Source organism: Chitinophagales bacterium (genome assembly GCA_040877935.1).
Lineage (GTDB): Bacteria > Bacteroidota > Bacteroidia > Chitinophagales > CAIOSU01 > JBBDNB01.
Genome location: JBBDNB010000027.1, coordinates 1 through 57,671, shown reverse-complemented (window position 1 = coordinate 57,671; position 57,671 = coordinate 1). Strand labels below are relative to the sequence as shown.

The 57,671-nt window shown below is 40.9% G+C and carries 57 protein-coding genes (1 of these 57 running past the window's edge); 34 read left to right on the top strand and 23 right to left on the bottom strand.

Features of this window, described 5'->3' with window-relative positions; genetic code table 11:
• On the bottom strand, positions 1–606 hold the 5' portion of the coding sequence (locus WD048_07090; GenBank protein MEX0811965.1) for a DUF1295 domain-containing protein. The gene continues 168 nt to the left of window position 1, outside the view; the window shows 606 of its 774 coding nt (coding positions 1–606); the start codon lies at positions 604–606; its stop codon lies beyond the left edge, outside the window.
• Positions 607–997: 391 nt separating this feature from the next.
• The gene (locus tag WD048_07085) at positions 998–1,555 is read right to left on the bottom strand and encodes a L,D-transpeptidase (protein ID MEX0811964.1); all 558 of its coding nucleotides are present in this window, start codon (positions 1,553–1,555) and stop codon (positions 998–1,000) included.
• 177 nt (positions 1,556–1,732) lie between these two features.
• Between WD048_07085 and WD048_07080 the strand changes: the two genes are divergently transcribed.
• From WD048_07080 to WD048_07065, 4 genes are all read left to right on the top strand, one after another.
• Positions 1,733–2,071 (top strand): P-II family nitrogen regulator, encoded by a 339-nt coding sequence (locus WD048_07080; protein ID MEX0811963.1) that lies wholly within the window; start codon positions 1,733–1,735, stop codon positions 2,069–2,071.
• A gap of 14 nt (positions 2,072–2,085) precedes the next feature.
• Positions 2,086–3,315 (top strand): ammonium transporter, encoded by a 1,230-nt coding sequence (amt, locus tag WD048_07075; GenBank protein MEX0811962.1) that lies wholly within the window; start codon positions 2,086–2,088, stop codon positions 3,313–3,315.
• Between the two features lie 281 nt (positions 3,316–3,596).
• On the top strand, positions 3,597–5,390 hold the full coding sequence (locus WD048_07070) for a hypothetical protein (protein ID MEX0811961.1): 1,794 nt from the start codon (positions 3,597–3,599) through the stop codon (positions 5,388–5,390).
• Between the two features lie 17 nt (positions 5,391–5,407).
• Complete coding sequence (locus WD048_07065) at positions 5,408–5,881, top strand: hypothetical protein (protein MEX0811960.1); 474 nt, start codon at positions 5,408–5,410, stop codon at positions 5,879–5,881.
• A 117-nt stretch (positions 5,882–5,998) separates the two neighbouring features.
• On the opposite strand, the gene WD048_07060 is transcribed toward WD048_07065, so the two are convergent.
• From WD048_07060 to WD048_07045, 4 genes are read right to left on the bottom strand one after another with little or no spacing between them, the layout of a single operon-like run.
• Positions 5,999–7,795, bottom strand: a complete 1,797-nt coding sequence (locus WD048_07060; GenBank protein ID MEX0811959.1) for a T9SS type A sorting domain-containing protein — start codon at positions 7,793–7,795, stop codon at positions 5,999–6,001.
• Positions 7,796–7,831: 36 nt separating this feature from the next.
• On the bottom strand, positions 7,832–8,272 hold the full coding sequence (rpiB, locus tag WD048_07055; GenBank protein ID MEX0811958.1) for a ribose 5-phosphate isomerase B: 441 nt from the start codon (positions 8,270–8,272) through the stop codon (positions 7,832–7,834).
• Between the two features lie 3 nt (positions 8,273–8,275).
• The gene (gene tatC / locus WD048_07050) at positions 8,276–9,139 is read right to left on the bottom strand and encodes a twin-arginine translocase subunit TatC (protein MEX0811957.1); all 864 of its coding nucleotides are present in this window, start codon (positions 9,137–9,139) and stop codon (positions 8,276–8,278) included.
• 3 nt (positions 9,140–9,142) lie between these two features.
• The gene (locus tag WD048_07045) at positions 9,143–10,144 is read right to left on the bottom strand and encodes an OmpA family protein (protein MEX0811956.1); all 1,002 of its coding nucleotides are present in this window, start codon (positions 10,142–10,144) and stop codon (positions 9,143–9,145) included.
• A 202-nt stretch (positions 10,145–10,346) separates the two neighbouring features.
• On the opposite strand from WD048_07045, the gene WD048_07040 reads away from it, so the two are divergent.
• The 12 genes from WD048_07040 (at position 10,347) to WD048_06985 (ending at position 26,121) form a co-directional block, all read left to right on the top strand.
• Complete coding sequence (locus WD048_07040; GenBank protein ID MEX0811955.1) at positions 10,347–15,173, top strand: gliding motility-associated C-terminal domain-containing protein; 4,827 nt, start codon at positions 10,347–10,349, stop codon at positions 15,171–15,173.
• Positions 15,174–15,260: 87 nt separating this feature from the next.
• Positions 15,261–17,150 carry an OmpA family protein gene (locus WD048_07035; protein ID MEX0811954.1) on the top strand — a complete coding sequence of 630 codons (1,890 nt, stop codon included), beginning with the start codon at positions 15,261–15,263 and terminating at the stop codon, positions 17,148–17,150.
• 13 nt (positions 17,151–17,163) lie between these two features.
• A complete protein-coding gene (locus WD048_07030; protein ID MEX0811953.1) occupies positions 17,164–18,072 on the top strand; it encodes a type IX secretion system membrane protein PorP/SprF in 909 nt (302 codons plus the stop codon).
• A gap of 41 nt (positions 18,073–18,113) precedes the next feature.
• Positions 18,114–18,452: a hypothetical protein gene (locus WD048_07025; GenBank protein MEX0811952.1), complete on the top strand. Its 339-nt coding sequence runs from the start codon at positions 18,114–18,116 to the stop codon at positions 18,450–18,452.
• A gap of 143 nt (positions 18,453–18,595) precedes the next feature.
• Positions 18,596–19,063 (top strand): hypothetical protein, encoded by a 468-nt coding sequence (locus WD048_07020; protein ID MEX0811951.1) that lies wholly within the window; start codon positions 18,596–18,598, stop codon positions 19,061–19,063.
• Between the two features lie 171 nt (positions 19,064–19,234).
• Positions 19,235–19,882 (top strand): DoxX family protein, encoded by a 648-nt coding sequence (locus WD048_07015; GenBank protein MEX0811950.1) that lies wholly within the window; start codon positions 19,235–19,237, stop codon positions 19,880–19,882.
• A gap of 238 nt (positions 19,883–20,120) precedes the next feature.
• On the top strand, positions 20,121–20,384 hold the full coding sequence (locus tag WD048_07010) for an ORF6N domain-containing protein (protein ID MEX0811949.1): 264 nt from the start codon (positions 20,121–20,123) through the stop codon (positions 20,382–20,384).
• Positions 20,385–20,436: 52 nt separating this feature from the next.
• A complete protein-coding gene (locus WD048_07005) occupies positions 20,437–20,994 on the top strand; it encodes a hypothetical protein (GenBank protein MEX0811948.1) in 558 nt (185 codons plus the stop codon).
• A gap of 184 nt (positions 20,995–21,178) precedes the next feature.
• Positions 21,179–21,481, top strand: a complete 303-nt coding sequence (locus tag WD048_07000; protein MEX0811947.1) for a GIY-YIG nuclease family protein — start codon at positions 21,179–21,181, stop codon at positions 21,479–21,481.
• Positions 21,482–21,792: 311 nt separating this feature from the next.
• The gene (locus WD048_06995) at positions 21,793–24,285 is read left to right on the top strand and encodes a PIG-L family deacetylase (GenBank protein ID MEX0811946.1); all 2,493 of its coding nucleotides are present in this window, start codon (positions 21,793–21,795) and stop codon (positions 24,283–24,285) included.
• Positions 24,275–24,421 carry a hypothetical protein gene (locus tag WD048_06990; protein MEX0811945.1) on the top strand — a complete coding sequence of 49 codons (147 nt, stop codon included), beginning with the start codon at positions 24,275–24,277 and terminating at the stop codon, positions 24,419–24,421. The genes WD048_06995 and WD048_06990 overlap by 11 nt, the downstream gene beginning before the upstream one ends.
• Entirely contained in the window at positions 24,418–26,121 is a 1,704-nt protein-coding gene (locus tag WD048_06985; GenBank protein ID MEX0811944.1) for a sodium:solute symporter, read from the top strand. The genes WD048_06990 and WD048_06985 overlap by 4 nt, the downstream gene beginning before the upstream one ends.
• Positions 26,122–26,227: 106 nt before the next feature.
• On the opposite strand, the gene rplI is transcribed toward WD048_06985, so the two are convergent.
• Genes rplI through rpsF form a run of 3 tightly spaced genes read right to left on the bottom strand, consistent with a single transcriptional unit; the run spans position 26,228 to position 27,325 of the window.
• Complete coding sequence (rplI, locus tag WD048_06980) at positions 26,228–26,674, bottom strand: 50S ribosomal protein L9 (protein ID MEX0811943.1); 447 nt, start codon at positions 26,672–26,674, stop codon at positions 26,228–26,230.
• A gap of 7 nt (positions 26,675–26,681) precedes the next feature.
• On the bottom strand, positions 26,682–26,948 hold the full coding sequence (gene rpsR, locus WD048_06975) for a 30S ribosomal protein S18 (protein MEX0811942.1): 267 nt from the start codon (positions 26,946–26,948) through the stop codon (positions 26,682–26,684).
• Between the two features lie 2 nt (positions 26,949–26,950).
• Positions 26,951–27,325 carry a 30S ribosomal protein S6 gene (gene rpsF, locus WD048_06970; GenBank protein MEX0811941.1) on the bottom strand — a complete coding sequence of 125 codons (375 nt, stop codon included), beginning with the start codon at positions 27,323–27,325 and terminating at the stop codon, positions 26,951–26,953.
• 126 nt (positions 27,326–27,451) lie between these two features.
• On the opposite strand from rpsF, the gene hutI reads away from it, so the two are divergent.
• The 3 genes from hutI to WD048_06955 all read left to right on the top strand — a co-directional run bounded on the left by hutI (position 27,452) and on the right by WD048_06955 (position 29,279).
• A complete protein-coding gene (hutI, locus tag WD048_06965) occupies positions 27,452–28,687 on the top strand; it encodes an imidazolonepropionase (protein MEX0811940.1) in 1,236 nt (411 codons plus the stop codon).
• A gap of 77 nt (positions 28,688–28,764) precedes the next feature.
• Positions 28,765–29,001 (top strand): hypothetical protein, encoded by a 237-nt coding sequence (locus WD048_06960; GenBank protein MEX0811939.1) that lies wholly within the window; start codon positions 28,765–28,767, stop codon positions 28,999–29,001.
• A complete protein-coding gene (locus WD048_06955) occupies positions 28,998–29,279 on the top strand; it encodes a type II toxin-antitoxin system RelE/ParE family toxin (GenBank protein MEX0811938.1) in 282 nt (93 codons plus the stop codon). Before WD048_06960 ends, WD048_06955 begins: the two co-directional genes overlap by 4 nt.
• 261 nt (positions 29,280–29,540) lie before the next feature.
• On the opposite strand, the gene WD048_06950 is transcribed toward WD048_06955, so the two are convergent.
• The 12 genes from WD048_06950 to WD048_06895 form a co-directional block, all read right to left on the bottom strand.
• On the bottom strand, positions 29,541–29,732 hold the full coding sequence (locus WD048_06950) for a cold-shock protein (GenBank protein ID MEX0811937.1): 192 nt from the start codon (positions 29,730–29,732) through the stop codon (positions 29,541–29,543).
• A gap of 209 nt (positions 29,733–29,941) precedes the next feature.
• Entirely contained in the window at positions 29,942–31,462 is a 1,521-nt protein-coding gene (locus WD048_06945) for a bifunctional GNAT family N-acetyltransferase/carbon-nitrogen hydrolase family protein (protein ID MEX0811936.1), read from the bottom strand.
• A 170-nt stretch (positions 31,463–31,632) separates the two neighbouring features.
• Positions 31,633–32,487 carry a universal stress protein gene (locus WD048_06940; GenBank protein ID MEX0811935.1) on the bottom strand — a complete coding sequence of 285 codons (855 nt, stop codon included), beginning with the start codon at positions 32,485–32,487 and terminating at the stop codon, positions 31,633–31,635.
• 20 nt (positions 32,488–32,507) lie between these two features.
• Entirely contained in the window at positions 32,508–34,109 is a 1,602-nt protein-coding gene (locus tag WD048_06935) for a BCCT family transporter (GenBank protein MEX0811934.1), read from the bottom strand.
• Positions 34,110–34,136: 27 nt separating this feature from the next.
• Entirely contained in the window at positions 34,137–35,288 is a 1,152-nt protein-coding gene (locus WD048_06930; protein MEX0811933.1) for a hypothetical protein, read from the bottom strand.
• 159 nt (positions 35,289–35,447) lie between these two features.
• Positions 35,448–36,725: a tyrosine--tRNA ligase gene (gene tyrS, locus WD048_06925; GenBank protein MEX0811932.1), complete on the bottom strand. Its 1,278-nt coding sequence runs from the start codon at positions 36,723–36,725 to the stop codon at positions 35,448–35,450.
• Positions 36,726–37,041: 316 nt separating this feature from the next.
• Positions 37,042–38,331, bottom strand: coding sequence for a methionine adenosyltransferase (metK, locus tag WD048_06920; protein MEX0811931.1), 1,290 nt, complete (start codon positions 38,329–38,331; stop codon positions 37,042–37,044).
• Positions 38,332–38,408: 77 nt separating this feature from the next.
• The gene (locus WD048_06915) at positions 38,409–40,490 is read right to left on the bottom strand and encodes a thiamine pyrophosphate-dependent enzyme (protein MEX0811930.1); all 2,082 of its coding nucleotides are present in this window, start codon (positions 40,488–40,490) and stop codon (positions 38,409–38,411) included.
• Between the two features lie 40 nt (positions 40,491–40,530).
• On the bottom strand, positions 40,531–41,142 hold the full coding sequence (locus tag WD048_06910) for a fumarylacetoacetate hydrolase family protein (GenBank protein MEX0811929.1): 612 nt from the start codon (positions 41,140–41,142) through the stop codon (positions 40,531–40,533).
• 38 nt (positions 41,143–41,180) lie between these two features.
• Positions 41,181–41,738, bottom strand: coding sequence for an aminoacyl-tRNA hydrolase (pth, locus tag WD048_06905; GenBank protein ID MEX0811928.1), 558 nt, complete (start codon positions 41,736–41,738; stop codon positions 41,181–41,183).
• A gap of 12 nt (positions 41,739–41,750) precedes the next feature.
• Positions 41,751–42,422, bottom strand: coding sequence for a 50S ribosomal protein L25 (locus WD048_06900; protein MEX0811927.1), 672 nt, complete (start codon positions 42,420–42,422; stop codon positions 41,751–41,753).
• 11 nt (positions 42,423–42,433) lie between these two features.
• Complete coding sequence (locus WD048_06895; protein ID MEX0811926.1) at positions 42,434–43,393, bottom strand: ribose-phosphate pyrophosphokinase; 960 nt, start codon at positions 43,391–43,393, stop codon at positions 42,434–42,436.
• Positions 43,394–43,535: 142 nt separating this feature from the next.
• Here WD048_06895 and WD048_06890 point away from each other — a divergent pair, with 142 nt between their 5' ends.
• From WD048_06890 to WD048_06835, 12 genes are all read left to right on the top strand, one after another.
• A complete protein-coding gene (locus WD048_06890; GenBank protein ID MEX0811925.1) occupies positions 43,536–44,294 on the top strand; it encodes an alpha/beta hydrolase in 759 nt (252 codons plus the stop codon).
• Positions 44,291–44,953: a CBS domain-containing protein gene (locus tag WD048_06885; GenBank protein MEX0811924.1), complete on the top strand. Its 663-nt coding sequence runs from the start codon at positions 44,291–44,293 to the stop codon at positions 44,951–44,953. The genes WD048_06890 and WD048_06885 overlap by 4 nt, the downstream gene beginning before the upstream one ends.
• Positions 44,954–45,085: 132 nt before the next feature.
• Positions 45,086–45,325: a hypothetical protein gene (locus WD048_06880; GenBank protein ID MEX0811923.1), complete on the top strand. Its 240-nt coding sequence runs from the start codon at positions 45,086–45,088 to the stop codon at positions 45,323–45,325.
• Between the two features lie 298 nt (positions 45,326–45,623).
• Positions 45,624–46,508 (top strand): NAD kinase, encoded by an 885-nt coding sequence (locus WD048_06875; GenBank protein MEX0811922.1) that lies wholly within the window; start codon positions 45,624–45,626, stop codon positions 46,506–46,508.
• A gap of 97 nt (positions 46,509–46,605) precedes the next feature.
• Positions 46,606–47,562 (top strand): DUF6089 family protein, encoded by a 957-nt coding sequence (locus tag WD048_06870; protein MEX0811921.1) that lies wholly within the window; start codon positions 46,606–46,608, stop codon positions 47,560–47,562.
• A gap of 65 nt (positions 47,563–47,627) precedes the next feature.
• Positions 47,628–48,461 carry a DUF6089 family protein gene (locus WD048_06865; GenBank protein MEX0811920.1) on the top strand — a complete coding sequence of 278 codons (834 nt, stop codon included), beginning with the start codon at positions 47,628–47,630 and terminating at the stop codon, positions 48,459–48,461.
• Between the two features lie 14 nt (positions 48,462–48,475).
• A complete protein-coding gene (locus tag WD048_06860; protein ID MEX0811919.1) occupies positions 48,476–49,222 on the top strand; it encodes an isoprenyl transferase in 747 nt (248 codons plus the stop codon).
• Complete coding sequence (locus WD048_06855; protein MEX0811918.1) at positions 49,219–51,882, top strand: POTRA domain-containing protein; 2,664 nt, start codon at positions 49,219–49,221, stop codon at positions 51,880–51,882. The genes WD048_06860 and WD048_06855 overlap by 4 nt, the downstream gene beginning before the upstream one ends.
• Before the next feature lie 16 nt (positions 51,883–51,898).
• Entirely contained in the window at positions 51,899–52,435 is a 537-nt protein-coding gene (locus WD048_06850; protein ID MEX0811917.1) for an OmpH family outer membrane protein, read from the top strand.
• Positions 52,436–52,532: 97 nt separating this feature from the next.
• Positions 52,533–53,054: an OmpH family outer membrane protein gene (locus tag WD048_06845; protein MEX0811916.1), complete on the top strand. Its 522-nt coding sequence runs from the start codon at positions 52,533–52,535 to the stop codon at positions 53,052–53,054.
• Positions 53,055–53,060: 6 nt separating this feature from the next.
• A complete protein-coding gene (gene murI, locus WD048_06840) occupies positions 53,061–53,873 on the top strand; it encodes a glutamate racemase (GenBank protein MEX0811915.1) in 813 nt (270 codons plus the stop codon).
• 24 nt (positions 53,874–53,897) lie between these two features.
• Positions 53,898–54,311 (top strand): thioredoxin family protein, encoded by a 414-nt coding sequence (locus tag WD048_06835; GenBank protein MEX0811914.1) that lies wholly within the window; start codon positions 53,898–53,900, stop codon positions 54,309–54,311.
• Here the strand turns inward: WD048_06835 and WD048_06830 are convergent.
• The gene (locus WD048_06830) at positions 54,291–55,385 is read right to left on the bottom strand and encodes a glycosyltransferase (GenBank protein MEX0811913.1); all 1,095 of its coding nucleotides are present in this window, start codon (positions 55,383–55,385) and stop codon (positions 54,291–54,293) included. The two genes, WD048_06835 and WD048_06830, sit on opposite strands and share 21 nt — an antisense overlap.
• Positions 55,386–55,646: 261 nt before the next feature.
• On the opposite strand from WD048_06830, the gene WD048_06825 reads away from it, so the two are divergent.
• On the top strand, positions 55,647–56,138 hold the full coding sequence (locus tag WD048_06825; protein ID MEX0811912.1) for a ferritin: 492 nt from the start codon (positions 55,647–55,649) through the stop codon (positions 56,136–56,138).
• Between the two features lie 65 nt (positions 56,139–56,203).
• On the opposite strand, the gene WD048_06820 is transcribed toward WD048_06825, so the two are convergent.
• Entirely contained in the window at positions 56,204–56,758 is a 555-nt protein-coding gene (locus WD048_06820; protein MEX0811911.1) for a cysteine dioxygenase family protein, read from the bottom strand.
• 194 nt (positions 56,759–56,952) lie between these two features.
• Between WD048_06820 and WD048_06815 the strand changes: the two genes are divergently transcribed.
• Together WD048_06815 and WD048_06810 are read left to right on the top strand one after the other, a co-directional pair.
• A complete protein-coding gene (locus WD048_06815) occupies positions 56,953–57,150 on the top strand; it encodes a hypothetical protein (GenBank protein MEX0811910.1) in 198 nt (65 codons plus the stop codon).
• Positions 57,143–57,595 (top strand): nucleotidyltransferase, encoded by a 453-nt coding sequence (locus WD048_06810; GenBank protein MEX0811909.1) that lies wholly within the window; start codon positions 57,143–57,145, stop codon positions 57,593–57,595. The genes WD048_06815 and WD048_06810 overlap by 8 nt, the downstream gene beginning before the upstream one ends.
• The last annotated feature ends 76 nt before the right edge of the window (positions 57,596–57,671 follow it).

Here is a 57,671-nt window from a genome sequence, read left to right as displayed (position 1 = left end):
CGAAGGATAAGCAATAAGAAAAATACCCCACCATAAAAGGGCCTCGCCAAAATAATTGGGATGCCGGGTGTATTTCCACAGCCCTTCCTGCATGATTTTCCCTTTGTTTTCAGGTTTTGCCTTGAAGCTGGATTTTTGATAATCTCCCACCGCTTCAAAATAAAAACCGATAAGCCAGAACAGCAGTCCAATAATTTCCGATACACCAAAACCGGGATAAGCCCTGTAGTTCACAATGATTATCGGTAGCGCGATAATATACATAAACAGACCCTGCAACATAAATACCTGGAAAAACGCCCGGATTGAAGCGTATTTACCCCATTCCTCTCGCCACTTTTTGTAGCGGAAATCCTCTCCTTTTCCTTTGTTGCGATTAAAAATATAAATGAACAAGCGCAAGGCCCAGATTATAGTTGCTACTCCTATCAGCAACTGGGTAATTTCAATGTATTCTGCCTGAAAAAGCGTTACAAAATAAACCAGCACAAAACCAGGTCCCCAGGCAATATCCGCAATGCTGTTGTCCTCCAGGAATTGCGCGATCAAAAACAAGATCAGCATATAAACAAAAATGGCAAGTGCGGCTGCAAGAAAGGGGTTCATAAATTTATTTAAAATAACGTCAATAATGGACAAGGGAAAACAGTTCAATCTTTGCGAAGTGGGCATTCAAAATAAACAAACGCTGGAACAAAGCTTGTGCTTAGGGAGACCGGGAAGCTCCGAAGCATTGAGGAGATCACCCGGTCGAACTTAGCACAGGCAAAGTGGAGGCGTTTTGTTTTTTTGCCGCCCTTGAATTTTTCTTTCTTTTTTTTCAAGAAAAAAGAAAAATAGAAGACAAAGTTTTGATTTTCAATAATTTAAAATTTTACATTGACAAGAAATATTTTCATTATAAAAGTTTAATCTGTGTTTTGAATTTAAAATTGCTTGAACCATTATTCATGTTTAGATAAAAACATTCCAAAAAGAATTTGTTTACTGCCTGACCTTATGGAATTATCAAAACAATACTGCCTTCGGGCACCAAATCATAAAGTTCGATTACTTCATTGTTCTTCATTCTTATACAACCATGCGAGGCCGGCTTTCCGATCAGCCCTTCCTCAGCAGTGCCGTGAATATAAATGTATCGGTCGAAGGAGCTGATGCCCTTTCCACTGTTTTTTCCGGGTTCCAAACCTTCCAGCCAAAGAATCCGGGTGGTCACATGGTCTTCTTCTTTGTCGGTATCATCGGTATAGATTTTGGCAATTTCCCCGGTGAATTTTCTTCCCCTAAAAATAGCCCCCAATGGCGCATCATCACCAAATTTGTATTTTACCTTATGATAACCCAAAGGCGTTTTGTTGCTGCCCCCCTCACTGCCAATGCCGTATTTGCTGGCAGACACAGCATAGCATTTTCTTTGTTTATTGTCTTGTATAAGATAAAGCTCCTGCGATGAAATTTTAACAATCAGAAGTGGGGCTTCCACTGAATAATTATATTGCTCAATGGCCTGATCCCGATATGCCTCCCACCAATTTGCTTTGTCCTGTACTTTCATTATTGTAAAATTTAGAAAGAAAATAGCAAAACACAGAAATAGGAAAATAACTTTAGTTCTTAAAAATTTCATTTTTATCGTTTAATTTCAGAATTATGACCGATTTAGGCATAAATTATTCAAAAATTTTAGCTTAATTTGGGCTTTGTTTCAAATAGCTCTTAATATTTTTTATAAATGAAGAAAATCATAGCAATCATACGCTCTTCAAAATTCGAGGAAGTTCGCGAAGCACTTTCAGGCATAGGCATCAATTTTTTTACTTTTTTGGAAGTTAAGGGTTTTGGCCGTCAAAAAGGAGAAGAAGTTTCCTACCGGGGTGCCGTTTATGATGTCGGTTATATTGCCCGCATACAGTTGGAGCTGATTGTTCCCGAAGACCAGGAGGATGCCGTTGTGAATTGCATTCGGGCTGCTGCACAAACAGGAGAAGTGGGCGATGGTAAAATTTTTGTCTCCAATATTGACCGCGTTGTCAGCATCCGCACCGGGGACGAAGGAATTAAAGGACTTTAATAATTTAATAGACAATGGAAGTGATCAGTTTCACAGTGGATAACCTATGGTTGATGATGGCCACCATTTTGGTTTTTGTAATGCATTTGGGCTTTGCTGCCCTTGAAGCGGGACTCACCCGGGCAAAAAACACGGTAAACATCATGTTTAAAAACACGATGATCCTCAGTATCGGGATTTTGTCCTATGCCTTTATTGGTTTCAATTTGATGTATCCCGGAGCCGGCTTTGAAGGAGCTGTTTTTGGATTTGCAGGAATTGGTCTGGAATTGCCCTCGGGCGGTTTGACCCCGGCCTATAGCGGATCATACACCTATTGGACCGATTTTCTGTTTCAGGCCATGTTTGCCGCAACTGCCGCCACGATAGTTTCGGGAGCTGTTGCAGAAAGAATAAAAATGCTGCCTTTTTTGTTTTTTGCTGCCATTTATGTGGCCATTTGCTATCCGGTGGTGGGCATGTGGAAATGGGGCGGTGGATTTCTCGATACCCTGGCAGTGCCCTTTTACGATTTTGCCGGCTCTTCCATTGTGCACTCCTTTGGAGGCTGGGGCGCATTGGTAGCGGCCTGGCTGCTGGGGCCCAGGGCAGGAAAATACCTCAACGGAAAAATCAAGCCCATTCCCGGGCACTCTATTCCCTTTGCCGTTATCGGTGTGTTTTTGTTGTGGTTTGGCTGGTTTGGTTTCAATGGCGGTTCGGTGCTTTCTGCCGATGCCGCAACGGTGTCGCTGGTATTTGTCACTACCAGTATTTCTGCATCAGCCGGGGCTATCGGAGCCTTTCTGGCTTCTTATGTCTTATTTAAAAAACCGGATTTGACGATGGTGCTCAATGGCATTTTGGGCGGATTGGTAGGCATTACTGCCGGAGCAGATTTAATGAGTCTGAACGAAGCGGGCATCATTGGCCTGATCGGTGGATTTTTGGTGGTGTTTGCCGTGGTGTTTTTCGACCGCATAAAGATAGACGATCCCGTAGGTGCCATTTCCGTGCATTTGATTTGTGGCATTTGGGGAACGCTTGCTGTGGGGATTTTTGGAAACCTTGCAAGCGGTGCTCAGCTATTCAGCCAGTTGAAAGGAATAGTGGCCATTGGGCTTTTTTCATTTGCCTGCGCTTTTATCATTTTGTTCTTGCTCAAAAAGACAGTGGGCATACGTGTAAGCGAATCGGAAGAAGAACGGGGCCTGGACATTTCCGAACACGGCATGAACGCCTATCCGGATTATATGATGAAGTAGGGTTTATATTCCGTGAATGGGTACAAAAAAATGAACAACTGAAGGAATTAACGTTAATTTCTTTAGTATAAGCTCCCGCTGGCCCAAGCCAAATGACAGAAGTTGAGGAAAATCACAGGATATTTCTGATGATCATCACAATCCATTACAGGACTAAAAATTTAATGTTATTGATCAAGCATTTATTCACTTTCCTCTCATACCCTTCACAAAATCCATTTTTACATTTTTAATTTAAAGTAAATTTTGTATATTCAAATGTGAACATAAGCTGATTCATTATGAAGAATAAAAAATTACTCTCAAATATTACTGGCTCATCAATAATAAAAAGCAGAAAGCTATTTTCAATTTTAAGATTTTATTCTTTCGGTTTTAAAATACATATACTCATTATAGCCCACTTATTTGTCCTGTCTTATTCTCACGCCCAAAACGTAGGTATAGGAAGTACGCCCCACCCCAGTGCCAAACTTGAAATTAATGCAAACGATGCAGGTGTCCTTATTCCGAAAGTTAATTTAACCGGAGCAAATGATGCGGTAACAATACCCTCGCCCGCTATGGGCCTAATGTTGTGGAACACAGCTTCAAACTGGGGGACAGCCGGATTTTATTTCAATGCAGGAACAACGGCCTCGCCCAACTGGATTAGGCTCGCCACAGAAAACGACAAAGACCACGATTGGTATGAACAAGGAACCACCACTGCTCCCGGCAATATCAACGATAATATTTATACCCAGGGGAATGTTGGGATTGGCACCAATAGCACAACTGACAGACTTGATGTAAACGGCACAACTCGCTTGAGAGACGATGTGCTGATGGAAGGTGGTGCTGATGCCCTTACATTTTCAAGCTGGGCAAGCATGGGATACACCGATGGTAACGGGCGTTTTAATATATATGAGAATGCCACTAATGCAGGAACTGAATATTTGCAATCTGAGCAGGCCAATAGAATAACCATGCACACTGATGGTATAAAATTTTATACCGCTCCCTCAGGTACAGCAGGCGATCCAATCGCGTGGGATGAACGCCTTAGAATTGCCAATAACGGATATGTGGGTATTGGTATCACCGGTCCTTCCTCTCAATTACATACCTCGGGTGGAGTTAGGTTTGAAACCCTGGCGGGCGGTGGTGATCGATATGTAAAGACCGACAACAACGGTCTGCTTTCTGCTTCAGCAACTGTGCCCTGGGTCGATATTTCTGGAGCTCCTACCATAAAAGGAAACAAATGGGACGGTACTGATAATACCAGTGGTGATATTGGAAGAAGCGGCAATGTTGGCATAGGGACGACTGCCCCTGCAGATCAACTTCATGTAAATGGTTTTATCCGGCTTCCGGGCAGCGAAGGCAATGATTACCAAATAAGGGCCGGACAAAATGTTGCTACGGGCGTGGTGGTTCGAGCCATCAGCAACCCATCGAATGAAAACCCCATTTTTGCCGTAGAATCCTCGGGGGGTGCTACGCGTTTTGGTGTAACACAAGGAACCGGTGCATGGGCAAGAGACGGGTTTTGGTCCGGCACCTATGACAATGGGGGACTTTCCCAGGATGTGGGCATGGTCCACACTGGACAAAGCATGCGCCTACTTGCAGGTGCTTCCGAAAGAGTTAGGATAATGGACAATGGCAACGTGGGAATAAACACTACAAATCCCCAGGGAAGATTGCATGTAGTGGGCGATTTTTATAACCAGGAATCCGCTTATGGTGAGTCAACATTCCTTACAGGAGGTTTATGGCTGATGCGTACCGTTGATATTCAGACCCACGGTACAGGCATTAATAATAGTGTTGTTTTGATACATTGTGAGATTGATTATTATAAAACAAGCTCTTCCACCTATGTGGTATTCGGATTGTACAGAAACGGCTCCCAAATATCTGAGATTTCTGAATATTCGCAAGTAAATGTAGATAAAACCATACACCTGCAATGGGTAGATGAGCCACCGGCAGGAAACAATAAGTACGAGATTTATGTGTATTATCCATCAGGAGGGATGACCTACTACGGACATGGATTAAATGTTACTGAAATCAAACGATAACCAAAAATATTTTTATCATGAAAACGATAGTTAATTTTTTAATGATAGGGTTGTTGAGCATAGGTTTTGTAAATGCTCAAACTACGGATAATTGCCAGGATGAATTGCTCAGAGCCTCTTTCGCAGCAAAGGATTTAGTGCCTGTTTTTCAAACGCCATACGGAAAGGCCTGTGGCAAGATTTTGTTGGATGCACATATCAACTTGTTGCCCTACCCGGATTTACCCACCGAAAATATACCGAAAGAAGACAAAGCAAATTACCTGTCTTTGTATGAAAAGCTTTCGGCATTGAGAAAAAACCCGCCTTCATGGGATGAAATTGTGCGAAATGAAGAACAGAAAGTTGCGGCAGAATTTATGCCTCCCACAGCACCCGTTTTTGTTGGTGATGCGGAAGTTGATCCTGAAACAGCAGAAAAATACAAACACATGAACAGGCACTACTCCAAAGTTGCCGGAAAATCCGTGGAACAAACAATTTCTGAATAGACGTTTATTTGGGCACGCACTATATATCGTCTATGCTGCAAATGGATGTCAACCTTCCAGTTTTATACCCCAAAAGTGAGCTCAAAACTCACATTTCAGACATGAAAACTCATCCCCCTACTTTTTAACCACCTTAAAAGTATAATTTTCTTCAGCCGCAATATTGACAAAATATAGCCCGGGAGAAAGGCCGCTTAAATCAAGGCTAGTGAGCGATACATGCAGTTTGCCGCTCAAAACGGTTTTTCCCGTAAGTTCAAAAACACGAAAAGGGCTTTCGCTATATTCATCCGGGGCTTGGATATGAATTTGATCTTTGGCAGGGTTGGGATACAAGATAAATTCAGGATCATCAATGGTTCTGACCGAAACAGTGTCCTCATCCGGTGGCGGGGCATTGCCGCAGGTAGTGGAAAACAATGCACCACTGTTGTTCCTGATCCGCGCGGGAATATCAGAGGAATTGATGGCATTGGGAGGGCCTATTTTTCCCCATTGATCACTGCTTACAAAATCAGGACGGGAAGTATAGGCGTAGGAAATATCGGCCAGGCTGTCCGTACCAGGCGGGTCAATGCTTCCTTTGTTGTTGTTGCCATAAATAAAATGATCAGTTCCCTGTAAGTTATAATTCACCAGGCTGTAGGGTGTGTTTTCATTGGTGACTTCATTGCCCAAAAAATTTTGTCGTGGAGAAGTGTTGTCGCTGAAGAAAATGCCGTATTTATTGGCACGGTTGCGCAGGAATGTATTGTAAGGCCCATTGGCGCCATGCGAATTGTCGATCACTATATTCTGGCAGATGTTTTGCTCAAATAGATTGGCATAGACATAGTTGCCATGTAAAACCAATTCCCCTGCATAATCACCCCCAACCGGAGGGTTGCCGATTTCCCAATAAGGATCAAAAGAATAGTTGAATGCAGCTACATTGCCATTGGCTCCTGCCTGTAAGAGAATAGAATGTCTGAGGTGTTCAAAGATATTGTCTTCCGCCAGGCATTCATTGCTTGTAAAATGCCAGACCAACCCATAGGCCCTGCCGCCCCCGCCATACTCAAAACCGTGGTGAAAATAGGATTTGCTCAATGTCAGGTTGGAGGAATAATTGCTTTCCATATGGCTGAATGTGCAGTTCTCTGATTCTATGCCATTGACCCAACAATTTTCAGCATAACTGAAAATAATATTGGAACTCTGCTGTGGGGCTGTGTTGTCCAGCCTTAGGATTTTCAGGCATTCAATTCCCACATTACGCACCATGTTGAGCTTTTTTACACGTGGATTTCGCAGGATATCGTAATCCATTCTCAGGGGTGAAGCCAATGTAAGTGTATTGTTCTGGACAGACTCAATTTTAACAACCTGTCCTACCGTTCCTTCCGCCCAGCTTGAAGTCACCCAATCGCTGTCGTTTTGTGAAATATGGATCCAGTCGCCTGCGGTAAATGCGCTGGCATCCGTTAGTGTAATCTCCTGATCTCCTTTGGCAGCAGCCGCAGAAAAGTCACTGATGATATTGGTGGCAGAACCCTGAATGCGAATGGAATGGCCATTTCCGCCCTGGTCAAAGATCAATTGTGTGGTATCCGGTCCGGCACCTTTTATGATCTTGTTTGACTGGAGCTGAATGGATTGATTGAAGAGAAAATTGCCCTCCGGAAACTGAAAGATCACCCCGGGACTGTAGCTGAGGTTGAGCAGGCTATCCATCACAGAGTCATTTGGTGTGATGCTGTCGCCAATCAGTCCGGCATTTTCAAGTGCTATAATTTCAAACCCCGCAGTTGAAGTATCATTCAACCCGGCCAGCGTCCAGTCCACAGAGCGGTTGGATGGGAGGGTTTGGGCGAAGCCATGCATAAATAATCCCAGAAGAGTCGTGATTGTAAAAATCGATCTTAGATGCTTCATAGGATTTACTATTTACAAAGAACAGTGTGCTCATGCTTAAACACACGCAATTTTCTCCACCCTTCGTTGATGACGGCCACCTTCAAATTCAGTAGCCAAAAAGGTTTCTACAATCTGTAATGCCTCGGGCAAGGTCACAAAGCGTGCAGGCACACAAATGACATTGGCATCATTGTGTTGTCGGGATAATTTGGAAATTTCCTTTTCCCAGGCTATCGCAGCACGAATATTTTGATGTTTGTTGGCTGTCATGGCCACTCCGTTGGCACTGCCACAAATGAGAATGCCCATTTTATAATCTCCGGTATCGAGCGCATTGCAAACAGGGTGTACAAAATCGGGGTAATCCACCGAATCTTTATTGAAGGTTCCGAAATTTTTAATCGAATAGCCTTTGGCTTCCAATGCTTCTATAATGGCTTCCTTGTAATCATAACCAGCATGATCTGCGCCTATTCCTATTTTAATTTTTTCCATGATCTATGAGTTTAGTTCTTCTTCAATTTTTGCCGCTACCGAGGCAGAAATAAATATACTGATTTCATACAAGAAATACACCGGCACAAAAACCAATAGCATGGTGCCTACATCAGCGGGAGTGATTACCGCAGAAACAGCCAAAATTGCCACAACAGCATGTCTTCTGTATTCCCGCATCATTCCGGGAGTAAGCAAACCTATCTTTGAAAGGAAATAGACCAGCATAGGCAATTCAAAGATCAATCCTGATGCCAGCACAAACATGGTGAGAAAACTCACGTAATTTGTCAGCGTAAAATCATTGCTCACCAATTCACTTACTTGATAATTGGAAAAAAAGTTAATCGCAAATGGTGTAAGGATAAAGTAACCAAAGCTTACGCCTAAAAAGAAAAGCAAAGAACTAAAAAACACAATTCCCCTTGTATATCGAATTTCCTTTTGGTACAGTCCCGGGCGGATAAATTTCCACAACTCCCACAGGGTATAGGGAAAGCCCATTACAAAGCCAAACACAAAAGAAACCTTCAGGTGCACCAAAAACTGTCCGGCCATTTCAATATTGATAAAACGCAAATTCAGTTTTTCGATACACAGCATATTTCCCAGGGAAAGTGCTTCAGATAAAGCACACAATCCTCGGTAAGTTGGAAAATCCAGTTTGGTAGGGCCAAAAATCAAAGTATCGAATACAAAACCTTTGAAAAGAAATGTAGCAATGGTAAAAATCAAAATGGACAATACAGCCCTGACTACATGCCAGCGCAAAGATTCCAAATGATCGATAAAACTCATTTCGGTGTCTTCTATGCTGCCGTCTTCACGAACATTGACCTTGTCAACATCTATTTGATCGAGTGCCATCTTTTAGAAATCGCTTTCAAGAATCTCAAATATTTCTCCCAGGTTGGGAGATAATATAATTTCAGTCCTGCGGTTTTTGGCACGGCCATCTTTAGTTGAATTATCTGCTACGGGCACATGTTCTCCGCGACCCGAAGCCACTACCATTTCAGGATCGATATTGCCTTTATCAAGCAGAATGCGCACAATAGATGTGGCGCGCAATACACTCAAATCCCAGTTGTCTTTAAAGGAAGCATTGGTACCTACGGGAACATTATCGGTATGCCCCTCTATCAGGATATTGATTTCTGTCTGTTTGTCCAATACCCGTGCAAGTTTACTCAAAGCATCTACACCTTTGGCATCTACAGCAGTACTGCCCGATTGGAACAGGAGTTTTTCGGCAAGGGAAACATAAATTTTTCCATCTCTGATCTCTACGCTCAACTCGTCTTTATCAAAATTGAGCAATGCCTGTTCAATCCTGTTTTTCAGTCCGCTGATTTTTTCTTCCCTTTCTTTTAGCAAGCGCTGCAATTCTTCTATGGTAGCCTCTTTTTGTTTAATAGCGGCTTGCAGGACATCCATTTCCTGCTGCTGTTTTTTTAAGGATTTTTCTTTTTCAGTGAGCGTAGCATTCTTTGAAGCGACTTCCCTTTTTTGCTTTTCCAACTCGGAAAGCAGGCGTTGTTTTTGCGCAGAAGATGCAGAAAGCAGTTTTTTATTCTGATCTACTAAATCTTCATAGAGCTTATTCAATTCTTTGTTTTTGCTTTGCTCAGCTCTTAATTTCTGTCCGAGTTTAGTAGTATCATTTTTTAGCGTAGCATTTTGCTTTCCAAAAAAATCAGCTTTGGCTTCTAGCCCGGCATTGGCTTCAACAGCTCCTTCCAATTTGTTTTCCAGCGCTTCGTTTTCCAATTCTAATTGTTTTATTTCTCCGCTTTGCTCTGTAAATTTTTTCTTGGAGACACAAGAGGACAAAAAGAAAAGCGATAAGATCAGGATATATTTGGTTTTCATAAGATTGGCTTTAGAATGCAAAGTTATACAATTTCTTTGGCCTGATATCCAATATTATCTTGCCTTTTAAACCGGACTATACATGCTTCTGCACTATAAAATATGCGAATTATATAAATCTTTGTAACTTCCCGAACCCATTTAGTAGCACCTTGCTATTTTATTGGAAAATTATTGTTGTCGAACCCTATTATTCAGTACCATGATTAGAAAAATTTTCTTTTTTACAGTAATAGCTGTACTGCTGTATCTGTCCCTTAATGCCCAGCAAACTACATTTAGGATAAACTATGATGTACAATTATTTGATATTCCGGTAGCTTCAACCGAGGCACTAACCCAGGATAATTACATTTTTTCAGGCACACATGCATTATCATCTTCTGTTTTGCAGGTTGATGCAATCGGAAGTCTTGTCTGGGGAAAAAATTATTCTGGATATACATTTGGAGATGTCAAAAGAGACGATGCATTAAACAGGTATTTTGTTTGCGGAGGGGGAACAAGCAGTTCTTCTTCAGCATTTTTAATGTTTTTGGATGCCAGCGGAAACACACTTTCTGCAAGAAATTTCTCGATATCCCAGGCAGATGGGGCGTTTTTTAATAGAGCAATCAAAACCAGCGATGGCGGATATGTTTGCGTAGGGCATGTAATCGGATACGATCCGGATGGAGCAGGCCCCGAAGTTAAATTCAGTTCCCAGACCAACAATGACCCGGGCTGTGATGAATCTTCTACAGAAACCATTTCCTCACCGTTAATAGTAAAATTCGATGCAAGTGGTAACCACTTGTGGCATCGTGTTTTTAGATATTATAGTGGTTCTGCAACTCCTGCAAACAGAATCTACAATGATGGTAGTTTTGTGGATGTAACCGAAGTAAGCGATGGCTATATAGCTGTAGGAAATTATGATGTGAATGATGTTTTTTCGAGATTTGACTCTCAAGATTGTGATGACACAACACCAAGAGATGCAATGTTCTTAAAGACCTCTATTACCGGGGCTATCACTTATCATCGTCAATTAGACAATCCCAGCACATCTACCACTCAATCAAGTAAAACTTTTGCTTCAATTACAAAAACAAGTTCAGGTTTGCCACTTGTTTCCGGTAACGACAATAATGGAAGACCTTGCCTATTAATGAGGTTGCCAGGTTCAGGCGGATGGTTAAACCCTACATGGGTAAGAAAATTTGATGGGGGCAATTTTTTGTTTGACTATCATCCTTTTTTTCCCAGTAGATTCTTTGAAACCAGTGATGGAAATTATGCTGCATGGTTAAATTATTTGCCCATAGGTTTCACTCCAAGATTTTCCAATGCTTTGATGAAAATCAATCCTAATAATAATAGCGTGGTTTTCGCAAAGGAATACACTTTCAACTTTGCTTCTATTTTGCCTCACGGGGAACAAGTTTCTGATGGAGGTTTTATAGGAACTTCATATACACTTGCAGGAACGGGGCATGATTTGCACCTAATCAAAGCTGATGCTAATGGAGAAGGACCTACTGATTGTCCATCTTCAGATATTAGTATTGGCAGCGAGAGCGTATCCTATACTTATGGAACGCCTATTTACAATAGCTGGAACACCAATAATGTAAGCAACAACTCTATTTCTCCAACAGGAGTTAATGTTAATCCAACACCTAATGTGGAATGCCGCACCATCGTCTGCAATGCACCCCCAACTCCTACAGCAAGTGCGGACAACAACAATTTCTGTCCAGGAGGGTCTGTAACAATTTCTGCAACTGGCTCTGGCCCCAACACCACCTATGAGATTTTTGATCAGGCAAGTGGCGGGAATTCGCTGGGCAATGCACCCCAAACATTCACCCCAAATACCACTACAACCTATTATGTAGAGGCTTATGAAAACAGCGATCCGTTGTGTGTGACTCCACGGGATTCTGTTACCGTAACCGTATTGCCCGATACACCCAATACGCCTGGAACAATTGCAGGAGTAACACCAGTTTGCCCTGGAAACAATGAAACATACAGCATTAGTCCCGTTGCGGATGCCAGTAGCTACAATTGGAGCCTCAATGGCGGTGGTAATTTAACGGGCTCTGGAACATCGGTAAATATTGCCTGGACTACACCCGGTACCTGGACGGTTTCCGTAAATGCTGAAAATTCCTGTGGACCAAGCAGCAACCAAACTTTACAAGTAACCGTAAGCGATCCGCCACCTGCACAGCCTGGAGCTATTTCAGGAGTAGTCGATCCATGCCCGGGTTCTCAATCTTATTCAATTGCCTCTGTCAGTGGAGCGACTAGCTATGATTGGACATTAAGTGGCGGTGGAACTATTAGTGGTTCTGGCACTTCAATAGATGTTGACTGGACAAGTTCAGGTGGCCCTTACACATTATCCGTTGTGGCAGAAAATGGCTGTGGAAGTAGCGCAGCTCAAACCCTTCAAGTAAATGTAAAAGATGCGGCACCCTCCAGCATTGGAAATATCAGCGGAAGCGATACGGTTTGTGTGGGTGCTGAAAACTATAATATTCCTTCTGTAAATGGAGCTAGCAATTATGCATGGACAATCAGTGGTGGTGGAAATATTGCCAGCGGTCAGGGGACTAATAATATCAGTATCAATTGGACAACAACCGGCACTTATACCATAAATGTTACGGCTGAAAACGATTGTGGGGATATTGATGCCACGCCTTATGAGGTTACGGTATTGCCCAACGCACCTGTTGCTCCCGGAAATATCACGGGACCAATTGCCGTCTGCCCGGGAGTAGAATCCTACAGCATTTCGGCAGTGGGTGGAGCAGACAGTTATACCTGGACGCTGAGTAGTGGTGGAAATATTGTTTCAGGCCAAGGCACCAATTCAATTGATGTGGATTGGGGCTCAACAACGGGCAATTACACCTTATCCGTTACAGCCAATAGCATTTGCGGAAGCAGCAATGCCAGTACCTTGTCGGTAGATGTTACCTCAGGCCCTCCAAGTGGTTTGCCTACTATTAGTGGTACAAACCCCGCTTGTCCCGGGACAGAAACATATACCGTAAGTGGTGTAACAGGAGCAAGCACTTACACTTGGTCTGTTGATGCAGGAGGAAGCATCAATTCTGGACAAGGAACTTCAAGTGTAGATATCAATTGGGCAAATTCCGGTGGCCCTTTCACTATTGAGGTATTTTCGGAAAATTCATGCGGAGCGGGAGATACCAATACACTTGCCGTTTTTGTAGATAGCATTCCCGAATTTGATGGAGATACCATTGTTGGAGCCATAGAGATTTGCCCGGGTACGGAAAATTATAGCATTGGCAGCGTAGCGAATGCCAACAGCTACAATTGGACATTGAGCGGAGGCGGCAGCATCGCTTCTGGTCAGGGCAGCAATTCCATTTCTGTAGATTGGACTACATCTGGCGGTCCTTATACTTTAAGCGTGGAACCTGTAAACGATTGCGGCAGCGGATTAGCAGTTTCCCAAAACATTAATGTATTGCCCGGCCCACCTTCTACACCTCCTTCCATTACAGGGGAAGTTACCATTTGCGAAGGCAGCGGGACTGAATTGTATGTGGTGGAAACAGTGCCAAATGCCACGGATTATGTTTGGACCATGTTGAATGGCGGAGGCACAATTGTGAGTGGTCAGGGAACGGACAGCATCTTGATCGACTGGACGGGAAGTCCCGGGAATTATCAGTTTAGCGTAAGGGCGGAAAACTCTTGTGGTTTCAGTGCGGATATCAATCACTCGGTCAATATTATTGCAGGTGCGCCCGCACAGCCATTGGCCATCAATGGACCCATAGAAATTTGCCCGGGAACGGAAAACTACAGCATTGCTTCGGTGCAAGATGCCAGTTCTTATAACTGGATTTTGAGTGCAGGCGGAAATATTGTTTCTGGTCAAGGCAGTGAAAACATTGAAGTCAACTGGACAACAAGTGGCGGGCCTTATACTTTAAGTGTAATTGCTGAAAATACCTGCGGCAGTTCATCCGCACAAAATTTAGAGGTAAATGTATTGCAAAGTCCCTCGGCTCCATCCGTAAATGTAACGGCCAATAATATTTGCGAGGGAGAATCCACCACTATAAATGCAAGCGGTTCTTCTGGTGGAAACATCAGCTATCAAGTGTACGATGCTGCAAATGGCGGGAATTTCCTTGGAAATACCTCATTGGATGTGAGTCCGCAAAATACCACGACCTATTATGTAGAAGCCGTAAACGAATCGGGCTGTAGCTATGCAGGAGGGCGAGTGCCTGTTGAGGTAGTTGTATTGCAAGCACCAAATGCACCAAGCGTTGAGGTGGATAACCAAAGCGTATGTAGCGGTGACAGTGCCGTGTTTACCGCAAGTGCAAGCAGTGGTGCAAGCATTAATTGGTGGAGCGCAGCAGATGGCGGAACACTTTTGGGAACTGGCACCGAATTCAATACCGGTTCCGCTACTGAAAGCACAACTTTTTATGTAAGTACCACCGCAGCAAATGGTTGTGAGCAAATCACGGCAAGGGCTAGCGTAAATCTAAATGTATTGGAAAATCCTTCGCTCAGCTTGGGCACAGATGCCAATAACAACAGCATATTTATCAGTGAGGCACTTACGGCCATTGCCGAGCCGGATTATTACGATCTGTACCAATTTTTCCTCAATGAGGAAGAGGTGCAAATCGACAGTATCAATACTTGGGCGAGCAGTATTTTAGAGAATGGTGACGTGATTTCCGTAATCGCTACGGATGCTGGCTGTATTGGAAACAAAGCGGAAATTACCATTACGGTAAATGATTTCCCCAATGCCTTTACGCCCAATGGCGATGGCAGAAACGATATTTTCCTAGAGGGTTTTGATTTGGTGATTGTCAACCGCTGGGGGCAGGAGCTTTACCAAGGCAGCGATGGTTGGGACGGAACTTTCAACGGAAAGCGCGTGGCGCCAGGCACTTATTTTTATATCGTGAAAGTACAGGACATCACCGATAAGGAAAATATTATCAAGGGATCGGTATTGGTACATGATTAATAATTGAAAAATTGGAACGCTGCTACCTGATAACAGAAAGGGCTGAATCGGTTAAACTTGTGTTCGGAATTTAAAATGAAAACAAACATGAAAGCAAACGGCATATTATTCTTGCTCTTCTTTTTTATTGGCAACATAACTTTTGCCCAATCGCTGAAGGAATTGGCAGATAAGGATTTTGAGAACAGAAAATTCCAATCTGCCATCAATCAATATCAAAAGCATTTGCAGAAAAAGCGCAATCCGGGAGACAAAGGCGAAATTTACTTTAAAATAGCAGAGTCCTACCGAAAATTGTTTGAATACAGCGAGGCTTTGGAATGGTACAAAAGAGCGGAATCGGCATTTTACCAGCTTCCTGCATTGCATTATCAAAAAGGGAAAACCTTATTGAATGTTGGGGAATACGAAAAAAGTAAAGCCGCACTGAATCATTTTCTGGAAAAACAGCCCGGGGATAAAGACGCGCTGCGATTGTTGAGAAATGTGGATTTTGCCCTAAGCATGAAAAATGATCCGCCACCGCTGCACAGCTTCGGAAACGAAAGTCAGATCAATTCGCCAGAAAGCGATTACGGGGCCAATTATTTCAACAATCAAATTGTATTTACCTCTTCCAGAATGGATCTTTCCGGCAGCAACAAAACCTATGAAGTGGATGGGCAGGGATTTTCAAATTTTTACACTAGCAGTTATAACAATACCGACAAAACCTGGAGCAAGGTCGAAAAGCTGGAAGCCTTGTCCGCAGACTTGAACAATGGCGCATTCACTTTTTCCAAAAAAACCAATACGGCATATTATGGAGAATGCAGCGGAGAAAAAGGAGCGTTTTGCCGCATAATGCAAGCGGAATTCAATACCGAAAGCAAAAGCTGGGGAAAAGCCGCACCCCTTATTTATGAAGGAGAAAAAGTGGAAATGGTGCATCCATCGGTTTCTGAAGATGGCAATAGCCTGTATTTCGTCAGCAGAAATGTAGAAGGCGGACTGGGCGGTTCTGATATTTGGCTGCTGGAAAAAAAGGGCAGTGGCTGGGGCGCACCTCAAATTGTAGAAGGCATCAATACCGAATACGATGAAGCTTACCCCGTTTTGTTCGATGAAAACAGCCTCTATTTTTCCTCCACCGGATTTGTGGGCATGGGCGCTTTGGATTTATTCGTTTCAGAAAGGAGAAATGAAAAATGGTCAGCTCCCGAAAATTTAAGAGTGCCTTTCAATTCCAATGCCGATGATTTTCTGCTGGTGCAAAAAAGCGATAAAAGCGAAGGCTATTTTTCTTCCAATCGCTCGGGCGGACAAGGCTCTGATGATATCTATTCCTTTTACCTAAAACCAGTGAATTTGCTGGTGAAAGGTCAGGTTTTGGATGTTGATTCGGGCACCGGGCTGGAAAATGTAATGGTTTATTTAACGGTAAACGACCAGGCTGTGGACAGCACCCTGACAGATGCAGGGGGAAATTATCAATTTGAACTGGAGCAGGATCGGGATTATAAATTGAAACTCAACAAGCCGGAATATTTTGGCGATTCGCGCAAGCTCAGCACCGATGGCGAAAAATACAGCAAGACTTTTTCCAAAGCCAATGGTCACGATTTTGATTTTGCACTGTTGCGCATTCCCAAAGAGGAAATCACCATTGAAGATATTTACTACGATTACAACAGTTATAATTTGCGTCCCAATTCCAAGGAAAACCTCAATAAATTGGTAAAACTTTTGGAAGATTCCCCGGATGTGGAAGTGATGATCAATGCGCATACAGACGATAGGGGCAACCCCAAATACAATTTGGAATTGTCGCAAAAGCGCGCGCAGGCCGTTGTGGATTATTTGATTGAAAAAGGTATCAATCCCGTTCGCTTGCAGTCAAAAGGCTGGGGGAAAACGGCATTGCTGATTGAAAATGCCAAAACGGAAGAAGAACACCAGAAAAATAGAAGAACCACTTTTAAAGTACTGAATCAATAGAAATCGCTTGATTATGAAGATATTATTGTCCTTACTCATTGCATTGTTGCTGCCCATTTTAGCATGGAGCCAGACCGACCCAATGCTGAATCATTTTATGTACCACAGCAATTTTTACAATCCTGCTGCTGCGGGAAATACCGATGATGTTTTTGTCGGGGTCTTGGCACGGCAGCAGTGGACGGGCTTTGACGGAGCGCCTTCCACTCAATTGCTCAATGCACATGCCTTTGTGCCAAAGATTAAGGGTGGTGTGGGCCTCACCGTGCTGAACGATATGCTGGGCGAGGAGCGCACCACTACGGCACGGATCAATTATGCTTACCGCCAGCGCTTGGGCGATGACATACGCCTTTCTGCGGGCATCAATTTCGGTATTGCCAATTATTTTGTAAAAGGTAGCGAATTGCGCTATCAGCAGACGGGTGACCAAAGTGCCTACAATGTTCAGGAAGGACAGGTGAAAGCGGATGTTGGCCTGGGGCTTGAGCTCTATGCCAGGGGATTTACCCTGGGCGTGGCCGTGAGCCATTTGCAGAAATCCCTGGAAAATGCCACGGTATTCCAAAACCCGCGACATTACTTCGCCTATGCCCGTTACGATTGGAAATTGAGCGAAAGCTGGGTCTTGTCCCCGGCCGTATTTTTCCGCAATGCAGGGTTTATCTCCCAGGCGGACATCAATGTAAACGCCACCTGGAACGAACGGGTGGTATTGGGCGCCATTTACCGCACCACCGATGATATTGCCGCTCTATTAGGGGTGTATGTGGTAAAACCACTGCTGCTCAGCTATTCCTTTGATTTTGATTTTGGCGAACTCCGCACCAACAACAGCGGCTCCCACGAAGTTTCCCTTATTGCCCGCTTTGCCGGCTTTAAGGAGAAAACACAGGTGGTTAAGAGTCCGAGGTATTATTGATGGGTATAGATACACAACATAGAGTAGTCTTAAACTATGAGTTGACCTCGCACACCGGAAATATTATGCCGGTGGTCTCGGACTTGAGGAAACCGATAGAAGACCCTTTAAACCCCGGTACTATATCCCACTACGAAGCCAACGTGAAACAGGCAGTGGACAGGTATCCCGGGGGATGGCCTTTACCGGGGCGCACGTTTTACAGCGGTGAACTTTACCGCTATGGAGCAGGCGGCCACGAAAACCTAAACGAAATAACGGGCAACGAGGCCTCCACTGACGCGCATTTTGCAGCAAGGCCTGTAGCAAGGCGAATGCGTGCCTACCCAACAAATCCAGAATTTCTTATTTTAGTCGGATGTCCGAAAAATATAAAATAACCGATTTAGAGTCCGCACTCTTACCCGAATGCTTTATGCAGGCGGGCGTTCGCTATGCTGCAAAAGCTAGACGGCAAATGAGTGTGAGTGGGGTGAACAAACGATTCCAAGTAACGAATGGCAACGGTTAAAAAACGTGCGAAATGAAACAGGAAATTAATGCATTTTTGATAGTGTGTTTATTATACGTTTGTTCTTGCAATCCAATCAATCTGCAACCTACAAATGAGTTATTTAATCCGAATCCAAATGTAACATATAACTCTCTTCTAAAAAATGGCTATAAACCTATTGTGGAAGATGTAATCATACTTGGATTTGAGAAAAATGACACTTTTATATATTATCAATTTGACAATATAGATGAAAAGCCAGTTTATGAGATCGTTAAAATAAAATCTAAAAATATAGATGAGCACCTTTTAAATCGCCTGTTCAATACATATAACTTGAGTCCTTTAAATGAAGGGTGTTTTAATATAGAACAAAGAGAAAATTTTTATGTGATGAATGATGTGAATAAATTTATTTATAGAATTTCTTTTCGTAAAGAAAAAAATCAGGATTTTTATTACATAACAGGTTTTACTGAGTTTCCAATATCCCCATAGCTGGCGCGAACTCCACTGGCGCGCATTTTGCAGCATAGCCTGAAGCATAGCGAATGCGTGCCCGCATCAGGGTTTGTTTGCGCAAACCACTTTGTAAACATCAGTAGTGATCAAATAGACCTTAATGAAAGCGATATTTTTTAAATTTATTGGATATTTATTTCAAAAGCTATGCTCCAAAAAATCAAATCCATTCCAAAAGCAAAATACTGGGATTACCTTATCCTGGTGTTCAGGGTTTTACTGGCCTGGACTTTTATCAGCTATGGCTGGGGTAAATTAGTAGATGGGCAATTTGGATTAAGGCCTGAAGAATTGACCACGCCCATCCAGGATCTAAGCCTCTTCAGGGTTTCCTGGTATCTTTTTGATCACGAGCCATTCAAGACTTTTATTGGTGTTTCCCAACTGATTTGCGGGTTGCTATTGCTCATCAACCGAACGGTTCTTTTAGGAGCTTTTCTATTCCTGCCCATTGTCGCCAATATCCTCATTATCGACCTTTCTTTTATGCCGCCCAGTTTAAAAACAGGCTTTGCCTGGCGCCTCTCGGGCTACATTATTCTTGACTGCCTGATTCTGTGGCATTACAAAGACAGGCTTTTTATTATTTGGGAGGCCATTCAAAATAAAATCAGTACGAGATTTAAATTTCCGATATGGGCTTACCTACTCTTGCCCATTTTAGCCTTTGTTCTTGAATTTGTTCTGGCAATCCCAAAAATCATTTTCTTCCTGATTACCAAGCCGGAAGCAACACTTCATGCATTTAGTCAGATTCCGGCATTAATAAAGGAGGTTTTTGAGAAGTTGTTTTAATGAAACTTCAGCAGCTTTTCATAAAGGATTAGTTTAAAAAATTCGCAGCAAGGGTGCTACGAATAGTTGGGGACTTGGGAAGCCTGTGTAATGCTCACCTGTATGAATCTATAGCAGATGGATGTTTGCTATGTGGTTGGTTTTTTGCGCAATCGGTGGGTGTAATTCAGTATTCCATACCTATGCAATTGTTTTTAAATCAAATATTTTTAATTTAGACAAATTGATCGCTCAATAAATGAAAAAAGCAATTACTAAATACAAGCAAGAAGACATAGAAAACCGGATTTATAATGTTTGGGGTCAGCAGGTAATGCTTGACAAGGATATTGCAGAAATGTATGATGTAGAAACCAAGGCGCTCAACCAGGCTGTAAAAAGAAATATTGATCGTTTTCCTGCAAGATTTAGATTTCAATTGACAGAAAAAGAATTTGATGGCTTGAGGTCACAATTTGTTACCTCAAGTTCTGAACACGGTGGTCGAAGATATTTGCCCTGAACAGGGTGTTGCTATGCTTTCAGCTGTTTTGAGAAGCAAAACTGCCATCCAGGTGAGCATATTAATAATGGATGCCTTTATCAAAATGCGACAATCTTTTTCAGCATACACAAGGCTGCTTCAACAAATGGATAATTTTGAATTGAAGCAAATAGAAAACGAACAAAATTTTGAGAAAGTTTTTAAAGCTTTAGAATCTCGTTCAGACATACCCAGTCAAGGTGTTTATTTTGATGGGCAAACCTTTGATTCCTATTCATTTGTATCTGATTTAATCCGCAGTGCTAATAAATCAATCAGGCTAATTGATAATTATATCGATGATTCTGTATTACTGTTGCTTTCGAAAAGAAAGAAAAATGTACTTACAACGATATATTGTAAGAGATTTTCTAAAACCTTGCTGCTTGATATAGAAAAACACAATGTACAATATCCTGCTATAGAACTACAAAAATTTGATAAGTCCCATGACCGCTTCCTAATTATTGATGACGAAACGGTATATCATATTGGCGCTTCCCTCAAGGATTTAGGGAAAAAGTGGTTCGCATTTACACGACTAAGCAGAGATGCTGTAACGGTAATTGAAAAATTAAAGGAATTATAGAGGTTGCAACCATATTCATTTTTTGAAAATCGCTTTGAACACAACCCAAATTCACCCGTCATTCTGGAAAATTTTTTTCAAAAATTTATCCGCCTGCCTGCATTTGATTTGGCAAGGCAGGGAATCTCCATCTATGGAAACGAAATAAATGCTTATTTTTTGCTGCTTTAAAAAATCCCAAGTAATGAAACCAAAGGGCGGCTATGTGTATATTGTTTCGAACCCTTATCGCACAGTTTTATATATTGGTGTGACAAGTAACCTTTACAAAAGGGCTTATGAGCATAAAAATGCTATGGGCTCCGATTTTACTGAAAAATACAATTGTACCGATCTGGTTTATTTTGAATTTTATGACAGGATTGAATCAGCTATTATAAAAGAAAAGCAATTGAAATATTGGAAAAGGGAGTGGAAGATAAATTTGATTAAAAAACAAAACCCGGATATGCGTGACTTGTTTGATGAAGTTGCGGATTTTCAATAGGTATTAACTGGCTATCTTCTTGATTTTTGGAGATTCCTGCCTTCGCAGGAATGACGGTTTCGGTTGTTAGTTTCATTGGTTTATTCAAGGGAATGCTCCTAAATAAACTCGTCATTCTGGAAAATTTTTGTAAAAAATTTATCCAGAATCTCCATCTATGAAAAGGTAAACTTTGTTATGTCCACAAGTTCGATAGAGTTTGTTACACTTTTGAAAAACCTTCAAGGATTACTCTTTCCCTGTTAATCTTCCCCAACCACCCCTATCAACATCCCAATTTATTTATCTTAGCAAACTTAAATTCCAAAACTATGCTGAGAATAAGTGCTGTTCTTTTTTTAATACTATTTACTTGCCTGCATCTATCTGCCGAAAAGCCCCAAAACCTAAATGCGGGCGAAATCCAGTTGCGGCTTGAAAAACTCAATACCCTCGGTACGGCCCTTTACATTGCCGCCCATCCCGATGATGAAAACACCCGCCTGATTACCTGGCTTTCGAAAAAGCGCAATATCAGGAGCGGCTACCTCTCACTCACCCGTGGTGATGGCGGACAAAATATGATCGGCACCGAAATTGGTTCTTATCTCGGCATCATCCGCACACAAGAGCTGCTCGCTGCACGCAGGATTGATGGTGGACACCAGTTTTTTACGCGTGCGGTAGATTTTGGCTATTCCAAAACATCAGATGAAAGCCTGAATATTTGGAATGAGGCGCAGGTGCTGGAAGATATGGTTTATGTCATTCGGCAGTTTCGCCCCGATGTGCTGATCACGCGCTTTCCTCCCAGCAAATACAATTACCCGACCCACGGCCACCACAGCGCCTCGGCAGATTTGGCCGAAAAAGCCTTTGAAATGGCCGGAGATCCGGAAGCATTTCCCGAGCAATTGAAAACATTGGATACCTGGTCGCCCAAAAGATTGTACTGGAATACATCGCCCTGGTTTTACCGCAGAACGGGGCAGGAGTTGGATACCACCAATAAAATAATTGTGGATATTGGCGCTTACCTGCCAGAACTGGGCTTGTCTTGCTCTGAGATTGCAGCGGAAAGTCGCAGTCAGCACAAAAGCCAGGGTTTTGGCTCGGAAAAAACAAGAGGTGAACAGCCCGAATACTTGGAATACGTGATGGGCGATACGGCCAAGGCAGATCTTTTTGATGATGTAAACCTGACCTGGGGCAGAATTGATGGCGCACAAAATGCTGGCCTTTTCCTCAATAAAGCAGCAGAAAATTTCGACCCGAAAAACCCTACTTTGATTTTGCCCGCATTGTTGACCGCTTACAAGGAATTGCAAAAAATCAAAGGCAGCCACCATTATGTCGATATCAAATTGCAGGAGCTCAGCGAGGTAATCTATGCCATTTGCGGTTTGCATTTGGAAGCTTTGGCTGAAAATTATTATTCAGTAGCGGGCAATAAAATCAAGGCTGAAGTGAAATTATTGAACCGAAGTGATACAAAAATCACGGTAGAATCCATTCAATTCAATACAGCTTTCAATTCTTTTGAAATGCCTGAAAATTTAGAAAATAATAAGGAAGAAGTTGTGGAGGCAGAATTGCAAATTGCGGATAATGCGCTTGTAAATCAGGCATATTGGTTGCGGGAAGCGCAGGAAAATATCGGGATGTTTAAAATTCCCGGAATGGAATATACAGGAATGCCGGAAAATGATGCGAGCATATTCGCCAGCGTAAAATTGAACATACAGGGAGCCGAATTGGAATACCAACTTCCGCTGCAATACAAATGGACAGACAGGGTGAAAGGCGAATTGTACCGCCCATTCTTTATTGCGCCCGATGTGAGTTTGAATCTGGGCAATGATGTGTTTATTTTTCCTTCGGATGAAGCAAGGGAAATCAGCATAAAACTGAAAAGCTGGAAGGAAAACCTAAGCGGCACGCTTAAGCTGGATTTGCCCAAAGGCTGGAAATCTGAACCGGAGGAAATTCCGCTAAGCTTGGAAGAGGCCGGCAAAGAGAAAAATTATGCTTTCAATATTTCGCCCTCAAAAAAACAGAAAAGCGGAGCGATAAAACCTGTATTTGTTTCTGGTGAAAAAAGCTGGAACAGAAGCTTTGTAAATATAGAATACGACCACATTCCATATCAAAGTATTTTCCCCGATGCGGAAGCCAAATTGCTGCGACTGGAAAGTGCGCAAAATGTAAAAAAGGTCGGATATATCATGGGCGCTGGCGATCTGGTGAATAAAAATCTGGAGGAAGCCGGCTATGAAGTCAGCATGATTGATGAAGACAATTTTGATGCTTCTGAGCTTTCCCAATTTCCCACAATATTGATTGGCGTGCGCGCTTACAATACCGAGGAATGGCTTTTGCAGAAATATGATGCATTGATGGATTACGTGAAAAATGGCGGAACGCTGATTGTGCAGTACCAAACCAAAAGGGGATTGCTCACGGATAAAATCGGGCCCTATCCTTTTGAAATTGATCACGGCAGGGTGACGGTAGAAGAGGCAGAAATGAGGATTCTGGACAGCGGTAAAAAATTGGCATCCGAACCAAATAAGCTCGGCAAAGCAGATTTTGAAGGTTGGGTGCAGGAGCGTGGCTTGTATTTTGCCCAAACCTGGGACGAGCGTTATCAAACGGTTTTTGAAATGAACGATCCGGGCGAGGAACCGCTACAGGGCAGTGTTTTGATTGCGCCTTTTGGAAAAGGACATTTTATGTACACTGGCATTTCATTTTTCAGGGAATTGCCCGCAGGTGTGCCGGGCGCATTTCGTTTACTCAGCAATATGATCGATTATGGAAAATGATATCATGGAGGACAAATCGCCCCCTGAAAACGATGCTCCGCTTTTTGGCTACTGGAAAGGCTGGTACTACGTATTGGTCGGTTTTCTGATTTTCCAGATCCTGCTTTATTATTTGATCACAACCTGGCTGTCATGACGGTAATCGACTGGACGGTAATGTTGGGTACCTTGTTTTTCATTGTCGGCTATGGCATTTGGAAAACGCGCGGCAGTAAAAATATCGGTGCTTACCTGAAAGGCGATAATCAGGACAAATGGTGGGCCATTGGCCTTTCGGTGATGGCCACACAAGCCAGTGCCATTACTTTTCTATCCACGCCCGGGCAGGGTTTTGAGGATGGGATGCGCTTTGTGCAATTTTATTTTGGCTTGCCGCTGGCCATGGTGATTATTTCCGTGGTGTTTATTCCGCTTTATTATCGCCTGAAAGTCTATACGGCTTACGAATTTCTCGAAAAGCGTTTTGACAGAAAAACAAGGGTTTTTACGGCAATGCTCTTTCTCTTGCAGCGTGGACTGGCAGCGGGTATTACCATTTACGCCCCGGCCATTATTCTTTCGCAGATCATTGGCTGGAGCCTTTCCTTTACAGTGATTTTCATTGGGGTGCTGGTGATTTTATATACCGTAACGGGCGGCACCAAAGCCGTGAGTCAAACCCACAAGCAGCAAATGGCGGTGATTTTTACGGGCATGTTCATTGCCTTTGGTGTGCTGGTTTGGCATTTGTCAGATCATGCGAGTTTTGGTGAATCGCTACAATTGGCAGGAAAAATGGGGCGTATGAACATCATCGATCTGGATTTTGACCTGAGCAATCGTTACACACTTTGGTCGGGATTGCTGGGTGGTTTGTTTTTGCAGCTTTCTTATTTTGGCACTGATCAATCGCAGGTGCAGCGTTACCTTTCGGGCAGTTCAGTAAAGGAAAGTCGCTTGGGCCTGATCTTCAATGGACTGGTAAAAATCCCCATGCAGTTTTTCATTTTGCTCACAGGTGTACTGGTTTTTGTGTTGTACCAATTTGAAAAAGAGCCATTGCATTTTAATAATGTGGCATCCAATGCAGTGGAGCAATCTGCCACGAAAGCTGAATGGAATGCATTGGAAAAGGAATACGAAATGCTTTGGCAGGAGAAAAAGGAGCAGAATTATGCCATGCTGGATAAATTGGCTGCCGGAGATGAAGCGGCTATTGATCAGCAGCAGGAATTGCTTGTGAATAGCCTGGAAAAAAGAAATGCATTAAAAGAGCGCGCCAAAGGCATTATTTCCAAAACGGATGAGAAACTGGAGACCCGCGACAGCGACTATATTTTCATCACTTTTATAATGAATTATTTGCCAATCGGCATAGTAGGATTATTGTTGGCAGTGATTTTCTCTGCGGCCATGTCTTCCACTTCTGCCGAACTGAATGCGCTGGCATCAACTACTACCGTGGATATTTACAAGCGCAATATTCAACAGGAAGGCAGCGAAAAACACTATCTGAACGCCTCTAAATTATTTACGCTGCTTTTTGGCATTTTGGCCATTGCTTTTGCACTGATGGCTTCTTTGTTTGAAAATTTGATTCAGGCGGTGAATATCCTGGGCTCACTTTTTTACGGTACCATTTTGGGTGTTTTTATTGTGGCTTTTTTTATGAAAAAAATCAAGGGCAATGCAGTGTTCATAGGTGCTTTACTGGCAGAAAGCGTAGTCATCACTGTTTATTTCCTTGATAAATACGATATCCTAAATGTGGAATACCTCTGGCTCAATTTAATCGGCTGTTTGCTGGTGATGGGCTTTGGATTTTTGGTGCAGTTGGTGATGCCACAAAGGAGCTGAAATAATAAGCTTTAATAGTCCGGGTAAATGCTTGTCTTAATGACACAAAAAAACCTCTGAAATAATTTCCAGAGGCTTTTTTATAATGTTTGTTTGAAGAATATTTTTATTCGGCTACTACTTCAAAGTTTACTTCTACTGTAACATCTTTGTGCAGTCCAACCTGGGCTTTATAAGCACCAAGGGTTTTCACATCTTCTTCAATCTCAACCTTTTTGCGGTCAATCTCAATATCCAATTGTTTTTTAACAGCATCTACCAATTGAGCACTGGTTACACTACCGAATATTTTATCATTGGCTCCAACTTTGGCTCCAACTTTCACAACTGTACCTTTCAGTTTGTCAACGATTTCCTGAAGATTTTTCATCATCTCCTCTTGTCGTTTTTCGAACAAACGAAGTTTTTGAGTAGCAATTTTTTTGTTGCCTTCATTGGCAAACAAAGCTTTGCCCTGTGGAATCAGGTAATTTCTACCATATCCGGGTTTTACATCTACAATGTCGTTGGCTGCTCCGAGCTTTTCTACATCTTCTAATAATACAACTTGCATGTTCTTATTATTTTAAAAGGTCTGCAACATAAGGCATCAATGCCAAATGGCGTGCTCTTTTTACCGCTGTGCTTACCTTTCTCTGGAATTTCAGAGAGTTCCCGGTCAGCCTTCTGGGATAGAGTTTACCTTGTTCGTTCACGAATTTAAGCAGGAAGTTAGGGTCTTTGTAATCGACATATTTAATTCCGGCTTTTTTAAATCTACAGTATTTTTTCTTTTGCAGGCCAATTTTTGGCGTGGTAAGAAATTTGATATCAGAATTTTGTGCCATAATTAAGCTTCCTCCTCTTTTTCTTTAGTTTCTGTTTTCTTTTTTCCAATTAAACCCTTGCGCTTGTCGTCATTGTACTTGACAGCATATTTGTCAAGACTAACGGTCAAAAAGCGCATAATGCTTTCATCGCGTTTCAGGTTCAATTCAAATTCGCTGATCACTTGCGTGTCCACTTTGTATTCTACCAAAAAGTAGAACCCTGTGGTTTTCTTTTTAATCGGATAGGCAAGTTGCTTCAATCCCCAATGATCCTCATCGATGATTTCAGCGCCCTTGCTCTTTAGGAATTTCACGTAACCAGATGTTAGTTCTTTGAGCTCTGTGTCTGTCAACACAGGGGTTACGATGACTGTGGTTTCGTACTGATTTACCATATTCTTTTTAAAGCTTCTTTTTAATGGATTGCAAAAGTAAGAAATTTCAACAATAGAACCAGCAGTTGAGCCAAAAAAATAAAAAAGAATCCTTTAAATTTAGCAGCTTTAGAAAATACAAGCACAATGAAAACACTTATTCATCAAATAAAAGGATTGGTAAAGGCAGAAGAAAAGCCCGAAGAGAAACGAAGCGGTGTGGATATGCAGGATTTGAATGTGATAGAGGATGCCTTTCTGTTGATGGAAGGGGATAAAATCCTGGATTTTGGCAAAACGGAAAATGCCAATGTGGAAGCAGCTGATGTTGTGATCAATGCAAAAGGCAAATTTGTTTTTCCATCCTGGTGCGATTCGCACACGCATATTGTATATGCCGGAAGCCGTGAACTGGAATATGTAGATCGCATCCGGGGTTTGAGTTATGAAGATATTGCCAAAAGGGGAGGAGGGATTCTCAATTCTTCTAAAAAACTAAATGAGACATCTGAGCAGAGTTTGCTGGAGCAGGCACTGCAGCGCTGCGAAGAAATTATGCGTTTGGGAACTGGTGCCGTGGAAATCAAAAGTGGTTATGGTTTGAATACCGAGGCCGAATTGAAAATGTTGCGGGTAATCCGCGAGATCAAAAAAATGAGCCCGATGACGGTAAAATCCACCTTTTTGGGCGCGCACAGCATTCCTGCTGATTTCAGGGAAAATCGCAGGGGCTATATTGAACAGATTAAAAAGGAAATGTTGCCGGCCATCAAGCAGGAAAAGCTGGCAGATTATATTGATGTATTTTGCGATCAGGGTTTTTTCACTCCAGAAGAAACAGAAGAAATTCTGGTTGCCGGGGCGGATATCGGACTTCAAGCAAAAATACATGCCAATGAACTGGCTTTTTCAGGTGGCGTGCAGGTGGGCGTAAAGCAAAATGCCCTTTCTGTAGATCATTTGGAATGTGTAGGAGATGATGAAATCAAAGCCTTGAAAAATTCGGACACTATGGCTACGCTGTTGCCCGGCACTGCCTTTTTCCTGGACATTGATTATGCGCCTGCCCGTAAAATGATTGATGCGGGACTAGCCGTGGCATTGGCTTCTGATTACAACCCCGGTTCATCGCCTTCGGGTAATATGCCCTTTGTACTTTCACTGGCCTGTGCCAAAATGAAAATGCTGCCGGCAGAGGCCATTAATGCTGCTACAATAAATGGGGCTTACGCTATGGGGCTTTCCGATCAGCTTGGCAGTATAACAAAAGGCAAAAAAGCCAATCTTTTTATCACAAGGGAAATGCCCTCAGTTGAATTTTTACCCTATGCCTATGGCAGTAATTTGATTGAGTCGGTGATTTTGAATGGGAGGGTGCAGTAGTGTTTGTTTTTAAAATGAATTATTTGAACCTACTTTTTGGTTGTAGAATTATTAAATTGGCGTAAAGTAATTATCAAATGGAGAATTATAACTTAAGAGTTCCTGAGAACAGCAATAAAGCAAAAGCGTTGATTGAATATCTGAAAACCCTGGATTTTATAGAGTTTAAAAAATCCAGAATGCTACAAGATGAACCAAGTGAAATTGAGCAAAAATTGATTGATCAGGGCTTTGATGATTTGAGGAACAACAAGCTCATTGCCCATCAGGAAGTGAAGCAATCCATTAGAGAGCGGATCAAAAGGTCACAATGAAAATTGTTTGGTCAGATACTGCCAAACTCACCTATGAAAATTTAGTTGATTTTATTATCGATCAATGGGGAATATCAGTTGTAGAAGACTTTGAAAATAGAGTGAATAGCTTGCTGGACCTAGTTGCTCAAAACAATCATCTATGCCCGATTTTTAATGGAACCACCCAGCTTAGAAGATGTGTCTTTCATCCAAATGCATCATTGTTTTATGTGATTGAAAAGGTGGAAGTGATAATCATTGCTATAGTGGATAATCGGATGGATCTTGAATTTTAAAATGCAATAGTAAACAACCTCGGGGCAAGCCCACGAGGCATTTATTTGGAAAAAATACTTTTGATTACGAGGCAAGCCTCGGAGCATTCAAATCTCGATTATCGAGTAAATTACTTCACAAACTTCCTTTTGCCTTTATTAAAGGACTTGAGCAATGCTAAAAAGACAGTTATAGGGTTATTCAGCGCTATAATTATTTCAACAAAAAAAGCCCATCAATAATGACAGGCTTTAGCATACAAGAACGTTAAAAGAAGTTGATTAAACCACTTTAACATTTACTGCATTCAATCCTTTAGGGCTTTCTTCTACATCGTAGCTTACTTTGTCCCCTTCATTGATTTCATCAATTAGTCCATTTACATGTACAAATACATCTTTGTTTCCTTCTTCTGGGGTGATGAACCCAAATCCCTTAGAATTATTGAAGAATTTTACTGTTCCGTTACTCATAATAAAATTTTAAATTAAATGCAAATGTAGGCATTTATCACAATTCTGACTAACATTTTCACAAAAAATTAATTTTCTTGCAATTACAATCACGACATTAATACAATGTTAATTTCACATTAGCCCAGATTTAAACCTTATTGTGGTTTAGATAATTGTGTATTAAACTGGTTGTTAAACATGATAATTTAGGATTATTTAATGAAGCGTCACTTTCTCACCAAGCTATAAAAATCTTTCCTTCTGTCTTTTAAATTCCTTACGCTGCCATAGCTGTGCAGTTCTTTCAGCAGATTTAAATCCACATCCACAATCAGGGTCATTTCAGAATTGGGTGTGGTTTCTGCTTTTACGCCATTGGTGGGAAAGGCAAAATCGCAGGGGGTAAAAACAGCCGATTGCGCAAACTGAATGTCCATGTTCTGTACCTTGGGCAAATTGCCTACACTGCCGGCAATGGCCACATAGCATTCATTTTCTATCGCCCGCGCCTGTGCACAACTGCGCACCCGCGAATAGCCATTTTGTGTATCGGTCAGGAAAGGCACCATTAGGATTTCCACCCCTTCATCGGCCAATATGCGGCCAAGTTCAGGAAACTCCACATCGTAGCAAATCAGCACGCCAATTTTTCCCGAATCCGTTTCTATCATTTTCAGTTTATGACCACCGTGCATGCCCCAGTAATGTCCTTCATTGGGCGTAATGTGCAACTTTTCGTAGGATTCATAAGAGCCATCCCTACGGCACAGGTAACCCACATTGTAGAGTTTGTCGTCTCTTAATACGGGCATACTTCCGGTAATGATATTTACATTATAGGAGATGGCATAGTCTATGAATTTTTCCAAAATGGGCTGGGTAAATGCCGAAAGTTCACGCACGGCCTCCCATTCGTTCAGGTGATTGTATTTCGACATCAGCGGGGCATTGAACAATTCCGGGAATACCACAAAATCGCTTTTATAGCCCGAAACCGTATCGATGAAAAATTCCATTTGGTCGTAAAGGGCTTCGATTCCCGAGACATTGCGCATTTGCCATTGCACCAGCCCCAAGCGCACCACGGATTTGGTGGCATTGATCAGCTTCTCCGTTTTTTGGTAATAGATATTGTTCCATTCCAGCAAAGTTGCATATTCCAGCGATTCTTCATCGCCTTCCATATAGCTTTTCAGTACTTTGATCACGTGAAAATCATTGGAAAATTGAAAACTCAGCACCGGGTCGTGAATCTCATTGAGCCTCACTTTTTCAATGTATTGGCGCGGGGTCATTTCCTTGGAGTGTTCTTTGTAATTTGGGATTCTCCCGCCTGCAATAATGGATTTCAGGTTCAGGCTCTCGCAAAGTTCTTTGCGCGCCTCGTACAATCTTCGCCCCAGACGCAAACCGCGATAGTCAGGATGGATAAACACATCTATACCATAAAGTACATCGCCATTGGGATCCTGCGTGCTGAAGGTTTCGTTTCCGGTAATTTGGTTGTAATCGTGGTTGTCACCAAATTTGTCATAATCCACAATCAGCGAAAGGGCAGCGCCAACAACCTTGTCATTGACCACCACGCAAATCTGCCCATCGGGAAATTTTTCCAGCAGTTTTTTGATTTCACTTTCCAGCCAATGGGAATTTTCCCAATTTTCGTAGGCTTTTACCATTGAGCTTTTCAGCTCTCGATAATCTTCCAGCCTGAGCTGGCGAATCTCTACTTTTTCTACTTTGTCCATAAATATATCTACTAAAGCGATGCTTTTAATTAAGGTCAAAAATAGCGATAATGAGCGAAAGAATATTGCTGCGAGCCTGATACATTAGGGAATTACTGCTTACAGCAGTTAAGATCATAGCTTAAAATCACACCAAAACAATTGCCCTGTCGTGCAAGGGGGTCGCTATATCATTTTACGATCATTAAAGGAACATTTAATTCCTGATCAAACAGATCATCTGCCACACTACCTATTATTAGGTGCGAAAAAGTATTTTCTCCTTTATCACTCACTATGAGTAAATCCACTCCCGAGCGATTTGCTTTTTCTATGATTTTTTCAGCGATGGTGGCATCCCTGCCTGGAATGATTACAGGTTTTATCTCTTTATCGTATTTCAATCGCTTAATGAAACGACTGAATTTCTCCTGCACGTGCTTTTCTACCTTTAGCACCATCGATTCCTGTGGTACATAGGGCGCAAATTGCAGAGGAAGATTGTACACATGCACTGCGGATAGTTTAAGCGGTATTTCTTTGCTTAATTCAAAGGCATATCGAAAAGACTTTTCAGATGCAGTGGAAAAATCAGTTCCAACCCATACTTGCTCTAATTTAATGGGCGAGCTGGCTGGTAACGAAAGTACAGGGCACTTCAGCATCCTGATCAATTTGCCTGTAAGTTGGCCAGTACCTTTCACATTGTTTTTATTGCCCAGTAGCATGAGGTCAATACTGTATTTATTAGCAATATATGAGATAAGCGATTCAGTGTAAGTATCTTCAGAGATCAATACCTCCCAAGGGGTATCAGATTTAAATCCAGTGGCTACCTGCTCATTCAGCTCATCGCCAATGACTTCATCAAGGTTGACATCTTTTAGCTCCTCTTCAAACAAATCGCCAATAGCATATTTTCTGATATTGTGAATGAAATAAACTTTTTCAAGCGCTAATTCATTTGCCAAAAAAGCTGCGTATTCTATCAAGCGATTATCAATTTCTGATAGATCCAGCGCTACCAATATTTTTTTGATTACCATAAATATTTATTTTTCTGTTATTAACTTCTTTTTTTCACAATTTTCCTAACAATCTCTTCATAATTTTCTGCCTCTTTTTGTGATGCTTTTTTCTCGTGCTTTTGCATATCCTCCTTCAATCCCTTGTAAAGGGAATAGCACATAATCATCAAGATAAGTGTGAAAGGCAGCCCCGTAACAATAGCGGCTGTTTGCAATGCCTGCAAGCCTCCGCCTATAAGCAAAACAGCAGCCACGGCACCCTCTGAAACAGCCCAGAAAATCCGCTGCCCAACAGGTGCGTCAATTTTACCACCAGATGTTAAACTATCGATTACCAGAGAGCCAGAGTCCGATGAAGTCACAAAAAACCCTGCAATCAGTATTACGGCAACGACATTTAAAGCAATTGCAAATGGGTATTTTTCTAAAAAGACAAATAGGGCTGTAGCAACATTGTCATTTACAGCATCTATTAAGCGTGTATCTCCGGATATTATCTGTTCTATGGAAACACTCCCAAAAGCAGTGATCCAAAAGAAAGTAACCAAAGTAGGTACGATAAGAACACCTAAGATAAATTCACGAATCCTGCGCCCCTTGGATATCCTGGCTATAAACATTCCTACAAAGGGAGACCAGGCAATCCACCAACCCCAATAAAAAACAGTCCAGGAGTTTTGCCAGCTTGTATTCGTATAACTTTCCGACCAAGTGGCAATCTCTAAAAGGCTGGACAAGTAGCTGCCTGTATTTTGAATAAATGTTTTAAAAATAAAAATGCTGGGACCCATTACTACTACCAGTAAAAGCAGCAATATGGCAATGCGCATATTCCATTCGCTCAAAAACTTTACGCCTTTATCTACACCCAGTACTACAGAGGCTGTAGCTATTAAGGTAATGCCACCAATCAGCGACACCTGTGTTAACAAACCACTACCTATACCAAAGACGTGCTCCAGACCGGCCGCTATTTGCTGCACGCCAAAGCCCAGTGATGTAGCAAGACCAAATAGTGTAGCCAATACCGCAAAAATATCTATGATGTCTCCTATAATACCGTAAATACGATCGCCCAAAAAGGGATAAAATACAGAACGAATGGTAAGTGGCAATCCTCTGGAATAAGTAAAATATGCGAGTGAAAGACCTACCAGTGCGTATATCCCCCAGGCATGTAGACCCCAGTGCAAAAAAGTAAAATTCATTGCTTCGCGAGCTGCTTCCGCAGTACCTCCTTCAGATAAAGGTGGGCTGCTGAAGTGGAAAACAGGCTCTGCAATACTCCAAAACAAAAGGCCAATGCCCATACCGGCACTGAAAAGCATGGCAAACCAAGATAATGTTTTAAACTCAGGCCTGGCATCCTCTCCGCCAATTTTCAATCGCCCGTATTTGCTAAATGCCAGATAAAACATAAATACCAGAAAAACATTGACACCCAAAATGAAAACCCAGTCTCCATTATTGGAAACCCATTCTTGAATAGAAGTGAAATATTTTTCAGCATCTTCACTGAAGATTAAAGTGAGCGCTACACTTAAAACAATGATAATTGAGGAAGTGAAGAAAACAGGGCCGTTCACCTGCAATCCAAATATAGATTTCTTTTCATCACTTCTTACTACTTTTTTAGCCATAAGCTGATTTTTTAATTAAAATTGGCCTTACCTCGATTTATTATCTGTTAAAAAGTAATAGCCAAAATTGATATTGAAGCGGGCTTCCCATTTTGCATCAGAGTTTCCTACAGAAAAATCATCTACAAAATTTCCACCCAGCCAAGAGTGATTATAGCCTGCTGCATAATCAATATAGGTATAAACATTTCCGGCTGAAACCAAAATGCCGGTTACATTCATAAATGAATCTTCAAAGTCTGATTTGTCTTTGTCCATGAAAGAAAAATCGTTGTAAAACTGAAGGCTTGAGATGGATCCCCAGTTTACGGGAATTGTTTTGGAAACGCCTAAAGTGTAGAGGGCAAAATTTGCAGCTACCTCATATGGAAATCCATAAGCGGCCATTGTTACACGATCTCTTAGCTCTCCATCGGCATTTGCAGGATTGTGACTGCAATATATCGCCTGTGCTTTTATATTCCACGATTTATAATCCATTTCGTAATGTCCGGCAAAGGCATAGTGGTTGCCGTATTTTTCGGTATCAAGATTAAAAAGGCCACCATATTGCCCCGAAATTCCCAGTTTGTTTTTCACCTTATCACCTAGTTTATACACAAACTTGCCATTCAATTGATTGGCTTCTTTATTTCGACCAACCACATCATAAGAGTAGCGACTAAAACTGTGTTCACTTTTATTGCCAAAGCTCAGCTCTTCAGCGCCTTTGAAATAGGCAAAATGAAAATCTATTTTTTCATTTTTATAGATATATTTCAAGCCCATATCGTGGTCGTCTTCCAGCCCAAAATAATAGGCAAGGCTAAAAAACCAATTGTGTGAATTATAGCGCTGAATGCCAAAAGGAACCTGGGCTAAGCCGAGCTGTATTTCATGATTTTCTTTAAAGGGATACCCTATCCAGCCCTGCTTGAGCACGCCTCCACCAAAGGCTCTGGAGTATAGCCGGTATTCTGCATTTAGATAAACTCCTTTGTACTTTACTTCTGCATTGATTCTGAAAATGTCATATCCAAAATCTCCCCCGCGTTTTTGCTGAGCAGATTTCCAGGATGACATATTATAGTTGAACCTAAGTGCCCCGCCAAGATCTACAACCGGCTTGTCCTGTGCACTTACCTCTGCAAACGGGAAACAGAACAAAGTAACAATAAATAATATAATATGCTGCCTCATTTTGCTCTATTCAAAACAAAACATTAACATTAAGTAAATTTCACCTGAAATAAAAATAGTGATCATGAAGGCTCTAACGAAACACTTTCTTCATTGTTCATGAGTCTTGTTGGCCTTTGCGTTTAAGGAGCTCATTTTTTGTGAAGCAATACCGATAGATTAAACCGCCCTTACAATAAAATATTTCTTCTTGCCATTTTGCACGATCAGGTAGCGATCGTTGATGAGGTAAGAAGTGTCAATACTAATCTGTTCATCTTGAATGCGTTCCTTGTTGATTTGCAGCGCATTGCCTTTGATGGCTCTGCGTATTTCACCATTGGAGGCGAATATGCCCGTTTTAGCAGCCAGAAAATCAAAAAGGGGAACACCTTGTTCCAAGTCAGTTCTGGCAATATCAAACTTGGGGACACCCGTCAGGATTTCATCCAACTGTTCTTCGCTAACACCCTCAAAAGTCGCTTTGGTGGCTTTTCCAAAAAGGATTTCCGAGGCTTTTTTTGCCAAATCCAAATCTTCCTGTGAGTGCACCATTAAGGTCAGGTCTTCTGCCAAAATATTTTGCAGTAATCTTTTATGGGGTGCTTCCTCATGTTGGGCAATTAGCTTTTCAATTTCCTCCTTTTCCCTAAAGGTGAATATCTTGATAAAATTGCGGGCGTCCTCATCACTGCAATTCAGCCAAAACTGGTAAAAAGCATAGGGACTGGTCATTTCCCGGTCGAGGTAAATATTCCCTTTTTCCGATTTGCCGAATTTAGAGCCATCGGCTTTGGTCACCAGCGGACTGGTAATGCCGTAGGCTTCTTTTCCGCTTACCCTGCGAATGATTTCTATTCCTGTAGTGATATTGCCCCATTGATCGGAGCCGCCCAGCTGCACACTGCAATTGAATTTGTTGTTCAGCACGTGAAAATCGTAGCCCTGCAACAATTGGTAGGAAAATTCGGTAAAGGAAATGCCTGTTTCCAATCTGCTTTTCACTGAATCTTTGGCCGACATATAATTGACGGTAAGTAATTTTCCCACATCGCGCAGAAAATCAAGCACGCCCATTCCTGAATACCAATCGTAATTATTCGCCAGAATAACAGGGTTTTGCCCTTTAAAATCAAGGAATTTTCCTAACTGCGATTTTATTTTTTTAATATTGAATTCAATCTGCTCGGTGCTTTGCAACTTTCTTTCATCCGATTTTCCGGATGGGTCACCAATCATTCCAGTTGCGCCACCTATCAATGCAATGGGCTGATGCCCAGCATTTTGGAAATGGCGCAGCAAAATAACCTGCACCAAGTTTCCTATTCCCAGGGATGGAGCTGTAGGGTCAAAACCAATATAGCCCACCCTTTTGGCATCGGATAAATGTTTGTCCGTGTTTTCAATCGCATCAAAGTAAAGGCCGCGCCATTTCAGCTCCTCAATAAAAGTTTCCATTTATCTGGTTTTTTTGCAAATATACTGAGCCTATTGCAATTGCAGAAGGCAATGCCAATAATGGGCTTCAATTGTAATGTTTCGGTAAATTATATGATCACAAATCAAAGGCTGCCTTCATCAGAACCTGTCAGACGGTTAGTGTATTTACACGGCTATGCGCTTAATAAAGTCCAAACCTTTGTATAAACATAATAACTATTAAGTTACAAACCGTCAGACAGTTTGTTCAAAAGTTTGTAGTTGATAACCCAACCATACCCCCTAAAACGGTTTAACCTATAAACCATATTGTCTCTCGTAGCAAATTATATGATCACAAACCAAAGGCAGCTTTCACCTGACCGACATAATCGAGTTTTTCCCAGGTAAAGAGCTCAACTTCGCGAATATGTTCTTTCCCATCATAAGAGAAAAAACTCTTTTTCACAATTTCAGATTTTCTGCCCATGTGTCCGTATGCTGCAGTTTCTGAGTAAATGGGATTTCTAAGTTTCAGCCTTTGTTCAATGGCATAAGGGCGCATATCGAAAATTTTCTCCACTATACGCGCAATTTCACTGTCGGTTTTATTGACCTTGGCTGTACCATAAGTATTTACAAAAATACTCATAGGCTCTGCCACTCCAATGGCATAGGAAACCTGAACCAATACTTCATCGCAAACTCCGGCAGCTACCAGGTTTTTGGCAATATGTCGGGTAGCATAGGCAGCCGAGCGATCCACTTTGGAAGGGTCTTTTCCTGAAAAAGCTCCTCCACCATGTCCGCCTTTACCTCCGTATGTATCTACGATGATCTTTCTTCCGGTCAATCCGGTATCGCCATGGGGACCTCCGATAACGAATTTTCCAGTAGGATTGACGTGATAAATGATATCATCGGTAAATAATTTCTGCAATTCGGGTTTCAATTGTGCTTTCACACGGGGAATCAAAATATTGATAATATCTGAGCTGATTTTTTCCAGCATTTCTTTTTCAGCCTCTTTGCTTGCTTTTGAGGAATTGTCTTTTGCTTTTACAAATTCATCATGCTGTGTAGAAACCACAATGGTATGAATGCGAATGGGTTGATTGTCATCGCTGTATTCAATGGTAACTTGTGCTTTCGAATCGGGTGCCAAATAGCCAATCTCTTTATTTTCCCTTCTCAACCTTGCCAGTTCTTTCAATAATTTATGTGAAAGATCAAGTGCCAAAGGCATATAGCTTTTGGTTTCTTTGGTGGCATAACCAAACATCATCCCCTGGTCGCCTGCTCCCTGCTCTTCTGGGTTGCCTCGATCTACACCTTGGTTGATGTCGGATGATTGTTCGTGAATGGCCGACAAAATTCCACAGGATTGGGCTTCAAACATATATTCCGACTTGGTGTAACCGATTTTTTCAATTACATCCCTTGCAATTTTTTGCACATCGAGATAAGTATTGGATTTTACCTCTCCGGCAAGCATCACCTGCCCGGTTGTAACCAGTGTTTCACAAGCTACTTTTGAGTCGGGGTCAAAAGCAATGAAATGATCTACAAGGGCATCTGATATTTGATCGGAAACTTTATCGGGGTGTCCTTCCGATACGGATTCGGAAGTAAAAAAGTATGGCATTTGAAATTTGTTTTAATGAGCGTCAAAAATAGGAAAATATGCTAATAACCTGAGCACAATTAATTATCAAATTCAGGCTAATAATTAAGCAGCTTAGAAATTGTATGCTTTAATTTTTCCACGGATGGCAGCATGGCCTTCTCCAATACAGAATTCAAAGGTATTGCAGGAGTATTTTCGGAGCCGATAATTTCCAGCGGAGCATCTAAAAATTCAAAGCAGTTTTTGGCAATTTTTCCGGCCAATGCTTCAGCAAATGAATGGGCCAGTGTTTCTTCCGTAAGCACGATGCATTTGTTGTGGTGTTTCACACTTTGATAAATGCTTTCTTCATCTAGGGGATTGAGACTTCTCAAATCAAGAACTTCGATTTTCCCTGCAAAATCCTTTGCAGCATTTAATGCCCAGTGCACACCCATTCCATAGGTGATGATACACAAGCTTTCACCAGTATTTACCTTTTCATCATTAGCTTCTAAAGCAATATTGGCTTTGCCCAGCGGAAGGATATAATCTTCATCGGGTTCTATGGTTTTTGCTGCGGATGTCCCGGGCACTTTGGACCAGTAAAGCCCTTTGTGTTCAAGAATTACCACAGGATTGGGATCATAAAAAGCTGCTTTCAGCAAACCTTTCATATCAGCAGCATTGGAAGGGTAAACTACTTTAATGCCTTTGATTTGAAGCAACACAGATTCCACGCTGGAGCTGTGATAAGGCCCACCGCTTCCATAGGCGCCAATGGGTACACGTATTAGAGATTGAACCGGCCATTTTCCCTCAGAAAGATAGCAGGAGCGGCTGACTTCCGTAAACAATTGATTCAGCCCCGGCCAGATATAATCGGCAAACTGAACCTCTACAATGGGTTTGCATCCGGCAGCAGACATTCCAACCGTACTGCCAATAATATAGGCCTCCTGAATGGGCGTATTGAAAACACGCTGATCTCCGTATTTTTTTGCCAAAAGAGCGGCTTCACGAAAAACACCGCCCAGCTTTCCCCCTACATCCTGCCCATAGAGCAGTGCTTCTGGATGTTTTTTTAGAATTTCATCTACAGCGTGCAATGCGGCATCTACCATTACTACTTTTTCTGCTCCGGCTGGCGAACGCTGTCCTTTTTCCCCTGTAACAGGCGTTGGTGCAAAAATATGGGTGTGTAGGTCTTCCGGCTTGGGATCCACAGCTTTTAAAGCTTCTGCATAGTCTTCTGCCACTTCAATTTTTACTTCAGCTTCAATTTCACTCAATTCTTGTTCCGTAAAATCAAAAGAAAGCAATTGATCTTTCAGATGAGGAATGGGGTCTCTTTTAGCATGATCTGTAAGGTCTTCTTCAGATCGGTACCATTCCTTGCGCACACCCGATGTGTGGTGGTTGAGCAAGGGTACTTTAGCGTGTAGCATTACAGGCTTGCGCTTGTCGCGCACATATTCCATAGCCTTGTTAAAAGTGCTGTAGCTTTCAATAAAATCACTGCCATTGATGCTGTAGCATTTCAATCCCTTAAAACCTTTTGCATAATGCGCGGCATCCATTGCCCTGACTTCCTTTGCCGAAGCTGAAATATCCCATTCATTGTCCTGTACCAGGTAAATGATGGGCAATTCCTTAAGTATTGCCATTTGAAAAGCTTCGGAAACTTCTCCTTCAGTGATAGATGCATCGCCCAGTGAGCAAACCACAATTGGTGCTTCTTCATTATTTTTGGCCAAGCCCTGATTTTCAAGGTATTTTATTCCATGCGCAAGCCCAGTAGTTGGAATGGCTTGCATACCCGTTGCCGATGATTGATGGGGGATTTTGGGCATATCTTCCCGGATAGAGCTTGGGTGGGAATAATAAGTTCTTCCACCTGAAAAAGGATCGTCTTTTTTTGCCAACAATTGCAGCATCAGTTCATAAGGGCGGTAACCAATTCCCAACAAAATGGAATCATCGCGGTAGTAGGGTGCTACAAAATCCTGTTTTTTCAATTGCATTGCTACGGCAAGCTGTATAGCTTCGTGCCCGCGTGAAGTGGCATGGACGTATTTGCTGCAAATGTCTTTATTATCCTCGTAGAGTTCTGCCATTGCCTTGGCTGTGTGCATTAGCCGGTAAGCTTTCAGCAGTGTGCTTCTCTTGATTTTAGTATCTGCTTCTTTCAGGCTCATAGCTTTTATGTTTTTCTTAAAGATAAGAAATGCTCCTTTCCTATTTGATTTCGACTTGGAGCAGCTCTTTTTCGGCTAATTTTCCGCTGATTTTATCGCCAATTTTAACAGGACCAACTCCAGCAGGTGTGCCTGTATATATCAGATCACCTTGTTGCAGGGTAAAATAATTGGAAATAAATGCAATGAGCTGCGGAATGGAAAATATCATTTGTTCTGGAAGCCCTTCTTGAACCAATTCATCATTTTTGAAAATCTGAAAAGTACTTTTACTTAATCTTTCAAGGTTTCCAAAAGGCACAAAATCACCAATGGCGGCAGCTCCGTCAAAGGACTTGGCCAGCTCCCAGGGCAGGCCTTTTTCTTTTAGTTCATTTTGAATATCGCGCGCTGTAAAATCAATGCCCAGGCTAAAGGATTCAATGTATTTTTCAGCGAATTTTTCCTGGATGGACTTTCCGTTTCTTTTTATTTTTAGCACCAGTTCCCCTTCAAAATGGATGTCTTTTGAAAAATCGGGATAGAAAAAAGGCTGTTTGTTTTTTAAAATGGCAGTGGGTGCTTTCATGAAAATCACCGGCTTTTCAGGCAGTGGATTGTTCAGTTCTTGTGCATGTTGCACATAATTTCTACCTACGCAAAAAATCTTCATCTGTTAAAATTGATTTTATAAGATCAGATCAGATCAGATCAATTAAATTGATTCATGGTTCTAGCAAGTCCTTGTGTCACATAGCTTTTTACAGCTTCTGAGCAACGCTCTATAGTTTTATTCAGCAGCTCATGTTCTTGTTCTTCCCATTTGCCCAGCACAAAATCTATTTGTTGTCCGCGATTAAAACCATTGCCTATGCCAAAGCGCAATCTCGGATAATTTTGTGTGCCAAGGTGCTCTATAATATTTTTCAAGCCATTGTGGCCACCATCGCTTCCTTTGGATTTCAGGCGCAATTTACCCAGTGGCAATGCAAGGTCATCAGTTATTACCAATAATTTATCGGGACTCAGCTTCAGGCGATCCAGCCAATAGGCCACCGATCTGCCACTCAGGTTCATGTATGTGGTGGGCTTTATAAAATGAATGTGCCTGCCTTTGAATTTCCAGGTTGCATAATCTGCAAGTCGTTCGCTTTCAAATGCAAAACCTTCTTTTTCAGCAATGGTATCTAAAACATCAAAGCCGATATTATGCCTTGTAGCATGATATTCGGCTCCGATATTTCCCAGACCTGCGATCAGGTACTTCAATTGAATTGAGTTTTAAGCTTCTGAAGATTCCTCTTTCTCCTTGGATTCTTCTCCAGCTCCTTCTTCGCCTTCGTCTTCGCCAGCTTCTGCTGCAGCAGCTTCAGCAGCTTCTTCCTCTTCAATTTCAGCAGCACTTCTCATTGCTCTTGGAACAACAACTGAAGCTACAGGGATAGATGCTGAAGTAATGACTTCAAGTTCGTTAGTTATGGCTTCTTTTACTTTAATGGATTTACCCAGGGCCAAATTTGTTACATCTACTTTAATAACATTTACCATTTTATCAGGAGTAGCTTTTACTCTAATTTTCCTGGTTTTCAAAATCAGTTTACCACCGTTTTTAACACCTTTAGCTAAACCAGTGAGTTCAACAGGGATATCAACAGTAACTGCTCTTCCGGGAATCAGCTCTAAGAAATCGATGTGTGTTATTCTGTCTGTAACTGGGTGAAATTGCACTTCGCGAATTACTGCTTCGTATTCTTTTCCTTCAACTTCAATTATTGTTTTAAAGAAATCGGGCGTGTAAATCAATTTTGTGAAATCATTGTATGGAGCGTGAAAATTGATGTTTTTATCTCCACCATATAAATTGCAAGGAACAAAGCCATCAGCTCTGAGTTTGGAAGTCGCTTTTTTTCCAATATCTGTTCTTAATGTTCCTTTCAGGTTAATTGTATTCATCGTATTGCTATTTAAAATTGAGAGTCTATAAAAAGTGAAGTAATGGATTTATGATCGTGTGCATTTCTCATTGCTTTTGCAAACAAGTCACTCACAGAAAGCACTACTATTTTAGAGGTGTCTTTATCTTGTTTCAATGGAATGGTATCGGTAACAACCAACTCTGTTAATTCCGATTCGGCAATACGTTCGTATGCTGGCCCGGAAAGCACTGGATGTGTGCAAAATGCACGGACACTTTTAGCGCCTTTTTCCATTAATATTCTTGCTGCATTGCAAAGTGTACCCGATGTATCTACAATATCGTCTATAATAATTACATCACGTCCTGTAACATCCCCAATGACGATCATGTCAGCAATTTCATTGGCTTTTCTCCTGTATTTATCGCAAATCACCATGTCGGCCCCAAAATGCTGCGCATATGTTCTTGCTCTTTTTGTACTGCCCACATCAGGTGATGCAAAGGTCAGGTTGCTTCTGTCTAAATTCAATGCCTCGATATGCGGTATGAAAATAGCTGAACTTGTAAGGTGATCCACAGGGATATCGAAAAAACCCTGTATCTGCCCGGCATGGAGATCCATGGTCATTATGCGGTTTGCGCCAGCAGCTACTAAAAGATTGGCTACCAATTTTGCGCCAATGGCCACCCTTGGTCTGTCTTTGCGATCTTGCCTGGCCAATCCGTAATATGGGATTACTGCTACTATATAGTCGGCAGATGCTCTTTTCGCACTGTCGATGATCATAAGCAGTTCCATCAAATTATCAGAAGGTGGAAAGGTAGATTGTATGATAAAAAAGAATGAACCTCGAACAGACTCAGATATTACTGCTTGAAATTCTCCATCAGAAAATTTCTGAATGGTTAAATCCCCAAGTTCTTTTCCGTATGCATCTGCTATTCTGTCAGAAAGATATTTAGAGCCACTGCCTGAAAAAATCTTAATGTCCTGGTTCCGATTCATTTCTATTTTAATTTTCTGAAATGGAGCACAAAGATAGAAAATCTTTTCGTAAAATCTATGTTAACAAGATGATGAAATATACTGTTTTAAGAACATTATCCTTATTTTGAGCCCTGAGGAGTATGCTATGAAAAATAAGGAAATGAAATTAATTGAGGAACAGGGTTTTCAATATTATCAAACAGGTAAAGGTCCTGTAATTATATTGATGCATGGATTGTTTGGAGCCTTGAGTAATTTCTATGATTTTATCCGGTATTTTGAAAATAAATTCACTATTTACCTTCCTGTATTACCCGTATACTCGCTGCCCGCTCAAGAGACTTCAATTGATGGAATGGTCAATTATTTGAGCGATTTTATCAATTTTAAAGCATTGAAAGACTTCAGCATTTTGGGCAATTCACTTGGCGGGCATATTGCCTTGCTGTATTGTCTGAAGCATCAAGATCGTGTAAAGTCACTGGTGCTTACAGGCAGTTCCGGGCTTTTTGAAAATGCATTGGGCGATTCTTATCCCAGAAAAAGCGATTATGATTATGTGCGAAAAAAAGCAGCGTATACATTTTACAACCCGGATGTAGCTACAGACGACCTTGTAGATGAAATTTATGAAATTGTGAACGACAAAGAGAAAGCAATGAGAATATTGCATTTGGCGAAATCTGCGTTAAGGCACAACCTTAGTGCTAGTTTATCTGTCTTAACTATACCGGTTTTACTCATTTGGGGTAAAGAGGATCGAATAACACCTCCCAGGGCAGGAGAAGAATTTCACAAGCTGCTCCCGAACTCGGAGTTGTATTATTTGGATAAATGTGGACATGCACCAATGATGGAAAGACCGAAGGAGTTTAACAAGGTAACAGAATCTTTTTTTGACCGTATAAACAGGAAATGACTGCTAAAGAACTCATATCAGGCGTGATACCGCCACTTAAAAATTCCGATTCGGGGCTAAAAGCCATTGAATGGATGCAGGAGTTTAGTGTGCACCACCTGCCTGTAATTGACAAAGGTGAGTTTTTAGGACTGCTTTCAGAAGAAGATATTCTAGATTTAAGTGACCCTAGTGAAGCTATTGGAAAACATAAGTTTTCATTGCACAAACCTTTTGTAAAAGAAGGGGATCATATTTTTGAAGTTATTAAGATTGCAGCTCAATTGCAGCTCAGTATTATACCCGTAATAGATGAGCACAACCACTATCAGGGGGCAATTTCACTTGAAAGTTTGATAAATAGATTGGCAAGCTTTTCCTCAATTGAAGATCCCGGGGGGATTTTAGTTTTGGAGATGAATAAAAATGATTACTCATTGACTGAAATATCGCGAATTGTTGAGTCCAATAATGCACAGATATTGAGCTCTATGATTACTTCTCACAGGGATTCTACTAAAATTGAGGTTACATTAAAGCTCAATGTATCCGATATGAAGCATGTGATTTCTACATTTGAGCGCTTTGAATATAAAGTAACGGCTTCTTTCCAGGAATCGGATTACTTTGAACATCTCAAAGATCATTACGATGCTTTGATGAATTATCTGAATGTCTAATCCCATATCGATTTTATTGCAGCTTAATAATTCAGCTGTTCCAAAACTGATGTTTTTAATAGATTCCTTGATATTGTGTAAATACTATGGATAAAGTGTTATTTTTTGCTTATTTTTCAAAAAAAAACAATTATGAAAGGAAGTATTATTATAGGCGCAGTGGTTGGTGCATTAATCGGTTTTTTTGTGGGATATTTTCTTTTTGCCGAAGACCTGAGTATTTCTCAGGTGATTTTTGGAGCCGATACCGGAGTAGAATTATTCGATAATATTGGTGACAATATCCTTGAAAATGACCGACTTAAAGTTTTGGTCACTACTTTAGTTGGATTAGCAATAGGTGCTTTGGTGCCGGGGTTCTTGAAAAAGTGATCTCCCGATAACGATAATCTAAACCTATTCCTCTTGAAATCCATAAAACGCAATTTGCTGCGTTACATTCCCGTCCGCATGGAGCATCCGGGCGGATGCTTGGTTTATCCCAATAGATCTTCACAAATGCGCCTTGTCTATTACGTTTTAATGAATTCCCCGCCTGTCCGCCCGGCCAAACCATTCGGACGGGCATGAAACATTCGGGCAGGTGAGCTTTTAAATAATTATCGAACTCAGGTTATTATACATTTTTCGCTTTCTTTTTTAGCATATTTGCAGGAATTAAATTATTCTAATGCTAACTGCTATTTACGGCCGGGTTTTAAAAGAACGCCAGATTCCATATGTGCTGGAATTGCTGAATCTTTTAAAAGAAAATGATATTGAAGTTGTGATCTTTGGAGATTTCTTGACACAATTAAATGCTACCGGAAGATTAGAAAATAATGATTACAAGACATTTTCAGCATACAACGATTTAGAAGATAAGGAAGTAGAATACCTGATCAGTTTGGGTGGCGATGGTACATTGCTCGATACATTGCCTTATGTACAAAGTTCTAATATTCCTATTCTTGGCATTAACCTCGGAAGGCTTGGTTTTTTGGCAAGTACAGCAAAAGAGAATATTCGCGCTGCAGTATTTGCACTTAAAAATAAAAGCTATAAGATAGACAAGCGTACGCTTCTTCATCTTGATTCTAATCGAGAACTCTTTGATGGAGTGAATTATGCGCTTAATGAATTTTCTATTCATAAAAACGATACTTCTTCAATGATTACCATTCATACTTATATTAATGGTGAATTGTTGAACTCATACTGGGCAGATGGATTGATTGTTGCTACACCTACCGGCTCTACAGGTTATTCTTTAAGTTGTGGCGGCCCTATTATATTTCCTACTTCAGAAAATTTTGTTATTACACCTATTGCACCACACAATTTGAATGTAAGGCCAATGGTTGTTTCCAGTGATACCGTAATTTCTTTTGAAGTAGAAGGCCGTGCCGATCACTTCCTTTGTACCCTTGATTCTCGTTATGCCAATATTGATTCCTCCATTCAGTTGGCAGTAAAAAAAGAGCATTTTTACATTAACCTCCTCCGTTTGGACGATATTGATTTCCTTTCAACTATCAGAACTAAACTTATGTGGGGCGCTGATCAGCGCAACTAAACGTGTAACAGACTAAGTGTAACCTTTCGTGTTCATTGGCGTATACCACATGACAACGCCAAATTCAATTTGAACAAGAACACTAAAACACTTAGTCATGAAGCGTATTTTTACTTTTTTATTTGTGGGATTGCTTTTCACAACCAGCTCATACGGACAAATCAGTGAGGTAGGAGTAGGTATTGGAGCTACAAATTTTCTCGGTGATCTGGGGAAAAAATCCAGTGGGATGAACCTCTATTTCGGAGATATTGACGGTTCAATTTTTCGCCCTGGCGCAAGTGTTTTTTACAGGACTTCGCTTCATAACTATGTAGCTGTGAAAGTTGCACTTAGTTATGGTCAATTTGCTGGAGATGATCGACTTGCCAGATCACAAGAAATGATGGATGATGACTGGTTTAGAAGTTACAGAAATCTTAGTTTTAAATCACATATTGTAGAGCTTGGTGTTTCAAGCGAAGTGCATATTATGCGATACAGACCGGGAAGTTTGAAAGATCGAATGACCCCTTATGTTGTTGGGGGTATAAATGCATTGTATTTTAACCCCAAGGCTGAATACAACGGAGAATGGGTAGGCCTTAGAAATCTAGGGACTGAAGGTCAGGGAATGCCCGGTTATGGTAAGAAGTACTCATTAATACAACCCACTATTACAGTAGGGATAGGGTTTAAATACAATATCAATAAATACATTGCCCTGGGAGTTGAATTTGGACACAGAATCACTTTCACCGATTATTTGGATGATGTAAGTACTGTTTACCCAAGTGAAGATGATATATATGCCTATTACGGCATCGAAAGGGCAGATTTGGTACAAGGACTTTCTGTAAGATCCGGAGAAAATGACCCTGAAGGGGAGTTCTCTTATATTACTGAAGAAGGTCAATATCGAGGAAATCCAAATGGTAATGATGCTTATTTGATGAGTATGCTTACAGTGACATACCGATTTAGCAAAAATGATGTGGATAAATTATATGGCAATCCTTTTAATAAAAAGAAAAGACTCAAAAGAATGAGCAATTACCGCAGGATGGCTCGTTAGAATAAAAAATGCCGATTGACGTTATAAAAGCCCGAATTTCTTAAATTTGGGCTTTATTTTTTATTATGAGTCCTGTAAAGCATTGGCTTTCTTTTATCGTTTTGTGTTTAAGCATTGGAAATTTGTCCGCTCAAGGTTTGTCAATTGGAGTGTGGGTAGGTATTTCCAATTATTTCGGGGATTTAAATACTACGGCCAATTTTGAATATGCCGGCCCTGGAACCGGTATTTTTTTGCGCAAAGCATTCAATACGCGTTTTGCTTATAAAGGCAGTATTAATTATGGAAAAATAGCCTTTAGTGACGAAGCCAATGACAATGTTTATCAAAAAACAAGAAATCTCAGCTTTGAATCGCCTATTATTGAATTCAGCAATGAACTGGAGTTTAACTTCTTTAAATTTGATGTTAAAGAGGAAAAACACAACTTCACTCCTTATTTACTGATCGGGTTTTCAGTTTTCTATTTCAACCCCACTACAGAACTTGATGGCATGCAGGTAAGGCTTCAGGAATACGCTACCGAAGGACAGGGCACTGAAGACAGCGAAAAAAGAAAATACACGCGCGCGAGCTTTGCTGTACCTATGGGCTTTGGGTTTAAATACAGTTTTGACCCTCGATGGACTTTGGGCTTAGAGGGAGGAATAAGAAAAACTTTTACCGATTATTTAGACGATATAAGTGGAACTTACCCAGAATTTGTCAACAATACACCTGATAATAGTTTGGGAGAGCGGCTTTCTGATCGCTCAAGTGAAGTTAGCGAACCAATTGGTCTTCCCGGTAAGCAAAGAGGTAGCAATAATCGAAAGGATGATTATTTGTTTGTAGGTTTGTCCCTCTCTTATAATATTCTGAAGGTTAGATGCCCGGATCCATCTTCTAAAGGTTTTTGATGGTTTTATAAATTATGGACTTAAAAGCACAAATCGATCTCAATAATTTACCTCGCCACATTGCTATTATAATGGACGGGAATGGACGCTGGGCCAAGCAGCAGGGAAAAATGCGTGTTTTTGGCCACAGAAAAGGGGTGCAAACGGTGCGAGAGATCACTGAGGCTGGTGCTGAGCTGGGTATAAGATACATGACGCTTTATGCCTTTTCTACAGAAAACTGGGCGCGACCAAAAATGGAAGTTACGGCACTGATGGAGTTGTTGGTTAACTCGCTCAGAAAAGAAATGAACCGGCTAATGAAAAATAAAATTCGATTGAGAACGATAGGTGAGATAGACGGACTTCCGGGCAATTGTTATAAAAATTTGCTGGAAGCAATGGAAACCACTAAAGATAATGATCGAATGGATCTTGTTTTGGCACTTAACTATGGATCAAAAGGTGAAATAGTAATGGCTTTTAAAAAAATAGCTGAAGATATAGCAAACGGAATTATCAAAACAGAAGATATTGACGAAAAATTAATTTCGAGCAATCTATACACCAAAGATATTCCAAACCCTGAACTTTTGATAAGAACAAGTGGGGAGCAAAGGTTGAGCAATTTTTTGCTTTGGCAAATGGCTTATGCGGAATTTGTTTTTTCTGAAAAATTTTGGCCTGATTTCACAAAAGAAGACCTTTACAAAACCCTTATTCATTTTCAAAACAGGGAAAGAAGATTTGGTAAAATAAGCGAGCAAATTCAAACTAAATGAAATTGAAGCCCAGGCTTTTAGCAATTATTGTTGTTCTCTTAAGTTCAATAACTCTGATATCTGCACAGGAAGATCAAGACCTAAAGGATACTCCGGTAGAGCCACTGAACTATGCTACTCCCGGTGAGTATAAAATTGGTGGCATAACTGTTTCAGGCACAAAGTATCTGGATCCGGATATTTTGGTAACACTCTCAGGACTCAGTGTCGGACAAACCATACAAATTCCCGGAGATGAAATAGCAAAGGCTATGTCAAATTTGTGGAAACAGGGTTTGTTTACCGATGTACAAATATATCGCACCAAAACTGTTGGGAACACTATGTTTCTCGAAATTGCCCTTCAGGAAAGAGCCCGAATGTCAAGGTTTACACTGGATGGAATTAAAAAAGGAGACGCGGATGATCTTCGCGAAAAGATCAGGCTGATCAAAGGACGTGTAGTTACCGAAAATACCAAGAGCAATACCGTTAATATTATTAAGGATTTCTACAAAGAAAAAGGATTTTACAATACTAAAGTCACTATCTCAGAAATACCTGATACAGTGATGACCAATAGTATATTACTTCAAATTGAAATCAACAAAGGGCAGAAAGTAAAAATAGCTGAGATCAATATTAATGGCAATGAAAAGTATAGTGATATTAAGCTTCACAGAAAAATGAAAGAGACCAAGGAGAAAGCACATTTTGAACCCTGGGAAATCTTTAAAGTAAAAAACATGCGGGAATTTGCCGACAGCAATTTCAATTTCATTGATTGGCTCAGCGGGCTTGCACCTACTAAAATGTATCGTTATACCAGTCAGTATGCCAATTTCAATATTTTCAGTGCATCTAAACTAATTGAAAAGGAATACGAAAACGACAAGCAAAACATCGTTGATTTTTATCACTCCAATGGCTATCGCGATGCCAGAATTCTTCGAGACACATTTTATCTGAAAGATGGCAATATCTATATTGATATAGATCTATTCGAAGGTCATGAGTATTACTTCAGGCACATTACATGGAAGGGCAATACAATCTACAGTGATGATAAACTGGCTCAAATACTCGACATTAAAAAAGGAACCATATATGACAGAACCTTGCTGGATGAGCGGCTCTTTATGAGCCAAACCGGTATGGATGTCAGCTCACTTTATATGGATGATGGATATCTCTTTTTCCAGGTAACCCCGGTAGAAGTTGCAGTTGAAGAGGATTCGATTGATGTTGAGATAAGGATTTATGAAGGTCCCCAGGCAACAATCGATGAAGTGAGGATATATGGGAATACCAAGACCAATGAAAAAGTAGTGAGAAGAGAGTTGAGAACATTGCCGGGTAATAAATTCAGCCGATCGGATTTGATTCGTTCACAAAGAGAAATTGCTCAACTTGGTTATTTTGATCCGGAACAAATGGATGTGCGCCCAATTCCAAATCCAGAGGAAGGTACGGTTGATATTGAATACCACGTTGTAGAAAAACCATCGGATCAGCTGGAGCTTTCTGCAGGTTGGGGCGGTAGAGGCCGAGGTGTTGTAGGTACTGTAGGTATTTCCTTTACCAATTTCTCCATTCAGAATTTGTTTGACAAAGGCTCCTGGTCTCCACTGCCATCAGGAGATGGACAAAAACTATCCTTGCGTGTACAAACCAACGGAAAAATTTATCAGTCCTACAACCTTTCATTTACCGAGCCCTGGATTGGAGGTAAAAAACCAAACTCATTTACAGTAAGCTATTTTCACTCTCGTTTTGCTGATTTTAATTTTGCTACAAGAGAAGTCAGAGGACGAATGATAAACAATTCCACTTCTGTAGGAATTGGCACAAGATTGAAATGGCCCGATGATTTCTTTGTTTTCCAAACGTCTTTGAATTTCCAAACTTATAAATTAGACAACTGGACATCCTCCAATTTCATTATTACAGATGGTGTATCCAATAATTTCAATATTAATTTCACGCTCTCCAGAAGTTCTGTCGATGCCCCTCATTTCCCCAAAAGAGGCTCAAATTTTTCACTTTCATTGGCTATGACACCACCTTATTCATCTTTTAGCAATAAGGATTATGCTACAATGGAAAATAATGATAAGTACCGCTACATAGAATACCACAAATGGAAAGTCAAAGCCGAATGGTTTTTAAATATTAAGGGCAACCTAGTATTGAGAACTGCAGCCAAACTTGGATTCATGGGCTATTACAATCAGGACATTGGCCACTCCCCATTTGAGCGCTTTGAATTGGGTGGAGACGGATTGTCAAATTTCCAGTTCTTTGGTCGTGATATTATCTCAATGAGGGGTTATGAAGTAGGAACCCCAAGTGAAGGTTCTCCATTCTATAATAAGTTTACAACTGAATTGCGTTATGCATTTTCTACCAATCCTTCCTCTACCATTTATGCACACGCATTTTTTGAAGCAGGAAATTACTGGAACAGCATAAAAAAATACAACCCATTTGATCAGGCACGCTCTGTGGGACTGGGTGTCCGTATATTTTTACCAATGTTCGGACTCCTAGGTTTCGATTATGGCATTGGATTTGATAAGGAGATGTTTGAAAACGTAGTTATAGAAAAACCAACAAGCTTTGGGGATTTTCTGGGCAAATACGGTAAATTTACCATTGTGCTCGGTTTTGAACCAGAGTAGTTTAAAAAACAATCTTATGAAAAAATCAACTCTAATTGTCACTGCTTTTATCATGCTTAGTTTCAGCCAGGCTTTTGCCCAGCGCTTTGCATATGTCGATACCGACTATATTTTGGAAAGAATACCGGATTATCAAAAAGCCCAGGAAAAATTAGATGAACTGGCTGGTGAATGGCGCGATGAAATTGATCAGCGCTACCGCGAAATTGACAAAATGTACAAATCCTACCAGGCAGAACAAGTACTGCTGACAGAACAACAAAAAGTACAGCGCCAAAATGCCATTGAGGAAAAAGAACGCCAGGTTAAAGAATACCAAAAACAAAAATTTGGCTATGAAGGGGAGCTGTTTCAAAAAAGACAAGAACTGACCAAACCCTTGCAAGACAATATTTACAATGAAATCCAAAAAATTTCAAAAGCGAAAAGCTACGATGTAATATTTGACCGTTCTGCCGTAACTATGCTTTATTACAATCAAAAGCTCGACCTGAGTGATGAAATTTTAAAAGCTATGGGCTATGCGGCCATTAAAACACAGGAAGAAAAATAATTTCATAATTAAACTATATTTGTGCCTCAAAATAAAAGGCTTTTTATAACACTATTACTCATTTAATAATTGTAAATCATTAAAAAATCAAAGAAAAATGATCAAATCAATAAGTAAAACACTGCTTCTAACATTTGCATTACTGACATTAAGCCTAAGTCTAAGCGCCCAAGGAACTAACGTAAAAATGGGACATGTGAATTTCCAGACCCTATTAGCTGATTTACCCTCTTATGCCGCTGCCGAAAAACAACTGCAAAAGTTTGCCCAGGAATTGCAAACTTATCTTGGCAACCTGAACAGCGAATACGAATCGAAGGTTAAGCAGTACTATGAAGAAGAAGCTGATATGCTGCCGAGTATAAAAGAAACCAGGCAAAAGGAAATCGTTGACTTGGAACAGCGCATTCAAAAACTGCAGGGAAGTTCTGAACAGCAATTGATGGAAAAACAAAATGAACTTTTGGCGCCACTCGAGGAACAAATCATGACTGCTGTAAATGAAGTTGCTGCCGAAAAAGGTTATGCTTACGTATTTGATTCCAGCCCGGGACAATCAATAATTGTTGCGCCAGAATCTGATAATATTACACCTTTGGTAAGGGCGAAAATCAACTAATTCACCTTGCTTAAAAATAACTTTCCGCTTGGCATTTTCGACTCCGGTATTGGAGGCTTGACCATTGCCGATGCTATTATAAAATGTCTTCCTCATGAAGACATTTTGTATTTTGGTGATACGGCACATCTTCCCTACGGGGACAAATCACCCGAGTTGGTAAGGAAATATGCTGCACAGATCACTGAATTTTTATTAGAACATAATTGTAAAATGCTGGTAATAGCTTGTAATACAGCTTCGGCATTTGCCTATGATTTTCTGCAGGAAAATTATGGCCAGCGTATTAAAATCATTAATGTAGTAGAGCCACTGGTAGAAAACTTAGAGGCAGACCGCAGCTTGTCAAAAATCGCGATTATCGGAACGCGAGGCACTATTGCTTCAGGAGTTTACCCAAAGAAAATTAAAGCAGTCATTCCCAATGTAGAAGTAGTATGTAAGGAAACACCGCTTTTAGCACCTATGATCGAGGCAGGTTTTTTTCACGACAAGATCAGCCAGGAAATTATTGAGGCTTATTTGAGCGACCAGCAGTTTAAGAATATTGATGCTATTGTACTGGCTTGCACCCATTATCCTTTGATAAAAAAGGAAATACAAGTATTTTTTGGAGAAAAAGTAAAGGTTTTTGATTCTACAGATTTCACACAAAAAGCAGTGAAAAATGTGCTGGAAAAAGAACAATTGCTCAATAATCAGAAAAAGAAAGGGCAACACCGATTTTTCCTTTCAGACAATACTGCTTCATTTAGAGCTACTGCAAAGATTTTGTTTGGTTCTGAAATAGAAAGTGAGTTTTATGCGTTAAGCAAATGATAAAAATCAAAGAATAAGATGTTTATGAAAAAACTATACCTCAGCATTTGTTTTGTCAGCTTGGTTTTGATGGCAAATGCACAAATTGATTTTTTTGAAGGGACCTACCAGGAGGCGCTTGAAAAAGCAAAGTCTGAAAATAAACCTGTATTTGTTGATGCTTATGCCGTTTGGTGTGGGCCCTGCAAATGGATGGATGCCAACACTTTTAAGGATGCCGATGTAGCAGCGTTTTACAATGCAAATTTCATCAACCTTAAGTTGGATGCAGAAAAAGGCAATGGCCGTGAATTTGCAGGAAAATACAGAGTTACAGCCTATCCCACTTTCTTTTTCCTGAGGGCCGATGGCAGTGTGGTAAAAAAAGTAATGGGTGCCTATCCGCCAGATATGTTTTTGAGCGAAGGCCGTTCGGCTTTAGAGTCTTTTAAAGACTGAACCTATTTTTTTGTAGAAGTAATTCACCGGGATTTTATAGGGCAGCTTGTAATTTTCTGCTGCTTCAAGTGCAGTTTCCAGCATGAATTTATCCTGTTCAATACTGTAAAACCACCCCTTTTCTTTTAGGCTGTGCGCCAGGTATTCCTGCTCGCTTTGTCCAGGTGTGGGAATTAAAATTGCTGATTTCCCAAGTCCTGCCAGTTCCATTATTGTGGAATAGCCAGAGCGACAGATGATTTTCTCAGAACTTTGAATGGCATCCAATAATTCATCGCCATTCAAATAGCTGATTTGGTCAATATTGTCGGTAAATGGTGCTTTAGAAAAGAGTTCGGTCTTGCCTTGTACACACAGTGTTGTATAACCCATGCCACGAATTTGTTCCAAAAGCATTTCCTCAAGAAAGCTGCGCTGTGGTTCAGGTCCTGAAAGCAACAACAGCAAATCGTATTTTTTTCGCTTCTTGCCTTTGGATTCTATATTCCAAAATCTGCTCAATGGACCAATGTACCTTTTCTTAAGCGGCAGATGTCCCAGTGAAAGTTTGCCTGAAAGGTTGTGTTTGTCTTTGCTGTCGGGAATCCATATTTCATCAAAATATTTGAGGTATTTGTTTTTATACCACCTATTCACAAAATATTGTAAGAGCCCAAATTTTCCTGGCGTAAGAATAGTAGCCTGATGGCTCAGGAAAATATTTTTAGCGCCCTCACTGTGCAATCCATAGCGGTTGTCTGATATTATCAGGTCGTAGTTTTCACTGTGCTGCTTCAGGCGCATCCATTTTTCTTCCTGTTTGATTGTTTTGAGGAAATGCGGGGTTTGGCGCAGCATATCCCCCAAAAGGCCTTTTTTGCCTTTGTATTCCGGGGCGTAGTCCGGCAGGCGGAAAAATTGCACATTTTTATCCGGGTGGATTTCCTTGCTTAAAAGATCAAAAGCCCTGCCGGAAGAGCCGATGTGCAGCTCATTGCCTTTTTTCAAAAGATACCTTATTATGGGGATGCTTCTGCTTGCATGTCCCAGCCCCCAATCGAGAATTCCGTAAAATATTTTATATTGTTTGGCCAATAAAAAAGGGTTTTATTTTGTTAGTAAAATCAGAATATTTATAAAAATCAAGATTATGTTTGAAAAAAAACAATACCATTTGCTGGTTTTTAGTACACTTATGCTTATTTTATCAGCCTGTTCGGCATCTAAGTGCGATTGCCCAAAAGTACAGCTTGAAAATAAAAACTCACAGGAGATGCGCTGTTGATTCTTCAACAATTTGCAATTTCCATTTGTAGTTTAATCATAGTTACTTTACAAAGCAAAAAATAAAACGTTATGGAATCCAAAAAACTGGAGAAAGCATTAAATCAACAAATAAAATTGGAAGCTTCTGCTTCTTACTCATATCTTGCCAAAGCATCGTGGTGCGAGCAAAGAGGATTGAACGGATGTGCTAAATTTTTCTATGCGCATTCTGAGGAAGAAAGGCAGCACATGCTCAAAGTGTTCAAATATCTGAATGACATTGGCGGGCATTCTGTTGTACCGGCACTTGATCAACCCAAGCAGGATTTTAAGAATATCAAAGAGGTTGTTGAGCATTCATTGAAAGAAGAACAGGAGGTTACCCAAGCTGTGCATGATCTTTCAGAACTGTCCAGCAAGGAAAAAGCCTATGGCACCTATAATTTTGTGCAGTTTTATGTGGATGAACAAAGGGAAGAAGAAATCCTCTTTGCCAATATCCTTGAAAAAATAGAACTGATAGGTCTTGATGGAATGGGCGCTTATTATATCGATAAGGAATTGGAAGAGTTGATTGGATAGTATTAACCTTAGTTTGATAATTATCTAAGAGCTCTGAGCAATAAATAATTTCCGAACTCAAGTTATTATTTAGCGATTTTATCGCTCAGCTTTTTTCCCTTGAAAGAATGGTATTCTGTTTCCATCCAACTTAGTTTCTTTGTAGAAGGGTCGTAAATCCTGCATTTGTCAATGGGATTCATATACAGGTGCAGGGTCATTGCCCGGCCTTCGCTGATGTTTTTTAGGGAGTGTAGTCCCATATCATCGTTCATGTACGAAAGTTTGCTCTCGCGGAGCAAAACCCTTTGTTTGTTATTCAATTGAATGGCAGGTTCTTCTTCCAGGTCGTACCTGAATTCCTCGATCAGACCCTGGACGAGATATACCCAACATTCCTGCCCTCCATGTCCGTGAATGGGTGTTTCCTGTCCCGGTTCCCAGCATAGCAGCAGCAATTCATAATCATCGCTGCGGGCCAGGCAATTGCGAGTATAAAATTCTTTTGACCAAAATGCATAGGGCAAAAGATCTTCTGCATTGAGCTCCATATCCTTTGCAATATCCACATAATCGCTGCCGGAGCATTGTGGCAGAACTTCAAGTAATTGATCGAGTGATTGTATCTTTTCTGAAACCATAAAGGGAATGTACTAAAAAAATGTTGTTTCTAAAATTTTGATTGATTTCTTCCTACATATTGAACAGCTGTAAACAAAAAGTGTTGAGCCTGAATATGCTCGTTAGTGCAATGCCGAAACTTCTTTTACCATCTTCTCGATGCCCTCTTGGAAATTTGTTATTTTAGTAAGCAGGCCTATAAAAATGAACAGCAATGTACCGTTTGGATCGCACATCTTTTTCAATCAAAACCTTCAGGGAGGCAGACCAAAACAGGGAGTACTGGTTGAAAAAACCACCAAGTGAAAGATTTAGGGCTGCCTGGTACCTGATTTGTTCTGCCTACAATATTGACCCTGAAAACCCTCCTAAAATGGATAGGCAAAAATTCTCAATGAGAAAGCATGGGTAATATTTTCAACGATGATTTCAGGGATTTTATCAATGCCTTAGAGCAAGCAGAAGTAGAATATATACTAATTGGTGGTTATGCAGTTATTTTTCACGGATACAACAGGACAACGGGTGATCTGGGTATTTGGGTAAACCCAACTGCTGAAAATTACCAAAGCTTGAAAAAGGCATTCTCTATATTTGGAATGAGCCTTTTTAATATGACAGAAGAAAACTTTTTGGACACTAATAGAAATGAGGTGTTTTCATTTGGTAAACCGCCTGTTTGTATTGATATACTGACTTCAGTGAAGGGTTTGGAATTTGATAAAGTATATAAAAATGCAAAATCAACAAAATTTGACGAGTTAAAGCTTCGAATAATTGATATCAATGATTTGATAATTGCCAAAAAAGCCGCTGATAGAAACAAGGATAAGGATGACCTGGATCATTTGGTTTAATTATTTGTCGCAAATGCCTACCTAGTGTTAAGTTAAGTATAATATGACGTATTTATTTTGTACCTTTGAAAGAAAC

Bases quoted from the DNA above. Each gene is read 5' to 3' on its own strand.
- WD048_07085 (MEX0811964.1), bottom strand. From the start codon at position 1,555: ATGAAAGTACAGGACAAAGCAAATTGGTGGGAGGCATATCGGGATCAG.
- WD048_07080 (MEX0811963.1), top strand. From the start codon at position 1,733: ATGAAGAAAATCATAGCAATCATACGCTCTTCAAAATTCGAGGAAGTT.
- amt (MEX0811962.1), top strand. From the start codon at position 2,086: ATGGAAGTGATCAGTTTCACAGTGGATAACCTATGGTTGATGATGGCC.
- WD048_07070 (MEX0811961.1), top strand. From the start codon at position 3,597: ATGAAGAATAAAAAATTACTCTCAAATATTACTGGCTCATCAATAATA.
- WD048_07065 (MEX0811960.1), top strand. From the start codon at position 5,408: ATGAAAACGATAGTTAATTTTTTAATGATAGGGTTGTTGAGCATAGGT.
- WD048_07060 (MEX0811959.1), bottom strand. From the start codon at position 7,795: ATGAAGCATCTAAGATCGATTTTTACAATCACGACTCTTCTGGGATTA.
- rpiB (MEX0811958.1), bottom strand. From the start codon at position 8,272: ATGGAAAAAATTAAAATAGGAATAGGCGCAGATCATGCTGGTTATGAT.
- tatC (MEX0811957.1), bottom strand. From the start codon at position 9,139: ATGGCACTCGATCAAATAGATGTTGACAAGGTCAATGTTCGTGAAGAC.
- WD048_07045 (MEX0811956.1), bottom strand. From the start codon at position 10,144: ATGAAAACCAAATATATCCTGATCTTATCGCTTTTCTTTTTGTCCTCT.
- WD048_07040 (MEX0811955.1), top strand. From the start codon at position 10,347: ATGATTAGAAAAATTTTCTTTTTTACAGTAATAGCTGTACTGCTGTAT.
- WD048_07035 (MEX0811954.1), top strand. From the start codon at position 15,261: ATGAAAGCAAACGGCATATTATTCTTGCTCTTCTTTTTTATTGGCAAC.
- WD048_07030 (MEX0811953.1), top strand. From the start codon at position 17,164: ATGAAGATATTATTGTCCTTACTCATTGCATTGTTGCTGCCCATTTTA.
- WD048_07020 (MEX0811951.1), top strand. From the start codon at position 18,596: ATGAAACAGGAAATTAATGCATTTTTGATAGTGTGTTTATTATACGTT.
- WD048_07015 (MEX0811950.1), top strand. From the start codon at position 19,235: ATGCTCCAAAAAATCAAATCCATTCCAAAAGCAAAATACTGGGATTAC.
- WD048_07010 (MEX0811949.1), top strand. From the start codon at position 20,121: ATGAAAAAAGCAATTACTAAATACAAGCAAGAAGACATAGAAAACCGG.
- WD048_07000 (MEX0811947.1), top strand. From the start codon at position 21,179: ATGAAACCAAAGGGCGGCTATGTGTATATTGTTTCGAACCCTTATCGC.
- WD048_06995 (MEX0811946.1), top strand. From the start codon at position 21,793: ATGCTGAGAATAAGTGCTGTTCTTTTTTTAATACTATTTACTTGCCTG.
- WD048_06990 (MEX0811945.1), top strand. From the start codon at position 24,275: ATGGAAAATGATATCATGGAGGACAAATCGCCCCCTGAAAACGATGCT.
- WD048_06985 (MEX0811944.1), top strand. From the start codon at position 24,418: ATGACGGTAATCGACTGGACGGTAATGTTGGGTACCTTGTTTTTCATT.
- rplI (MEX0811943.1), bottom strand. From the start codon at position 26,674: ATGCAAGTTGTATTATTAGAAGATGTAGAAAAGCTCGGAGCAGCCAAC.
- rpsR (MEX0811942.1), bottom strand. From the start codon at position 26,948: ATGGCACAAAATTCTGATATCAAATTTCTTACCACGCCAAAAATTGGC.
- rpsF (MEX0811941.1), bottom strand. From the start codon at position 27,325: ATGGTAAATCAGTACGAAACCACAGTCATCGTAACCCCTGTGTTGACA.
- hutI (MEX0811940.1), top strand. From the start codon at position 27,452: ATGAAAACACTTATTCATCAAATAAAAGGATTGGTAAAGGCAGAAGAA.
- WD048_06960 (MEX0811939.1), top strand. From the start codon at position 28,765: ATGGAGAATTATAACTTAAGAGTTCCTGAGAACAGCAATAAAGCAAAA.
- WD048_06955 (MEX0811938.1), top strand. From the start codon at position 28,998: ATGAAAATTGTTTGGTCAGATACTGCCAAACTCACCTATGAAAATTTA.
- WD048_06950 (MEX0811937.1), bottom strand. From the start codon at position 29,732: ATGAGTAACGGAACAGTAAAATTCTTCAATAATTCTAAGGGATTTGGG.
- WD048_06945 (MEX0811936.1), bottom strand. From the start codon at position 31,462: ATGGACAAAGTAGAAAAAGTAGAGATTCGCCAGCTCAGGCTGGAAGAT.
- WD048_06940 (MEX0811935.1), bottom strand. From the start codon at position 32,487: ATGGTAATCAAAAAAATATTGGTAGCGCTGGATCTATCAGAAATTGAT.
- WD048_06935 (MEX0811934.1), bottom strand. From the start codon at position 34,109: ATGGCTAAAAAAGTAGTAAGAAGTGATGAAAAGAAATCTATATTTGGA.
- WD048_06930 (MEX0811933.1), bottom strand. From the start codon at position 35,288: ATGAGGCAGCATATTATATTATTTATTGTTACTTTGTTCTGTTTCCCG.
- tyrS (MEX0811932.1), bottom strand. From the start codon at position 36,725: ATGGAAACTTTTATTGAGGAGCTGAAATGGCGCGGCCTTTACTTTGAT.
- metK (MEX0811931.1), bottom strand. From the start codon at position 38,331: ATGCCATACTTTTTTACTTCCGAATCCGTATCGGAAGGACACCCCGAT.
- WD048_06915 (MEX0811930.1), bottom strand. From the start codon at position 40,490: ATGAGCCTGAAAGAAGCAGATACTAAAATCAAGAGAAGCACACTGCTG.
- WD048_06910 (MEX0811929.1), bottom strand. From the start codon at position 41,142: ATGAAGATTTTTTGCGTAGGTAGAAATTATGTGCAACATGCACAAGAA.
- WD048_06900 (MEX0811927.1), bottom strand. From the start codon at position 42,422: ATGAATACAATTAACCTGAAAGGAACATTAAGAACAGATATTGGAAAA.
- WD048_06895 (MEX0811926.1), bottom strand. From the start codon at position 43,393: ATGAATCGGAACCAGGACATTAAGATTTTTTCAGGCAGTGGCTCTAAA.
- WD048_06890 (MEX0811925.1), top strand. From the start codon at position 43,536: ATGAAATTAATTGAGGAACAGGGTTTTCAATATTATCAAACAGGTAAA.
- WD048_06885 (MEX0811924.1), top strand. From the start codon at position 44,291: ATGACTGCTAAAGAACTCATATCAGGCGTGATACCGCCACTTAAAAAT.
- WD048_06880 (MEX0811923.1), top strand. From the start codon at position 45,086: ATGAAAGGAAGTATTATTATAGGCGCAGTGGTTGGTGCATTAATCGGT.
- WD048_06875 (MEX0811922.1), top strand. From the start codon at position 45,624: ATGCTAACTGCTATTTACGGCCGGGTTTTAAAAGAACGCCAGATTCCA.
- WD048_06870 (MEX0811921.1), top strand. From the start codon at position 46,606: ATGAAGCGTATTTTTACTTTTTTATTTGTGGGATTGCTTTTCACAACC.
- WD048_06865 (MEX0811920.1), top strand. From the start codon at position 47,628: ATGAGTCCTGTAAAGCATTGGCTTTCTTTTATCGTTTTGTGTTTAAGC.
- WD048_06860 (MEX0811919.1), top strand. From the start codon at position 48,476: ATGGACTTAAAAGCACAAATCGATCTCAATAATTTACCTCGCCACATT.
- WD048_06855 (MEX0811918.1), top strand. From the start codon at position 49,219: ATGAAATTGAAGCCCAGGCTTTTAGCAATTATTGTTGTTCTCTTAAGT.
- WD048_06850 (MEX0811917.1), top strand. From the start codon at position 51,899: ATGAAAAAATCAACTCTAATTGTCACTGCTTTTATCATGCTTAGTTTC.
- WD048_06845 (MEX0811916.1), top strand. From the start codon at position 52,533: ATGATCAAATCAATAAGTAAAACACTGCTTCTAACATTTGCATTACTG.
- WD048_06835 (MEX0811914.1), top strand. From the start codon at position 53,898: ATGAAAAAACTATACCTCAGCATTTGTTTTGTCAGCTTGGTTTTGATG.
- WD048_06825 (MEX0811912.1), top strand. From the start codon at position 55,647: ATGGAATCCAAAAAACTGGAGAAAGCATTAAATCAACAAATAAAATTG.
- WD048_06820 (MEX0811911.1), bottom strand. From the start codon at position 56,758: ATGGTTTCAGAAAAGATACAATCACTCGATCAATTACTTGAAGTTCTG.
- WD048_06815 (MEX0811910.1), top strand. From the start codon at position 56,953: ATGTACCGTTTGGATCGCACATCTTTTTCAATCAAAACCTTCAGGGAG.
- WD048_06810 (MEX0811909.1), top strand. From the start codon at position 57,143: ATGGGTAATATTTTCAACGATGATTTCAGGGATTTTATCAATGCCTTA.